Origin of the sequence: Achromobacter agilis, assembly GCF_900496965.1 — a bacterium.
In the GTDB taxonomy this organism is placed as follows: Bacteria; Pseudomonadota; Gammaproteobacteria; order Burkholderiales; family Burkholderiaceae_B; genus Achromobacter; species Achromobacter agilis.
In genome coordinates, this window is sequence record NZ_UFQB01000004.1 from 1 (window position 1) to 55920 (window position 55920).

General features: G+C 66.5%; 52 protein-coding genes and 1 tRNA gene (1 of these 53 only partly in view). 27 read left to right on the forward strand and 26 right to left on the reverse strand.

The window, feature by feature from the left end; all coding sequences use genetic code 11:
* Window positions 1–165: 165 nt before the first annotated feature.
* Window positions 166–2388 carry an FUSC family protein gene (locus AGI3411_RS05825; protein WP_129526456.1) on the forward strand — a complete coding sequence of 741 codons (2223 nt, stop codon included), beginning with the start codon at window positions 166–168 and terminating at the stop codon, window positions 2386–2388.
* A gap of 19 nt (window positions 2389–2407) precedes the next feature.
* Here the strand turns inward: AGI3411_RS05825 and yaaA are convergent, their stop codons facing one another.
* The 3 genes from yaaA to AGI3411_RS05840 all read right to left on the reverse strand — a co-directional run bounded on the left by yaaA (window position 2408) and on the right by AGI3411_RS05840 (window position 5311).
* Complete coding sequence (gene yaaA / locus AGI3411_RS05830; protein WP_129526457.1) at window positions 2408–3178, reverse strand: peroxide stress protein YaaA; 771 nt, start codon at window positions 3176–3178, stop codon at window positions 2408–2410.
* A gap of 15 nt (window positions 3179–3193) precedes the next feature.
* The gene (locus AGI3411_RS05835) at window positions 3194–3976 is read right to left on the reverse strand and encodes a 3-hydroxybutyrate dehydrogenase (RefSeq protein WP_129526458.1); all 783 of its coding nucleotides are present in this window, start codon (window positions 3974–3976) and stop codon (window positions 3194–3196) included.
* 105 nt (window positions 3977–4081) lie between these two features.
* The gene (locus tag AGI3411_RS05840) at window positions 4082–5311 is read right to left on the reverse strand and encodes a cation:proton antiporter domain-containing protein (RefSeq protein WP_129526459.1); all 1230 of its coding nucleotides are present in this window, start codon (window positions 5309–5311) and stop codon (window positions 4082–4084) included.
* A gap of 296 nt (window positions 5312–5607) precedes the next feature.
* Between AGI3411_RS05840 and AGI3411_RS05845 the strand changes: the two genes are divergently transcribed.
* Window positions 5608–5698 (forward strand) — tRNA-Ser (locus AGI3411_RS05845).
* Window positions 5699–5756: 58 nt separating this feature from the next.
* Here AGI3411_RS05845 and AGI3411_RS05850 read toward each other — a convergent pair.
* Genes AGI3411_RS05850 through AGI3411_RS05865 form a run of 4 tightly spaced genes read right to left on the reverse strand, consistent with a single transcriptional unit; the run spans window position 5757 to window position 10026 of the window.
* The gene (locus AGI3411_RS05850; protein ID WP_129526460.1) at window positions 5757–6722 is read right to left on the reverse strand and encodes an OmpA family protein; all 966 of its coding nucleotides are present in this window, start codon (window positions 6720–6722) and stop codon (window positions 5757–5759) included.
* Window positions 6723–6774: 52 nt separating this feature from the next.
* Window positions 6775–7392 carry a flavin reductase family protein gene (locus AGI3411_RS05855; RefSeq protein WP_129526461.1) on the reverse strand — a complete coding sequence of 206 codons (618 nt, stop codon included), beginning with the start codon at window positions 7390–7392 and terminating at the stop codon, window positions 6775–6777.
* A 3-nt stretch (window positions 7393–7395) separates the two neighbouring features.
* A complete protein-coding gene (locus AGI3411_RS05860) occupies window positions 7396–8358 on the reverse strand; it encodes a carbon-nitrogen hydrolase family protein (protein WP_129526462.1) in 963 nt (320 codons plus the stop codon).
* Between the two features lie 15 nt (window positions 8359–8373).
* Window positions 8374–10026: an MFS transporter gene (locus AGI3411_RS05865; RefSeq protein WP_129526463.1), complete on the reverse strand. Its 1653-nt coding sequence runs from the start codon at window positions 10024–10026 to the stop codon at window positions 8374–8376.
* Between the two features lie 172 nt (window positions 10027–10198).
* Between AGI3411_RS05865 and AGI3411_RS05870 the strand changes: the two genes are divergently transcribed.
* Window positions 10199–11047: an IclR family transcriptional regulator gene (locus tag AGI3411_RS05870; RefSeq protein ID WP_129526464.1), complete on the forward strand. Its 849-nt coding sequence runs from the start codon at window positions 10199–10201 to the stop codon at window positions 11045–11047.
* Window positions 11048–11062: 15 nt separating this feature from the next.
* On the opposite strand, the gene AGI3411_RS05875 is transcribed toward AGI3411_RS05870, so the two are convergent.
* The 4 genes from AGI3411_RS05875 to AGI3411_RS05890 all read right to left on the reverse strand — a co-directional run bounded on the left by AGI3411_RS05875 (window position 11063) and on the right by AGI3411_RS05890 (window position 15881).
* Window positions 11063–12649 (reverse strand): EAL domain-containing protein, encoded by a 1587-nt coding sequence (locus AGI3411_RS05875; RefSeq protein WP_129526465.1) that lies wholly within the window; start codon window positions 12647–12649, stop codon window positions 11063–11065.
* 164 nt (window positions 12650–12813) lie between these two features.
* Window positions 12814–13794, reverse strand: coding sequence for a Bug family tripartite tricarboxylate transporter substrate binding protein (locus AGI3411_RS05880; protein WP_129526466.1), 981 nt, complete (start codon window positions 13792–13794; stop codon window positions 12814–12816).
* A gap of 37 nt (window positions 13795–13831) precedes the next feature.
* Window positions 13832–14737: a dihydrodipicolinate synthase family protein gene (locus AGI3411_RS05885; protein ID WP_129526467.1), complete on the reverse strand. Its 906-nt coding sequence runs from the start codon at window positions 14735–14737 to the stop codon at window positions 13832–13834.
* 16 nt (window positions 14738–14753) lie between these two features.
* A complete protein-coding gene (locus tag AGI3411_RS05890; RefSeq protein WP_129526468.1) occupies window positions 14754–15881 on the reverse strand; it encodes a mandelate racemase/muconate lactonizing enzyme family protein in 1128 nt (375 codons plus the stop codon).
* Between the two features lie 162 nt (window positions 15882–16043).
* On the opposite strand from AGI3411_RS05890, the gene AGI3411_RS05895 reads away from it, so the two are divergent.
* The gene (locus tag AGI3411_RS05895) at window positions 16044–16922 is read left to right on the forward strand and encodes a LysR family transcriptional regulator (RefSeq protein ID WP_129526469.1); all 879 of its coding nucleotides are present in this window, start codon (window positions 16044–16046) and stop codon (window positions 16920–16922) included.
* Window positions 16923–16934: 12 nt separating this feature from the next.
* Here the strand turns inward: AGI3411_RS05895 and AGI3411_RS05900 are convergent, their stop codons facing one another.
* Window positions 16935–18131, reverse strand: a complete 1197-nt coding sequence (locus tag AGI3411_RS05900; RefSeq protein ID WP_129526470.1) for an amidohydrolase family protein — start codon at window positions 18129–18131, stop codon at window positions 16935–16937.
* Window positions 18132–18198: 67 nt separating this feature from the next.
* A complete protein-coding gene (locus AGI3411_RS05905; RefSeq protein ID WP_165359079.1) occupies window positions 18199–18396 on the reverse strand; it encodes a hypothetical protein in 198 nt (65 codons plus the stop codon).
* Window positions 18397–18586: 190 nt separating this feature from the next.
* On the opposite strand from AGI3411_RS05905, the gene AGI3411_RS05910 reads away from it, so the two are divergent.
* Together AGI3411_RS05910 and AGI3411_RS05915 are read left to right on the forward strand one after the other, a co-directional pair.
* Window positions 18587–19090 (forward strand): ASCH domain-containing protein, encoded by a 504-nt coding sequence (locus AGI3411_RS05910; RefSeq protein ID WP_129526471.1) that lies wholly within the window; start codon window positions 18587–18589, stop codon window positions 19088–19090.
* A gap of 305 nt (window positions 19091–19395) precedes the next feature.
* Window positions 19396–19719: a virulence factor gene (locus AGI3411_RS05915; protein WP_129526472.1), complete on the forward strand. Its 324-nt coding sequence runs from the start codon at window positions 19396–19398 to the stop codon at window positions 19717–19719.
* A gap of 86 nt (window positions 19720–19805) precedes the next feature.
* On the opposite strand, the gene AGI3411_RS30060 is transcribed toward AGI3411_RS05915, so the two are convergent.
* The 5 genes from AGI3411_RS30060 to AGI3411_RS05935 form a co-directional block, all read right to left on the reverse strand.
* Window positions 19806–19967, reverse strand: a complete 162-nt coding sequence (locus AGI3411_RS30060) for a hypothetical protein (protein ID WP_165359080.1) — start codon at window positions 19965–19967, stop codon at window positions 19806–19808.
* Window positions 19954–20202: a hypothetical protein gene (locus AGI3411_RS05920; protein WP_129526473.1), complete on the reverse strand. Its 249-nt coding sequence runs from the start codon at window positions 20200–20202 to the stop codon at window positions 19954–19956. The genes AGI3411_RS30060 and AGI3411_RS05920 overlap by 14 nt, the downstream gene beginning before the upstream one ends.
* A 233-nt stretch (window positions 20203–20435) precedes the next feature.
* Window positions 20436–21782, reverse strand: a complete 1347-nt coding sequence (gene serS / locus AGI3411_RS05925) for a serine--tRNA ligase (RefSeq protein WP_129526474.1) — start codon at window positions 21780–21782, stop codon at window positions 20436–20438.
* Between the two features lie 42 nt (window positions 21783–21824).
* Entirely contained in the window at window positions 21825–23165 is a 1341-nt protein-coding gene (locus tag AGI3411_RS05930) for a replication-associated recombination protein A (protein ID WP_129526475.1), read from the reverse strand.
* Window positions 23166–23220: 55 nt separating this feature from the next.
* Window positions 23221–24012: a deaminated glutathione amidase gene (locus AGI3411_RS05935; protein WP_129526476.1), complete on the reverse strand. Its 792-nt coding sequence runs from the start codon at window positions 24010–24012 to the stop codon at window positions 23221–23223.
* A 170-nt stretch (window positions 24013–24182) separates the two neighbouring features.
* On the opposite strand from AGI3411_RS05935, the gene AGI3411_RS05940 reads away from it, so the two are divergent.
* The 9 genes from AGI3411_RS05940 to AGI3411_RS05980 all read left to right on the forward strand — a co-directional run bounded on the left by AGI3411_RS05940 (window position 24183) and on the right by AGI3411_RS05980 (window position 33857).
* Window positions 24183–25451, forward strand: a complete 1269-nt coding sequence (locus tag AGI3411_RS05940; protein ID WP_129526477.1) for an amino acid deaminase — start codon at window positions 24183–24185, stop codon at window positions 25449–25451.
* A 71-nt stretch (window positions 25452–25522) separates the two neighbouring features.
* On the forward strand, window positions 25523–27082 hold the full coding sequence (locus AGI3411_RS05945) for an ABC transporter substrate-binding protein (protein ID WP_129526478.1): 1560 nt from the start codon (window positions 25523–25525) through the stop codon (window positions 27080–27082).
* Between the two features lie 87 nt (window positions 27083–27169).
* Window positions 27170–28111: an ABC transporter permease gene (locus tag AGI3411_RS05950; RefSeq protein WP_129526479.1), complete on the forward strand. Its 942-nt coding sequence runs from the start codon at window positions 27170–27172 to the stop codon at window positions 28109–28111.
* Between the two features lie 58 nt (window positions 28112–28169).
* Window positions 28170–29039, forward strand: a complete 870-nt coding sequence (locus tag AGI3411_RS05955; RefSeq protein WP_129526480.1) for an ABC transporter permease — start codon at window positions 28170–28172, stop codon at window positions 29037–29039.
* 2 nt (window positions 29040–29041) lie between these two features.
* Entirely contained in the window at window positions 29042–30049 is a 1008-nt protein-coding gene (locus AGI3411_RS05960) for an ABC transporter ATP-binding protein (RefSeq protein ID WP_129526481.1), read from the forward strand.
* Entirely contained in the window at window positions 30046–31047 is a 1002-nt protein-coding gene (locus AGI3411_RS05965; protein WP_129526482.1) for an ABC transporter ATP-binding protein, read from the forward strand. Before AGI3411_RS05960 ends, AGI3411_RS05965 begins: the two co-directional genes overlap by 4 nt.
* 13 nt (window positions 31048–31060) lie before the next feature.
* Complete coding sequence (locus AGI3411_RS05970; protein WP_129526483.1) at window positions 31061–31933, forward strand: MurR/RpiR family transcriptional regulator; 873 nt, start codon at window positions 31061–31063, stop codon at window positions 31931–31933.
* Window positions 31934–31947: 14 nt separating this feature from the next.
* Complete coding sequence (locus AGI3411_RS05975; protein WP_129526484.1) at window positions 31948–33423, forward strand: N-acyl-D-amino-acid deacylase family protein; 1476 nt, start codon at window positions 31948–31950, stop codon at window positions 33421–33423.
* On the forward strand, window positions 33420–33857 hold the full coding sequence (locus AGI3411_RS05980; protein ID WP_129526485.1) for a RidA family protein: 438 nt from the start codon (window positions 33420–33422) through the stop codon (window positions 33855–33857). The genes AGI3411_RS05975 and AGI3411_RS05980 overlap by 4 nt, the downstream gene beginning before the upstream one ends.
* Window positions 33858–34033: 176 nt before the next feature.
* Here AGI3411_RS05980 and lolA read toward each other — a convergent pair whose 3' ends face one another.
* Window positions 34034–34657, reverse strand: a complete 624-nt coding sequence (gene lolA, locus AGI3411_RS05985) for an outer membrane lipoprotein chaperone LolA (RefSeq protein ID WP_129526486.1) — start codon at window positions 34655–34657, stop codon at window positions 34034–34036.
* Window positions 34657–37035: a DNA translocase FtsK gene (locus AGI3411_RS05990; RefSeq protein ID WP_129526487.1), complete on the reverse strand. Its 2379-nt coding sequence runs from the start codon at window positions 37033–37035 to the stop codon at window positions 34657–34659. Before AGI3411_RS05990 ends, lolA begins: the two co-directional genes overlap by 1 nt.
* A gap of 42 nt (window positions 37036–37077) precedes the next feature.
* On the opposite strand from AGI3411_RS05990, the gene trxB reads away from it, so the two are divergent.
* The 3 genes from trxB to AGI3411_RS06005 are packed head-to-tail and all read left to right on the forward strand — an operon-like array spanning window position 37078 to window position 39021.
* On the forward strand, window positions 37078–38037 hold the full coding sequence (gene trxB, locus AGI3411_RS05995) for a thioredoxin-disulfide reductase (RefSeq protein WP_129526488.1): 960 nt from the start codon (window positions 37078–37080) through the stop codon (window positions 38035–38037).
* Window positions 38024–38695 carry a Smr/MutS family protein gene (locus AGI3411_RS06000; protein WP_129526489.1) on the forward strand — a complete coding sequence of 224 codons (672 nt, stop codon included), beginning with the start codon at window positions 38024–38026 and terminating at the stop codon, window positions 38693–38695. Before trxB ends, AGI3411_RS06000 begins: the two co-directional genes overlap by 14 nt.
* A complete protein-coding gene (locus AGI3411_RS06005; protein ID WP_129526490.1) occupies window positions 38692–39021 on the forward strand; it encodes a DMT family transporter in 330 nt (109 codons plus the stop codon). Before AGI3411_RS06000 ends, AGI3411_RS06005 begins: the two co-directional genes overlap by 4 nt.
* Window positions 39022–39089: 68 nt before the next feature.
* Here AGI3411_RS06005 and AGI3411_RS06010 read toward each other — a convergent pair whose 3' ends face one another.
* Together AGI3411_RS06010 and AGI3411_RS06015 are read right to left on the reverse strand one after the other, a co-directional pair.
* Window positions 39090–41180 carry a sodium:solute symporter family protein gene (locus AGI3411_RS06010; protein ID WP_129526491.1) on the reverse strand — a complete coding sequence of 697 codons (2091 nt, stop codon included), beginning with the start codon at window positions 41178–41180 and terminating at the stop codon, window positions 39090–39092.
* On the reverse strand, window positions 41180–41458 hold the full coding sequence (locus AGI3411_RS06015) for a DUF4212 domain-containing protein (protein ID WP_129526755.1): 279 nt from the start codon (window positions 41456–41458) through the stop codon (window positions 41180–41182). Before AGI3411_RS06015 ends, AGI3411_RS06010 begins: the two co-directional genes overlap by 1 nt.
* A gap of 728 nt (window positions 41459–42186) precedes the next feature.
* On the opposite strand from AGI3411_RS06015, the gene kdpF reads away from it, so the two are divergent.
* The 8 genes from kdpF (at window position 42187) to AGI3411_RS06055 (ending at window position 51907) form a co-directional block, all read left to right on the forward strand.
* A complete protein-coding gene (gene kdpF, locus AGI3411_RS06020; protein WP_035183859.1) occupies window positions 42187–42276 on the forward strand; it encodes a K(+)-transporting ATPase subunit F in 90 nt (29 codons plus the stop codon).
* Window positions 42276–44069, forward strand: a complete 1794-nt coding sequence (gene kdpA, locus AGI3411_RS06025) for a potassium-transporting ATPase subunit KdpA (RefSeq protein WP_129526492.1) — start codon at window positions 42276–42278, stop codon at window positions 44067–44069. The genes kdpF and kdpA overlap by 1 nt, the downstream gene beginning before the upstream one ends.
* Before the next feature lie 226 nt (window positions 44070–44295).
* Window positions 44296–46368: a potassium-transporting ATPase subunit KdpB gene (gene kdpB, locus AGI3411_RS06030; protein WP_244240277.1), complete on the forward strand. Its 2073-nt coding sequence runs from the start codon at window positions 44296–44298 to the stop codon at window positions 46366–46368.
* A gap of 24 nt (window positions 46369–46392) precedes the next feature.
* The gene (gene kdpC / locus AGI3411_RS06035; RefSeq protein WP_129526494.1) at window positions 46393–47001 is read left to right on the forward strand and encodes a potassium-transporting ATPase subunit KdpC; all 609 of its coding nucleotides are present in this window, start codon (window positions 46393–46395) and stop codon (window positions 46999–47001) included.
* A gap of 23 nt (window positions 47002–47024) precedes the next feature.
* Window positions 47025–49811 (forward strand): sensor histidine kinase, encoded by a 2787-nt coding sequence (locus AGI3411_RS06040; protein WP_129526495.1) that lies wholly within the window; start codon window positions 47025–47027, stop codon window positions 49809–49811.
* 12 nt (window positions 49812–49823) lie between these two features.
* Window positions 49824–50516 (forward strand): two-component system response regulator KdpE, encoded by a 693-nt coding sequence (kdpE, locus tag AGI3411_RS06045; protein WP_129526496.1) that lies wholly within the window; start codon window positions 49824–49826, stop codon window positions 50514–50516.
* Between the two features lie 164 nt (window positions 50517–50680).
* Window positions 50681–51004 (forward strand): hypothetical protein, encoded by a 324-nt coding sequence (locus AGI3411_RS06050; RefSeq protein WP_244240264.1) that lies wholly within the window; start codon window positions 50681–50683, stop codon window positions 51002–51004.
* A 3-nt stretch (window positions 51005–51007) separates the two neighbouring features.
* Complete coding sequence (locus tag AGI3411_RS06055; RefSeq protein WP_129526497.1) at window positions 51008–51907, forward strand: 4-hydroxy-tetrahydrodipicolinate synthase family protein; 900 nt, start codon at window positions 51008–51010, stop codon at window positions 51905–51907.
* A gap of 38 nt (window positions 51908–51945) precedes the next feature.
* On the opposite strand, the gene AGI3411_RS06060 is transcribed toward AGI3411_RS06055, so the two are convergent.
* Window positions 51946–53205: an O-antigen ligase family protein gene (locus AGI3411_RS06060; protein ID WP_244240265.1), complete on the reverse strand. Its 1260-nt coding sequence runs from the start codon at window positions 53203–53205 to the stop codon at window positions 51946–51948.
* Between the two features lie 111 nt (window positions 53206–53316).
* Entirely contained in the window at window positions 53317–54573 is a 1257-nt protein-coding gene (icd, locus tag AGI3411_RS06065; protein WP_129526499.1) for an NADP-dependent isocitrate dehydrogenase, read from the reverse strand.
* 204 nt (window positions 54574–54777) lie between these two features.
* Here icd and AGI3411_RS06070 point away from each other — a divergent pair, with 204 nt between their 5' ends.
* Window positions 54778–55203, forward strand: a complete 426-nt coding sequence (locus tag AGI3411_RS06070) for a DUF1841 family protein (protein ID WP_129526500.1) — start codon at window positions 54778–54780, stop codon at window positions 55201–55203.
* Between the two features lie 79 nt (window positions 55204–55282).
* Here AGI3411_RS06070 and AGI3411_RS06075 read toward each other — a convergent pair whose 3' ends face one another.
* Window positions 55283–55645, reverse strand: a complete 363-nt coding sequence (locus AGI3411_RS06075) for a c-type cytochrome (protein ID WP_129526501.1) — start codon at window positions 55643–55645, stop codon at window positions 55283–55285.
* A gap of 11 nt (window positions 55646–55656) precedes the next feature.
* Window positions 55657–55920 carry the 3' portion of a c-type cytochrome gene (locus tag AGI3411_RS06080; RefSeq protein ID WP_129526502.1) on the reverse strand. The gene runs 90 nt beyond the window's last position, so 264 of the gene's 354 nt are visible here — the last part of the coding sequence; its start codon lies beyond the right edge, outside the window — the gene reads right to left on this strand; its stop codon occupies window positions 55657–55659.

Consider the following 55920-nt stretch of genomic DNA (forward strand, 5'->3'; position numbering starts at 1 on the left):
ACTCTCCCGGGCACCTAACCCGGAAAAGTGTCACCCATGTCCTCGTACACCTGTTACCCATGTCCCCGGTCCATACAGTTTTTGCCTTGGGGCGGCCCGGCGGCAAAAATTCTCATCCGCCCCTCTATATACTTGTGGCGTCGCCCAGAACCGAGCCGCCGTCATATGGATTTGCGCATTGCCAGCATCCGCCGCTTCCTCTACAGCCACTACTTCTTCGGGGGGGTGCGCCAGGGGGTGGGGATGCTGTTGCCCGTGCTGGTGCTGGGCGGCATCTTCGGCAATTACACGACGGGGCTGGTGGCGACCTTCGGCGCGCAGTGCCTGGCCATCATCGACCAGCCCGGCGGCCCGCAGCGCCACCGCACCAACGAAATGCTGGGCGGCGCGGCGCTGGGCACCCTGACCGTCGTCATCACCGGGCTGGCGTCCACGCACCCCGTGCTGATCTGGCTGGCGGTCATCGTGCAGTGCTTCGTTTATTCCATGTTCACCGTGTTCGGCAAACGCGGCGGGCTGATCGGCTTCGCCGGCCTGCTGCTGATGACGTTGACGATGCACTCGCCGCTCGCGCCCCACGAAGTGCTGGCGCACGCCGCGGCCACGCTGGGCGGAGCGCTCTTCTATGTGGTGTTCAGCCTGGGCTTTTCGCGCCTGTTCTGGCTGCGCGAGGAACAGCAGGCCATGTCGGTGGCGCTGTTCGCCACCGCCGACTACGTCGCCGCCCGCGCCAGCTTCTACGACGATACGGCGGACCTGGACGAGGCCTATCGCACGCTGATCCAGCGCCAGTCCGTCATGACGGAAAAGCACCAGGCGGCGCGCGACATGGTGCTGCGCGCCCTGCCCCGCGGCAAAGGCCTGGGCGACCGCCAGCGCGTGATGATCTGGAACATGTTCGTGGACATGCTGCAGCTCCTGGATACGCTGGTGGCCACCCATACCGATTACGCCGCGCTGCGCCGCGCGCTGGCCGGCAACGACTGCCTGATGTTCATGCGCGATGCGCTGGTGAAGATGTCGCTGGAGCTCAACCGCATCGCACTGGACGTGTCGCGCGGGCGCCAGGTGCAGTACCGCAGCAGCGCGAAGGCCGAACTGCGCGCCATCGAATACGAGATCGAACAGCTCAAGCAGCAGGGCCTGGGCGAGCGCGAGCCCGAGATGCTGGCGCTGATCATCCAGGTGCTGCGCCGCCTACGCAATTCGGCGCGCATCGTGGACCGGCTGGCCGACCACACGGCCGCCTCGCCGGACGCCAAACCCACCGACGTGCTGCGCATCAACAAGTCGCTCACGCGCTTCATCTCGCGCCAGGAGTTCCGCGTGGGGCTGCTGACCAGCAATCTGCGCCTGGACTCGCCGCATTTCCGCTACGCGCTGCGCGTGACGGCCGCCGCCGCGATCGCCATGACCCTGGCCAGCCGCTGGCTATCGCCGGAGTTCTCCGCGCACGACTACTGGATCATGCTGACCATCGTCATCATCATGAAGCCGGGTTTCGCGCTGACGCGCCAGCGCAACGGCTGGCGGCTGATGGGCACGCTGATCGGCTGCCTCGGCGCCCTGCTGCTGTTCCACCTGACCGACCGGCCCGAAATCCTGTTTGCCGTGCTGCTGGGCGCCTGCATCATGGGCAACAGCCTCGTGCAGTTGAACTACATGGCCAGCGCCATTTTCAACACACTGTTCGTGGTGCTGGTGTTCCACTTCGTATCGCCGGGCACCGTTTCCATATCGGTGATCGGCGAACGCGCCATCGACACGCTGCTGGGCTGCGCGCTGGCGCTGATCTGCAGCTATATCCTGCCCTGGTGGGAAGCGCGCTACCTGAAGCCGCTGGCGGCGGCGGCCACGCGCGCCAACCGCGAATACCTGGTGGCGGGCCTGCGCTACGTCGAGGCCATGCAGGCCCACGGCGCCCCGGTGGGCGCGGCCGCCGGCGAAACCCCGGCGGTCACGGACGCCGACCTCGCCTGGCGGCTGGCCCGCAAGAATGTGCACATCTCGTTCAGCAATTTCGCCGAGGCCTTCTACCGGATGATGAGCGAGCCCAAATCGCACCAGGTGAGCGTGCCCGAGCTGAACAATCTGCTGATCCAGAACCACATCCTGGCCTCGCAGATCACGGCGGCGATCCCCATCCTGGCCGCCCTGCCCACCACGCCCGACGCCGTGCAGCGGGCGCTGACCGGCATGGTGGACCTGCTGGACGAAAAACGCGCCCAGGCCCCCGCCAACCTGCCCACCCAGTTCGAGACGGAAGGGGAGCAGGCGGCGCTGGTCTATCCGGTGAAGCAGATGCTCAAGGCGGCCCACATGATCCGGCAGGAACTGCAGGCCCTGGACGACCCCACGCACGCGCCGCCGGTGGCGGCTGCGGCGTGAGGCCTGTCGCCGCGGCGCTTCAGACCTTGCGGCGGAAAACCAGCTTGTCCGCCGACGAAGCGGACGCGTCGTAGGCGTAGCCTTCCAGGTCGAAACCCTGCAGGCCTTCCGGCTTGGACACCTTGTGCTGGATCGCGTAGCGCGCCATCAGGCCGCGCGCGCGCTTGGCGTGAAAGCTGATGACCTTCCAGGCGCCGTTCTTCCAGTCCTGGAACACGCACTGCACCACGCGCGCCTTCAAGGCCTTCAGGTCGACCGACTTGAAGTATTCCTCGGACGCCAGGTTGATGATCACCGGCGCCTTCTGGCCCGCCTGCCGTTCGTTCAGGTAGTCGGCGATGGACGAGCCCCAGTACTCGTACAGATTCTTGCCCTTGGGCGTAGCCAGGCGCGTGCCCATTTCCAGACGGTACGGCTGCATCAGGTCCAGCGGACGCAGGACGCCGTACAGGCCGCTGAGAATGGCCACGTGATCCTGCGCCCAATCCAGCTGCCTGGCCGACAGCGTGGCCGCATCCAGGCCTTCGTACACGTCGCCATTGAAGGCCAGCACCGCCTGGCGCGCATTGGCCTGCGTGAAACTGCGCTTCCAGTGGGCGTAGCGCTGCACATTCAGCTCGGACAGGGCCGGGCTCAGGCTCATGAGTTCGGAGATGTCCTCGGCCGACTTGGTCTTCAGCACCTTGATCAGGCCGGCGGCCTGGTCCACGAACAGCGGCTGGGTATGGGTCTCGACGTGCAGCGGCGAGTCGTAGTCCAGCTTCTTGGCGGGAGAAAGCAAAAACAGCATTGCGGGTTCCTTTGTTCAGCGCGCCGTCCAGCCGCCATCGACCGAGACGGACGTTCCTGTGATTTGCGCGGCGGCGTCCGAGGCCAGGAACACGGCGGTGCCGCCCAGCTGTTCCGGCGTCACGAATTGCAGCGACGGCTGCTTTTCGCCCAGCAGCTCGCGCGCGGCGGCTTCCTGGTCCACGCCGTTCTTTTCCGCCAGCGCGGTAATCTGCTTTTCCACGAGCGGGGTGCGGACCCAGCCCGGGCAGATGGCGTTGGCGGTGATGCCCTGGCCGGCCGTTTCCAGCGCCGTGACCTTGGTCAGGCCCACCACGCCGTGCTTGGCGGCCACGTAGGCCGACTTGTTGGCCGAGGCCACCAGGCCGTGCGCCGATGCGATGTTGATGATGCGGCCGAAGCCCTGCTTCTTCATGTGCGGCAGCGCGGCGGCGGTGCCGTGGAACACGGCCGACAGGTTGAGCGCCAGGATCGCGTCCCACTTCTCGACGGGGAAGTCTTCGATCTGCGCGGTGTGCTGGATCCCGGCGTTGTTGACCAGAATGTCGATGCGGCCCAGCTGGCGCACGGCGTTCTCGACCAGATCGCGCACGGCCGAGCCCTTGGACAGGTCGGCCCCGTCATAGATCACCTTCACGCCATGCTTGTCGGCCAGCCCGGCGCGGACTTTCTCGATTTCCGCGGCGTCGCCGAAACCATTCAAGACGATATCGGCGCCTTGCTGGGCGAAGGCCGTGGCGATACCCAGACCGATGCCGCTGGTGGAACCGGTGACAAGGGCGACTTTTCCTTTAAGCATGAGCGTTCTCCTGTGATCTGGCACGTAGGACGGGAAGCAAAGCAGGCGACAAGTGTAGCTGCCCGGCACGACGGCGATCATGCCATGTCCGTACCGCTGAAAGGGTCAAGCGGCGGGCGGCTTGTCCTGGGGGCCGGAGGGAGGCGCCTCGGCGGCGGGAGGGTCGGTTGCGGGAGGTTCGGCGGCGGGCAGGTCCGCCATGCCGCCCCGGTTCTCGGGGATGCGCTCCAGCAGCTTGATCAGCACCGGCACCACGCCCATCGAGATCGCCACGACCACGGACAGCACGTCGCGCTGTTCCAGGTCCACCAGGTGGTTGTCCCAGGCTTCGTTGAAGATGGCGAAGCTGAATTCGCCGCCCTGCGCTAGGGCGACGGCAAACAGCAGGCGGTGGTAGCGGGGCAGGCCCAGGAAACGCGCGAAGCCGTACAGCACCAGGCCCTTGACCAGCAGCAACACGGCCACGCCGACGATGATGAAGATCCAGTGGTGCGCCACCACCTTCAGGTTCACGGACATGCCGATGGCCACGAAGAACAGGCCCAGCAGCAGGCCCTTGAACGGATCGATCGCCTTTTCCAGTTCGTCCCGATAGCGGGATTCGGCCATCAGCACGCCCACCAGGAATCCGCCCAGGCCCGCCGACAGGCCGGCATAGTCGAACAGTTGGGCGGCGCCCACCACCATCAGCAGCGCCGCGGCGGTGAACAGTTCGTTCAGCTGCGCCTTGGCCGCCCAGCCCAGCAGCCGCAGGCGGTAGGCGATGGCGACCACGACCACGGCGATCAGCGCCTCTTTGAAGGACGGCGTCGACGTGCCGTCCGAACCCAGCAGGCCGGCCACCACCAGCATGGGAATCGCGGCGATGTCCTGGAACAGGAGCAGCCCCAGGGCCGAGCGCCCCAGCGGCATCCGGGTCAGCCCGCGCTCCTCCAGCAGGCGCAAGGCCACCGCCGTGGAGGACAGCGCCAACGACAGGCCGCAGAGTATCGCCGCCTGCCATCCCATCCCGGCCAGGTGCCGCAGCGCCGCGCCGAACGCCACCCCCAGCAGCAGGCCGCAGACCAGCATCTGCATCGACCCCAGCACGAAGACCTCGTTGCGCATGGCCCACAGGCGCTTGGGTGAAAGCTCCAGCCCGATGATGAACAGCATCATCACCACGCCCCACTGGGACACCCCGATCATCGTGTCGACGTTCGTGACCAGCTTCAGGCACGACGGCCCCACCAGGATGCCCGCGATCAGATAGCCCGGAATGGCGCCCAGGCCCAGCTGCTGGGTAATGGGCACGCAAAGCACGGCCGCAAGCAGGAGAATGAGGATCAGGTCCATGGGCGGTGGAGTCCGGGTGAACGCCGAAACGGACGAAGGCCGGCGGCATGTTGGAGATTCTGGGCAAAGATTGCCGCCGCCGGAAGTCAGTTGAAACCCGCTATGCGTGCGTTTCAGGCACCCCTTTACACAAACGAAAAAAATCCTGTAGAATTGCGGGCTTCGCTACTTCGACAACGAAGATCCTTCCGACCAGGGATCTTTTGTGGAACGAATCGTTGAATGACCCAGTAGATAGTTCTTTTGGTTCTTTTAACGCAAATTTTTCCGCCGTTTTCGAACCCCAGTAGTGGAAAGGAGAGGTGGCAGAGTGGTCGAATGTACCTGACTCGAAATCAGGCGTACGGTATCCCCGTACCGTGGGTTCGAATCCCACCCTCTCCGCCAGTATTCAAAAAAAGGCCAATCCTCCGGGATTGGCCTTTTTGCTTTCCGGGGCGCCGGCCTATTGCTTGACCAGTTCCACCCGCCGGTTCTTGGCGCGGCCCTCTTCGGCATCGTTGGACGCCACGGGCGCGAGCGACGCCACGCCCTTCGCGGACAGCCGGCTGGCAGGGATCTGGTAGGACTCGGCCAATGCCTTGGCCACCGCGTCCGCGCGCTTTTGCGACAGTTCCATATTGCGGGCCAGGCTGCCCTGGTTGTCGGTATGGCCGACGATGTAGACCTTGAGCGCGGCGTCGGCCTGCAGGAGCTTGCCCATTTCGTCCAGCGCGGCCTTGGATTCCGCCTTGACGTCGGCCTTGTCGGTATCGAAATACACGCCATAGACGGCAACCTTCCCGGACGCGGCCAGCGCCTTTTGCATGGCCGCCGCGTCGGGCACGCTGACCTGGCCCGTCTGCATGGCCTTGGCCTCGACCACCTGCAGGAACACGGGCGTCCGTTTGTTGGACTCGTCCTGCATCACGTCCAGGAACGCATAGACGTCGCCCGACGGCGCGTCTTTCTTGGCGAGCGCGACATAGTACTTGCCGCCGAAGACGGCATCGCCCACGCCTGGCCGGCTGACTTTGCCGCTATTGAAGACGAAGGACTGGAAATCGCCGCCGCACTGCTCGTCGCCCTTGCACTCGAACACGGTCTTGAAACCGCCCGCCCGCAGGGTGTCCTGGTAATTGCGGTAGACCTCCAGCGCGGACTTGCTGCCGTCGATGCGGTAGCCGATACGGGTGACCTTGCCTTCGAGCGCCAAGGTCTTGGCCTCGGACTCCTTGGGGATGGCCTGGTCGGGCATCACCGCCTCGTCGTAATCCAGCTGCTGGTAGGCCTTGATTTCCGCGCCCGCGAAACGCCCCACCATCGGATGGTCCTTGGACCCCGCCACGTCTTCCGCGTGGCCCGGCAGCGCGGCCGCCGTCAGTGCTGCGCCCAACAGGGCGAGAAGAACGCTTCTTGCAGTGCATGCCATCGGGGCCAGGCCTCCTTGCGATGAAATCCAGGGATGAGAGACGTGTTCTCCTTCAGACCAGCGCCGTCGGCCGGGCCAGTTGGAACAGGTCCGAGCTGCGAGCATACCAGCCGCCCCCGTGCATGCGCGCGATCAGCGCCATGGCGGGCGTATCCACGTAGCCGCGCGCGGCGTCCTGCACATACGCGTCATCGACATGCGCGCCCAGCACGCGGCCGATCACCACGATCTGCCGCGGGCCGGTCACGACCGTCGCCTGGCTGACGCACTCCAAAGACACCGGGCTTCCCGCGATCAGGGGCGGACGCACATGGATGGCCGGCTTCGCCGTCAGGCCGGCCGCCGCCAGTTCGTCCACGTCCGGCGGATAGTCCGCGCAGGTCTGGTTCATCTGCTGGACCAGGGACTCCGGGACCAGGTTCACGACAAACTCGCAATTCTCGATGATGTTGGCGCCGGAATCCTTCAGTTCGCCATTGGCATGGCGCATCAGCCCGATGGCGACCGTGGGCGGCTGATGCCCCATCACGTTGAAAAAGCTGAACGGCGCCGCGTTGACGACGCCTTTGCCGGATACCGTGGTGACCCATGCGATCGGACGCGGGGTGACGGTCGACGTCAGCACGTTGTAGACCGTCTGCGCTGGCAAGGCGCTGAAATCGAAATGCATGAATCAAGCCTCCTGCTGCTGGCCGGCGGTGTCGATGGCGGAAACGGCGCGCTTTGCGCGGGTATCGACCTGTAACTGGAAAACGTCGGGCCGCGCATAGTGGCCGGAGACGTCGAAATCATATTTGCCGCGCAGGATCTGGTTCGGGTTGATGTCCGCGTACAGGATCGTCTCGCCCGAGAAATCCGGGCCGGCCAGCACTTCACCCAGCGGGTCGATGATGGCGCTGCCCCCGCGCATCAGCACCGTGTCCGGCTTGTCGCCCAGCGCGCATTCGAAATCGTCGGGGTAGGCGTCGCGGCGCAGGTGCTGGCACGACGTCAGCACGTAGCAGCGCCCTTCCAGCGCGATGTGGCGCATGCTGGGGATCCAGGAATCGCGGTCGTCGGCGGTGGGCGCGCAATACAGCGCCACGCCCTGGCTGTACATGTACATGCGCAGCATCGGCATGTAGTTTTCCCAGCAGATGACGGCGCCGATCTTGCCGTAGGGGGTATCGAAAACCGGCAGGGTCGAGCCGTCGCCGAACCCCCAGATCAGGCGTTCGCCCGCCGTGGGCATCAGCTTGCGGTGCTTGCCGGCCAGCCCGTGCCGGCCGTTGAAATACAGCACTGTGCAGTACAGCGTGCCGCCGTCGGCCTCGATGCAGCCCATCACCACGAAGCTGTCGGTTTCGGCCGCGGCCTCGGCGATCAGCGCCACTTCCTCGCCGTCCAGGCGAACCGCCTGGCGGTGGTAGCTGGCGTAGGCGTCGCGGCCTTCCGGCTTGCGCATGCCTATCGGCGCGCCGAAGGAGTTGCCCTTGGGATAGCCCCCAAGGAACGCCTCGGGGAACACCTGCACCCGGGCGCCCTGCTCCGCCGCCTGGCGGATCAGGGAAGCCGCCTTCTGGGCGCAGGCGATGCTGTCGGTGGGAATGGACGCTGCCTGGATGACGGCAGCCTTGAAGCTTTGTTGCGCGGACATGTCTCTCCTCTCTATTCAGTGTGCCGGGTCTTCGTCGATGGCCTTGGCGCGGGTGTTCGGCAGGAACAGGCTGCCGATCACGCCGACCACCGCCGTCACGGCGACCGGGTACATCAGGCCGCCGAAGATATTGCCGCTGGCCTGGGCCAGGTAGGTCGCGGTAAAGGGCACGATGCCGCCAAAGATGCCGGCGCCGATGTGGTACGGGAAGGATAGCGCCGTATAGCGGATACGGGCCGGGAACAATTCCACCAGATAGGATGCGACCGGACCATACACCATGGCGACGACGGCGGTCATCAGCACCAGGATCAGTACGATGGCCGTGTTGTCGACCCGGGCGGGATCGGCGCGGTCAGGATAGCCGGCGGCCGTCAGCGCGGCGGTGTAGCCTGCGCGGTCGAAACCGTTGACGGTCTTGCCGCCCACGCTCATGGCAATCTCCTGGCCCGGCAGCGGCGCGGCGTATTCGAAGTTGATGCCCTTGCCGACCAGGAACTTCTTGGCCTGCACGCACACTTTCTTGTGGTCGGCATGGTTGCCGATCATCGCGGCCTGCAGCCCGAAATCGCAAGCGCCGCCGCTCACGTCGGCATGCACGCGCACCGGCGTGCTCTGCATGGCTTGCGCCAGGGCCGGATTGCCCGCCTTGAGCAGCGCGTCGAACATGGAGTGGTAGCCCAGGGCGGCAACGAACAGGCCCGCCATCATGATCCACTTGCGGCCGATGCGGTCGGACAGCCAGCCGAACAGCACGAAGGTCGGCGCGCCGATGATGAAGCCGATCAGGATCAGCGTGTAGACGCTGGTCTGGTCCAGCTGCACGGCCTGCTGCATGAAGATCATGACGTAGAACTGGCCGGTGAAGTAGGTGGCGCCCTGGCCGGCGGTCACGCCGATCAGCGCCAGCAGCACCAGCCGCAGGCTCGGCCATTGGCCGAAGGTTTCCTTGACCGGGTTCTTCGACAGGCGGTTCTGCTGCTTCATCCTCGTGAACACGGGCGATTCGTGCAGCTTGGCGCGCACGTAGATCGAAATCGCCAACATCACGATCGACAGGATGAACGGCAGGCGCCAGCCCCATTGGCGGAAGTCCTCCGCGCTCATCGCGGCCTGCGTGCACAGGATCACGATCAGCGACAGGATCAGGCCCGCCGACGAGGTGATCTGGATCCAGCCCGTCAGCAGTCCGCGGCGCTTGGGTTCGCAGTGCTCGGCCACGTAGATCACCGCCCCGCCGTACTCGCCGCCCACGGCCAGGCCCTGGATGACCCGCAGCGTCAGCAGCAGGATCCACGACAGGTGGCCCGCCGATTCGTAAGTGGGCAGGCAGCCGATCAGCACGGTCGCGCCGCCCATCATCACCACGGTGATCAGGAAGGTGTACTTGCGGCCCAGCTTGTCGCCCAGGTAGCCGAACATCACTGCGCCCAGCGGCCGGATGATGAAGCCCACGGCCAGCGCGCCCAGCGCGGCCAGCAGCGCGACGGTGGGATTGTCCTGCGGGAACAGCACCTGGCTCATGAAGACGGCCAGGGTCCCGTAGATGAAAAAGTCATACCACTCGAACAAGGTGCCCAAGGTCGAGGCGACCACCACCTGGCGTTCCTCTTTCCGGCTGAGCGTCTGCTCTGCGCCGATGCGCTGCATTGCGACATTCGCTTCCATGCTTGCTTTCCCCAATCGTTTTAGATTGATATTGCTGTAGTCATTAACTATTATCAAACTTAAATCCCGACACGAAAAAGCTAGGGAAAACCCGGCGCACCCCATCCCGCCCCGGGGCGGAGCCGATCAGCGCCGCTGCTACACTCCCGCCAGAAACACAGTGGAGGCAGTCATGGCTAGGCCCGCCGGCAAGGTCGAAAAGAACGCAGAACAGACGCCAGCCACCGCGCGCAGGGGTATCCAGTCGATCGAAGTGGGGTTCCGGATCCTGGACGTGATCCGCAAGACCGGCCGCCCGATGCCCCTGAAGGAAATCGCGGACGCCTGTGACCTGACGGTGCCCAACGTCCATTACTACCTGGTGAGCTTCCAGAAGGTGGGCGTGGTGCAGCAGCACACGGACACCGGCCATTACGGCCTGGGGCCTTATGCCCTGCGGCTGGGCCTGGCGGCCCTCGAGCAGTTCGACGTCTTCACGACGGCCCGGCCCATCATGGCCGAAGTGGCCGCGATCACCGGCCATACCGTGTTCCTCGGCGTATGGGGCAACAAGGGCCCCACCATCGTCTACCGGGTGGAGGGCAGCCGCAGCCGCCCCCTGCTGGAATTGCGCGTGGGCAGCGTGCTTCCGCTGCTGTCGTCGGCGCTTGGCCGGAACTTCCTGGCCCATCTTCCGGAAGCCAGCACGCGCGAATTGCTGGAACAGGAAATGGCTTCGCCCCTGTCCGAAGGGCATGGCGGCGCGGCGGGCAACTCCTACACGCCCCAGGACGTGCAGGCCATCCGCGACGAGGTGCGCAAGCACCATCTCAGCCGCTGCCGCGACGCGCTGCTGCCGCATTTCACGTCGCTGTCGGCGCCCATCTTCGACATGCTGGGCGAAATGAAGGCCGCGATCACGCTGATGGGCCCGGTGGGCGCCATCGACGACGACCTGCAGTCCGACACCGCGCGGCTACTGAGCGAGAAGGCCTGCTCGATCTCGGCCACGGCCGGCTGGGTAGCGCCGCAGGACGGCTGAACGCAGCCCCCCGGCTCAGCCCCCCGCGTCCGGCAGCCGGCGCGGCGGCGGCGTGCTGGCTACGTTCTTCCGGTAGTAGGCGGTGAACTCCAGCGCCGGCATAGGCTTGCCATAGAGCCAGCCCTGGCCGAAATCCACGTTGCGGGCTTTCAGGTGGTCGGCCTGCTCCTGGCGCTCGATGCCTTCGGCCACGGTCAGCAGATTCAGCGATTTCGCCATGTCGATGATGTGGTCCGTCACCTTGTGGGTCGCGGAGTCCGTGCCAATGGTGTCGACGAAGGATTTGTCAATCTTCAGCGTATCCAGCGGCAGGCGCTGCAGGTACGACAGGCTGGAGTAGCCCGTGCCGAAATCGTCGATAGCCACCGCATGCCCCTGCTCCCGGGCCTGCGCGATGATGCTGCACGCCTTGTCCACGTCCATGAACCCACGTTCGGTGGCTTCGAGCCAGATCTGCCGGGCGTCGATGGCCGTGCCTTCGAGCATGCGCTGCAGCACGCGCAGCGCCTTGCCGTCTTTCAGGTCGCCCGCGCTCAGGTTGACGGCGATGTGCGCGCCGCGGTCCCGGGCGAGCAGATCCTCCATGTCCCGGATCACCAGGCGGAACACCTCTTCGGTGATGCGGGTCATCAGCCCGCTCTCCTCGGCGATCGAGATGAACAGGTCGGGCCGCAGGGTCTTGCCGCCGGGCCGGATCCAGCGCACCAGGGCTTCCGCGCCGACGCACCGGCCGGTCTGGAGATCGATGATGGGCTGGTAATGGACGGCGAATTCCCGCCGCCTGACGGCGGTGGCGAGTTCGCCCGCGATCGACAGGCGCCGGCGCGATAGCCAGACCACCAGCCCGATCATCAACGCGGCCGCCAGCACACCCATCGGCAGCCAGAGCAGCCTTTCGCGCCGCAACGCGCCCAGCGCCTTGCTTTGCGGCTCCAGTAGGACGACCGCCAGGTCGTCATTGCGGGCGACGGCGGTCAGGTAGGCTTCATCGATATTGAGCTCGCCCCCGTTCAACGCCTGGGACACCAGCACCAGGTCGGGGTGGTTGCGGGTTCCGAGCATGCCCACGCCCGGCAGAACCACCGCCAGCTGGACGCCGTCGGCGGGCCCCTTTTCGGTGAAGCGTCCGGGCTCGAGCAAGGCGCTGTAATCGCCATAGCGCACGGCCACCATGCGGATGCCCGGACTGACGACAGGCACCGCGTCCAGCACCAACTGGCCGCCATTGGCCAGGTCGAACAGGGAAGGAACCAGGGGTTCCTCGTAGCCGGGAACGCCCCAAGTCGTGCACCTGACGCGCTTGCCGGCCACATAGGCCAGTTCGTCGACGGCACGGTCCTGCAGGGCCTGCGCCCTCAGGTAGCGGATGTGCTGGGGCGAACAGGGTTCAAACGGCATGTCGTTCAGGCTGCGCAGCATCACGACGGTCTGGTCCAGCAGGGCCTGCGCGTGCTTCAGGGTCCGCTGCGCCTGCGCTTCCAGGTCGCGCTGCTCTACCGCGACGGCGCGCGACCACGACATGTGCAGCGCGAATCCGATGGGCAGCAATGCCGCGGCGGCGGCGAAAGCGATGGCGATTCCGATTACATACTTGCGCGGCATCGAAGCCTGCCCCCTGGGATCGCCAACCTGGCGAAGTTATATCTTTTTACACTCTTGAAGGGACACGTGTCTCCGTGATTTTTTGCCCGGAATGCGCCCGAACGCAAAAGCGCCCCCATGAGGGGGCGCTGCAGGGCACTTTCTGCCGCCTTCAGGCGGCATGCTCAGCTTTCTGCGACGATCTTCGCGTCCTTGATGGTCTTGGCGTATTTCTGCTGTTCCTGTTTCATGAAATCGGCAAAGCGCTGCACGCTGCCGCCGCCGTCCTCCGCGCCCACCTGCGCCAGTTTTTCCTGCACGTCGGCCATCGCCAGGACCTTGTCGATATCCTGGTTCATGCGCTGGACCATGGCACCCGGCATGCTGCCCGGCCCCACCATCCCGAACCAGATGCTGGCCTCGAAACCCGGATAGCCCTGCTCGGCCACGGTAGGCACGTCCGGCTGGCTCTTGGAGCGCTGCTGCAGGGTCTGCGCCAGCGCGATCACCTTGCCGGATTGCAGCAGCGGCGTCGCAGTGGTCATGCCTTCGAAGCAGTATTGGACGTGGCCGCCCATCAGGTCGTTCATCAACGGCGCGGAGCCCTTGTAGGGCACGTGCAGCACGTCGATGCCCGCGCGGGCCTTGAAGATTTCCAGCGCCAGATGCTGCGCCGAGCCGCTGCCGGCCGAGCCGAAGACGATCTTGCCGGGCTGGGCCCGGCACAGCTTGACCAGTTCCGGCAGCGTCTTGGCCGGTTGCGCCGCGCCGCCGATCAGGATCGTGGGCGTCTTGCCGACCAGGGCGATCGGCGAGAAGTCGCGGTCGACCGAGTAGGCCAGCTTGGGTTGCAGCCCGGGCGCGATGCCGTGGCTGTTCACGTGCGCCATCAGCAGCGTGTTGCCGTCGTTGGGCTGACGGGCGACCTGCTCGGCGGCGATGATGCCTGCCGCGCCCGCGCGGTTCTCGACGATGACGGGAATGTTCCACATCACGCCCAGTTTCTGGCCCAGCAAGCGCGCGAGCACGTCGGTGCCCCCGCCCGCCGGGAATCCCACCACGATCTTCACCGGCCCAGACGGCATGTCCTGCGCCCGGGCTGCCGCCGGCAGTACGAGCGCCGCCCCCAGCGCCGCGGCGCCGGTGATGAATTGCCTGCGTTGCATTCTTGTCTCCTCGTGCCGGTCTGTCGCCGGCGACTGGTTATGAAAGGGCTGCCAGCCGTTGCGCCAGCTGCGCCGCCTGGGTTTTGTTCAATTCCACCAGCGGCGGCCTCACGACGGCCCATTCCGGATCGCCGCGGCGCTGCGCGATCGCGGCCTTCATGGCAGGAATCATGGGATAGGACTGGAAAACCGCGCGGGTTTCGTTCAAGGCGCGCTGCCGGTCGTCGGCGCCGTCTTCGCGCCAACGGCGATAGAGTTCGACGATGGGACCCGCGTTGACATTGCCGGTAGCGGTGATGCAGCCGGCGCCGCCCGCGCGCAGCGTATCCAGCAGCACCGTCTCGGTGCCGGCGAACACATCGAAACCGCGCGGCTGGAAGTCGCGCAGCATTGCGGCCGTGTTGGCCCAGTCGCCCGAACTATCCTTGACGCCCGCGACGATGCCGGGGAATTCGCGGAGCAAGCGTTCAATCAGCGCCAGGCTGATCGGCACGCCGGACACGGGCGGGATGTGATAGAGATAGATGCGCAGGCGTTCGTCTGCCACCTGCTCGATCACATGCGCGAAGGCGCGGAACAGGCCCTCGTCGCTGACGCCCTTGTAGTAGAACGGCGGCAGCATAAGCACGCCGCCGCAACCCGCCTGGACGGCATGCCGCGTGAGTTCCACCGCGTCGGGCAAGGCGCAGGCGCCCGTGCCCGGCATCATGCGCCCGGCGGGCAAGCCCGCCTCCAGCAAGGCGTCCAGCAGCCCGCGCTTCTCGGCCACGGTGAGCGAATTGGCCTCGGAGTTGGTGCCGAAGATCGCGAGGCCCGCGCCCTGCCCGAGCAAGGCGCGGCAATGCTCGACAAAGCGCGGCGCGCTGGGCGACAGGTCCGCGTTGAAGGGAGTCAGCACGGGGGAATAGACGCCCTGCGGGCGGCCGGGAGCAGCGGTGCTCATGCGGTCTCTCCTGTGATCAGCGGCTGACGCGGGTCCACTTGCCGAACCGCTCGACCATGCGCTCGTCGAAGCCGAACCCGAGGCCGGGTTCCTGATGCAGGATCACGCGCCCCTGCTTGTGGCTCAACTGGCGATCGACGAGCTTGCGGAAGTTCAAGACCTGATCGTCCCAGAAGAACTCAACGTAGCGCGCATTCGGGGTCGCTGCCACCAGCGGCGCATGCACGTCGTGGAACCAGTGCGGGCAGACCATGACGCCATAGCTGGCGGCGGTGGCGGCGATGCGCTTCCATTCGGTGATGCCGCCGCAAACGGCCGCGTCGGTCTGGAGGATGCCCGCCGCGCCCTTGTCCAGCAGCTCCTTGTGGTACCAGCGGCCATAGCCGATTTCGGCGGTCGCGATGGGCAGGCGCGTCAGCCGCGCCAGCTTGGCGTGGCTGTCGATGTCGTCGGGGCTGAAGGGCTCTTCGATAAAGTAGGGATCGTACTGTTCGAAGCGGCGGACGTATTGCATGGCCTGGGTCACGTCCTGCCAGCCGTTGTTGCAGTCCATCATCAGTTCGACGTCCGGCCCCACGGCCTCGCGCGCCGCCTTCAGGCGCGCCTCTTCCTCGCGCGGGGACAGGCGGCCCGTCTTCATCTTCACCGCGCGAAAGCCCTTCTCCACGTAGCTGGCCATTTCCTCGCCCAGATGCTGCGGCGTCTTGCCGTCGAGGTAGTAGCCGCCGCTGGCGTAGGCGGGCACGGACTCGAGTTCGACCGCGCCCAGATAACGGTGCAGCGGCAGGCCCGCCGCCTTGGCGTTCAGGTCCCACAGCGCGATGTCCAGCGCGCTCAGTGCCCGCATCACGGTGCCCTGGCGGCCTTGCAGCAAGGCTTCCTGGTACATGGCCTGCCACAGCCCTTCGACAGCGTGCGAATCCTTGCCCAGCAGCACCGGGGCCAGCAGGCTCTCTACCGCGGCTTCGAAGATGGCGCCGCCCGCGCTGCCCACGTAGCAGAAACCGATGCCTTCCACGCCGTCGGTAGAGCGGACTTTCACCAGGCCATAGTGCCGTGTCGACACGGTGCGGTTCGAAAACGAAGTGACTTTGTCCAGGGGTACCGCGGCGGCGCAGACGTCTATGGATTCGATGATGGGCACAACAGGCTCCTTGATGGCGGGAATGTTCCGACTGGCGCCGTCAGCGCGGTTTGCGCTGCCTTGACGCCCTGGACGTATTCTTGCCTCGGCCAAAGAAAACAACAATTATCTTCACCCATAATTAGAATATGGAAAAAACATCTTCTGGGGAGGCAAGGCGCCGTGGATTCGAGATTCCTGCAAACCTATGTGCATGTGGTGGAGCTGGGCTCCATTGCGCAGGCGGCACGCCACCAGGGGCTGACCCCGGCAACCGTGCAGCAGCGGCTGCGCGCGCTGGAGGCCGACATGGGCAGCGCCCTGATCGCGCGCTCCGGACGCACCGTGAAACCTACCCCGGCGGGCACCCGGATCCTCGAGCGCGCCCGCACGATCCTGCGCGATGTGCGCGACCTGCGCTCGGCCGCCTCGGACACCGAGCTACCCGCGGGACCCCTCCGGCTGGGCGCCACGCCCACCGCCCTGACGGGGATCATGCCGCCCGTGCTGCGCACCTGGGTGGCGCGCCATCCGCACATCGAAATCTATATCGAGCCCGCCCCCACCACCCTGCTTTACAGCAAGGTGCTTGCCGGCGAACTGGACGGGGCGCTGCTGGTGCATCCTTTGTTTTCGATCCCCAAGACCTGCGTCTGGCGCGACCTGCGGCAAGAACCGCTGGTGCTGGTGACCCCGGCAGGCATGAAGGTGCGCGATCCGCTCGCCGTCCTCGCGCGGGAGCCCTATATCCGTTATGACCGCAGCGTGGTCGGCGGCAAGATGGCCGAAGATTACCTGAGGGCCCGCAATCTGCGGCCGCACGTGCGGTTCGAGCTCGACGGGATCGATTCCATCGCCCGCCTGGTCGCGGAAGGATTGGGCGTCGCGCTACTGCCCGACTGGGCCACGACGGGCGTGCCATCGGCCAGCGTCAGGCGCTGGCCGCTGCCCGCGCCCTGCCCCGTGCGCACCGTGGGCGCGATCTGGCCGCGCGCCGGGGTGCGTTCGTCCTTGATGCGGGCGTTCGTGGAACTGACCGAGACGCAGCTCGGCCTGGCCTGAGCCGCGGGCGGATCAGGCCAGGCCGGCCGCGTCCTGGCCGTTGCGGGCCACGATCGCGCCGCCGGACACGACCAGGCGGCGAGGCGCCCGCGTCACGACGGCTTCGGCCACGCAACTGGCGTCGACCAGCACCAGGTCGGCTCGCGCGCCGGGCGCCAGGCCGTAATCGGCAAAACCGCAGGCACGGGCCGCAGCCGCGGTCACGCAATCGAACGCCCATTCAACCTCGTCGTCGCGGCGCAGGTCGTTGCGCAGGCCGATCAGCGCGGCGCGCGCCAGCATGTCGGGGCTGCCGTAAGGGGTCCAGGTGTCCCGGATGCCGTCGTTGCCGCCGAAGATCGTTACGCCCGCCTCGCGGCAAGCGCGCACGGCGGGAACCGGACGCGACGGCGGCGCCGTCGTCAGCAGCGCCACGTCGAGCGCGGCAAGCCGCTGCAGCAGCCCGTCCAGCCGCTTGGCGTCCACCCCGCCCAGACAGAAGGCATGGCTGATGACGACCTTGCCGTGCATGCCCAGCGCCTGGGTGCGGTCCAGGATCAGCTCCAGCGTGAATGCGCCCAGCTCGCCCGGTTCGTGCAGATGGATATCCACGGGCTTGCCGTGCTTATCGGCAATGCCGAACAGCACGTCCAGCGACCGGGCGGGATCGCGGTCGATGGCGGACGGGTCCAGCCCGCCCAGCGCGTCGGCGCCACTCGCCAGGGCCTGGTCCAGCAATTCGGCGGTGCCGGGCCGGATCAGCAGGCCGGACTGGGGAAAGGCCACCGTCTGGATCTCGACCAGGCCCGCCAGCTCCTGGCGCGTGGCGTGCACACCCTCAAGGTGGCGCAGGCCGGCGTCGGTATCGATGTCGACGTGGGTGCGGATGCGGGTCGTGCCTTCGCGCAGGAACGCCAGCGCAAGGGCGCGCGCATGGCTGGCGGCATCATGGCCGGTGCTGGCGCGCCATTGGCGTTCGTTGTGGATGCGGTCGGTCAGCGCCGATCCCACGTCGTTTACGTACCAGGGCGAGCCCCAGGTGGTCTTGTCCAGATGGGCGTGGCCTTCGACCAGGCCAGGCAGCAGCAAGGCGCCCTCGCCGTCTTCCACGGCGATGCCGGGGCTGGCGTCGAGCGCACGGCCGATTTGCCGGATGCGCCCGTCGCGTACCAATACGTCCGCGGTCTCGCCTTGGAGGACGCGGACATTCTTCAACAACAGGTCGGTCATGGTGGGTTCCCAGGCTCGGCGCGCGGCTGCCGGCCGGACGCGAGCCTGGCGCAACCGCCGCCGGGGCTCAGATTTTGGGCGGTTCGATCCAGAAAAAACGCTCGCCTTGGCGAACCATGTCGGCCACGCCTTCGGCGCCGATGCGGTAGTCGGTGCCCATGAGCGTGGCGCCGCCGTCTTCATGGATATGGATGATGGCCAGCGGGTCATTTGCCATGGTGTACCAGTAGTACCCCGGCTTGAGATCATGCAGGTCTGTGTTCATGCTTCGAGTATACAAACTTCCCCCGGCCGTATTCAAAAAGACACATTAATCCCGCGGGTGGCCTGACATGATGCGCGCGACGCGGCATACTGCTCGGTGCCAGGCCCAAACCGCGCGCTAACAGCATGCGTCGGCTGGGCAATTGCCGTAATGGCGCATATGCCTTGATCGTGAGAGGAACCGCGAGCGTATGAAGAGGCAATCCCTTCAATTCAGCGAGCCGCTTAAACAGGCCGTCCTGAGCGGCGGCAAAGTACAGAGCCGGCGCATCCTGAAGCCGCAGCCGAGCAAACCGACGACGGTCTGGTATGCCGACGCCTCGGATTCCGGCAGATGGGTAGCCATGGGCCCTTCCCTGGACAATCCATCCGAATTGCGCCGGACCTCCACCTGGGTCCGGTGCCCCTACGGAAAATCGGGCGATAGCATCCTATTGACGGACGAAGCCGGCAATCCCTTCACCTCGGCCGTCATTGTGGGTGTGCGCATCCAGCGCCTGCAAAACCTGTCCGAGGCCGACGCGCGGGCCGAAGGCATATTGGCGCTTTACCAGACATCGTCCCTGCTGCCTGGCGTGCCGCTGCAAACGGCGTTTGCATTGACCTGGTGCGAGCGCTACGGCGCGCACGCCTGGGCCGCCAACCCCTGGGTGTGGGTCGTCGAATTCCGCCGCCAGCAGGCCCCGGAGAGCTGAATTCCGCGGTCGGGTGGCGCGCCCGCGCAACACCGTTACCCGCGCGCGGCCGCTGATAGTGACTACCTGTAACTCCCGCGCCTGGCTTCACTGTATTCCAGCCAATTTCAATCCATTTCAGCCCCGGTTTCGCCATAGCGGGAACATGGTGCTGCAAAGCAGCAAGGGACGGCCGGCATCTTTGGGGGGCGGTTGCGGATTGTCGCGATTAAGGGAGAGCCGCTTACCAATGCCTGACGAAAAAGTCCGAAAATAGCCTCAACGAATACTCAACTTTGCTGCGTCATGCAGTAGGCAGGTGCAACATGAAAAAATGGCTTATCGCAGGTGTGGGTGCCGCGGGTCTGCTGATCTCCAGCGCCGCGCTGGCTCGTGTGGACGTCGGCATTTCCATCGGATTGCCCGGCATCGTGTACCCGGCCCCGGTGTATGTGGCGCCTCAGCCCGTCTATGTGGCGCCGCCTCCCCCGGTCTATTACCGCCCCGCGCCGGTTTATGTCGCACCCCCGGTGGTCTATCCGGCGCCGGTCTATTATCGCGGCGGCGGCCGTTACTACGATCGCGGCTATTACCATGGCCGTGGACGCGGTCATGACCACCATCGCGGCCGCGGACACGATCGCGACTGATCCCCCGCACGCCTGAAAATGCAAAGGCCGCTCGTTGAGCGGCCTTTTTTTCGATTGGCAGTATGCCGGTGCCAACCGGATCGCCATCAGGCCTGAGGGGCCTGGATGGGTTTTGCAGCGGCCAGGACGGCCGGTTGCTGCGGCGCCTGTTTGGCCTTGCCATCGGACCAGCGCGGCGATTCCTGGACGAGATCAATCCAGCGGCGCGGCGCGCTGGACGTCCGCCACCAGCCATTATGCGGACGCATGAGCAAACTCCGGTTCACCGTTGAAACGCACGCCATTGATAACCTGGAACAATTGCTGGCTCTCCTGTTCTGCTTCGTGCAGGCTCGTAAACGGAGCCTGCCCTGGAACGGTCCAGCATTTTTCCGGCGCGGTGCCGCCGATCCTGCGGGTCCATATCTGCACGCGATAGCCCTGATCCTCTTCGCGAGCTACGGAGCATCTCACACGAAAATCTCCAATCATTCTTGAAGTCATGGACAACTCCTTGTTATATAAGTGAATGAAGCGTGTAGAACACAGCGTGTATTGTGCCGTAACTATCCGGCCCTTTTATTGGAATACACAATTGCTCACATCAAAATCAAACACTCGTGCCGCGAGGTTAATCCCTCAAAACGACAGGAATATGTCCACATAATAAAAAAAAACGGAGCCCGCGGGCTCCGTCTTTTTATCCGCCAAATGACGGATGGACGCATTATCCGGCGTCAGGCTTTCAATACCGTCAGGCCGCCCATATAAGGCTGCAGCGCCTCGGGAACCAGCACGCTGCCATCGGCCTGCTGGTGGTTTTCCAGGACGGCGACCAGCGCGCGGCCGACCGCCAGGCCCGAACCATTGAGCGTGTGCACGAATTCCGGCTTGCCCTGGGCGTTGCGGAAACGCGCCTGCATGCGGCGGGCCTGGAAGGTTTCGCAGTTGGACACCGACGAAATCTCGCGCCAGGTATTCTGGGCCGGTAGCCACACTTCCAGGTCGTAGGTCTTGGCCGAACCGAAGCCCATGTCGCCCGTGCACAGCAGCACGACGCGATACGGCAGGCCCAGCAGCTGCAGCACGCGCTCGGCGTGGCCGACCATGTCTTCCAGCGCCTCGTACGACTGGTCCGGATGCGTGATCTGCACCATTTCGACCTTGTCGAACTGATGCTGGCGGATCATGCCGCGCGTGTCGCGGCCGCCGCTGCCGGCCTCGGAGCGGAAGCACGGCGTATGGGCCGTGAGCTTGATCGGCAGGTCCGCCGCGGCCTGGATGGTATCCCGGGCAACGCTGGTCAGGGTGATCTCGGACGTGGAGATCAGGTACTGGTCTTCGCGGACATAGGGCTTGCCTTGATCATCCTGCTTGGGATCGTCGTCGCCGCCGCCCTTGGAGACCGCGAACATGTCGTCCTTGAACTTCGGCAGCTGGCCCGTGCCGTAGAGCGTCGAGGCATTGACGATGTACGGCGTGTAGCACTCCGTGTAGCCGTGCGTGCCGGTCTGCAAGTCAAGCATGAATTGCGACAGCGCGCGATGCAGCCGGGCGATGGGGCCTCGCATGAACGAAAAACGGGCGCCGGAAAGCTTGGCGGCCATGTCGAAATCCAGCCCCAGCGGCTCGCCGACGGCGACGTGGTCGCGGGCCTCGAACGGCAGGGCCGGCGGATTGCCGTCGGCGCCGGCGGGGCCGGGCAGCCAGCGGCGCACTTCGACGTTGTCGTCGGCGGACTCGCCTTGCGGCACGCTGGCGTGCGGCAGGTTGGGCACCGACATCAGCAGATCGTTGAGCGGCTGCTGCAACGCGGACAGTTCTTCTTCCAGCTGCTTCAGGCGCACGGGCACGGCCTGCGATTCCGCCATGACGGCGCTGGCGTCTTCGCCCTTGGCCTTGAGCTGACCGATCTGCTTGGCCAGCGCGTTGCGGCGGGCTTGCAGGGACTCGGTTTCGGTCTGGACGGCCTTGCGCCGGGATTCCAGGTCGTTGAACCGTTCCGTGTCGAAGGACACGCCGCGGGTCTTGAGGCGGTCTACGACGGTTTGCAGGTCTTTGCGCAGCAGTATCGGGTCTAGCATGGTGTAGTCGGTGAGGTTGCGTGAAGCAACGGGCGCGGCCCGTTACCGTTTCCTGGCACGTTCCTGCGCGTCCAGCTCGCGCAGAAATGCCAGCTTTTGCTGGATTTTAGCCTCCAGGCCGCGATCGGTCGGCCGATAGAAGGAGGGATTCAGTCCATCCGGGAAATATTGCTCGGCGGCGGCATAGCCGTGGGGCTCGTCGTGCGCATAGCGATAGGCCTTGCCGTGGCCCAATTGCTTCATCAATTTGGTGGGCGCGTTGCGCAAATGGATGGGCACCGGCGCGCTGCCATGCTCGGCCGCGAACTTGCGCGCCTGGTTGTAGGCGTTGTAGACGGCGTTCGATTTGGCCGCGCAGGCCATGTAGACCACCGCCTGCGCCAGCGCCAGCTCGCCTTCCGGCGAGCCCAGGCGTTCGTAGATATCGGCACCGTTCACGGCCAGGTCCGTGGCGCGGGGGTCGGCCAGGCCGATGTCTTCCACCGCCATGCGCACCAGGCGGCGCGCCAGGTATTTCGGATCCGCGCCGCCGTCGACCATGCGGCAGAACCAGTACAGCGCGGCATCCGGGTTGGAGCCGCGCACCGATTTGTGCAAGGCGCTGATCTGGTCGTAGAACGCGTCGCCGCCCTTGTCGAAGCGGCGCAGGTTCTGCGACAGCGAGATTTCCAGCCAGGCGGCGTCTACCGTGTCGCGGCCCGCCGCCTGCGCGGATTCCGCCACCACTTCCACCGCGCTGATCAGGCGGCGCGCATCGCCATCGGCCCAGGCCGCCAGCTGCTCGCGCGCATCGGCCTCGATGCGGATGATCTCGCCTTCTTCCCGTCCGTCGTTCAAGGCCTGCTCGGCACGGTCGACCAGCAGTTGCAGCTCTTCGGCCGTCAGCGATTGCAGCACGTAGACCCGCGCCCGCGACAACAGCGCCGAGTTGACCTCGAACGAGGGGTTTTCCGTGGTGGCGCCGATGAAGGTGAACAGCCCGCTTTCCACATAGGGCAGGAACGCATCCTGCTGGGCCTTGTTGAAGCGGTGCACCTCGTCGACGAAGAGAATGGTGCGCCGCCCCTGGCCCTGCGCCACCTGGGCCACGGTGACCGCGTCGCGGATGTCCTTGACCCCGCCCAGCACCGCCGAAATGGCGATGAACTGGGCGTCGAAGCCGTCGGCCATCAGGCGGGCCAGCGTGGTTTTGCCCACGCCGGGCGGCCCCCAGAAGATCATGGAATGCGGGCGGCCCGACTCGAACGCGACGCGCAGGGGCTTGTCCGGGCCCAGCAGGTGCGACTGCCCGACCACGTCGGACAGGGTGCGCGGGCGCAGCCGTTCGGCCAGGGGCACATAGGGCCGATGCGCGGGATCGGCCGCGAAGAGATCGTTGCTCATTGGCAGCAGATGGAGGGAGACAGCGAGTAAATCAAGACAGCATTACACCATGCCGCTAGCCCAGCTGCGGCGGCGCGAAGCGGCGGTTGGCCAGCACCGGCAGCACCTTGCGCGCATGGGCCAGGCGTTCGGGGTCGATGTCGGCGAATACCAGCGCGGGCGCCTCGCCCGCCCGCGCGGTAACCACGCCCAGCGGATCCACGACCATGCTGCAGCCGATGTTGCGTTCGCCGCATTCGCCCGTGGCCGCCACGTAGCAGGTGTTCTCCAGCGCGCGGGCCGTGACCAGCACTTCCCAGTGCATTTCCTTGAGCGGACCGCGGACCCAGGCCGCCGGCAGCACCAGCAGATCGGCGCCGTCCAGCGCCAGGCGGCGCGCCAGCTCGGGGAAACGCACGTCGTAGCAGGTCATCAGGCCGACGCGCAGCCCCGCGATGTCCAGCAAGGGCGGGATATCGCCGCCCGGGGTGACGTTGGTGGACTCCTTCATGGTGAAGGCGTCGTACAGGTGCAGCTTGCGGTACTGCGACAGGATCTGGCCGTCGCGCAGGGTGACCAGCGTATTCCAGACCCGCCCTTCTCCGGTGGGAACGTGGACGCACATCATCGTCGACAGCGACGACCCGCGGCTGGCCTCCAGCAGCCGGCTCATGAAGGGGCCATCCAGCGGCTGCGCGGCCTTCAGGACGATCTGCGGATCGGTGATATCCCGGGCCAGGATGCCTTCGGGCAGGACCAGCAGGTCGGCCCCGCCGGCGCGGGCCCGTTCCATCAGGTCGATGCAGACCTGCGCGTTTTCTTCCCAGACGCGGCTGACGGCGAACTGGCCCAGAGCAACTTTCAGCATGATTCTTCCTTTCTGAAGGACAACAGGCACGCAATTTCCTGGTTCTATTGTCGCGCCAACCGCGGAAACGCGCCGACTACGGGAAACTCCTAGCTGCCGTCTGTAAATTTCTTTCAGGATAATTAAAAAAATAGATATCCAGCGTAAATATTTTCCAAGACAAGCGCCCCATGACAAATTCCTCCTTCCCCGCCGCCCCCCTGGACCCCAACGGCAAAGGCCTGGGCGCCTTCCCCGAATCTTGTACGTCCGCGGACGTGGCGGCGCTGCAGTGGAATCTGCTGCGCGAGGACGTGAGTCTCCCCGTGGCCGTGCTGTATGAGTCCCGCGTACGCCACAACCTGCAATGGATGCAGCGCTTCATGGAGGCATACCAGGTCAAGCTGGCGCCGCACGGCAAGACCACCATGAGCCCGGCCCTGTTCAAGCGCCAGATCGACAACGGCGCCTGGGGCATCACGCTGGCCACCGCGCCGCAGGTGCTGGCCGCCTACCGGCACGGCATCCGCAAGGTGCTGATGGCGAACCAGCTGGTGGGCCGCGCCAACATGGCCATCATCGCCCAGCTCTTGCGCGATCCCGCCTTTACCTACTTCTGCATCGTGGATTCGCCGGCCAACGCCGCCCAGTTGGGCGCTTACTTCGGCGAACAGGGCCTGGTCCTGCCCGTGCTGATCGAACTGGGCCCCGCCGGCGGCCGCACGGGCGTGCGCGACGATACGCAGCTGCAGGCCGTGGCCGAGGAAATCGGGCGCTGGCCGGGCCTGGCCCTGGCCGGCATCGAGGTCTACGAAGGCGTGCTGCAGGAAGAAGGCGCCATCCGCGCCTTCCTGCGCCGCGTCACGGACGCCCTGCGCGGCCTGGCCGCCGCCGGCCGCCTGCGCAAGAACGGCCCGGCGCTGATCTCGGGCGCCGGTTCCGCCTGGTTCGACGTGGTCGCGGAGGAGTTCTCGCAGCTCGACATCGGCGCGCCGCTGGAAATCGTGCTGCGCCCGGGCTGCTACCTGTCGCACGACGTGGGCATCTACCGCACGGCGTCCGAACGCATCAATGCGCACAATCCGGTGGCCCGGAAAATGGAGCCCGGCCTGCAGCCCGCCCTCCAGGTCTGGGCCTACGTGCAATCGCTGCCCGAAGCCGGCCGCGCCATCGTCGCGCTGGGCAAGCGCGACGCGGCCTTCGACGCCGGCCTGCCCACGCCCGCGCTGCGCTACCGTCCCGGCGCGCAAGCCCCCGGCGCCGCGCCGGCGCACTGGAAACTGACGGCCATGATGGACCAGCATGCCTTCATGCAGATCGGCGAAGGCGACGACATCCAGGTCGGCGACATGATCGCCTTCGATATTTCCCACCCCTGCCTGACGTTCGACAAGTGGCGCCAGGTGCTTCTGGTGGACGAGCAGTACCGCATCACCGACGTGGCCGGCACGTTCTTCTAACCGCCCCGGCGCCGAGGCGCAATCCCGCTCTACCCGCGACATCCTGTTTTTGACCCTCTGGAGAGAGAATCATGAACTTCCGTACCTCCCGGCGAGGCGGCAGGCTCAATAGCCTGCTGCTGGCCGGCGCAATTGGCTTGACCGCATTGTCGACCCCCGCCCTCTGTGCCGCGCCGATCAAGGGAGGCACGATCTCGGTCGCCACTATCGGCGAGCCGCCGACGCTGGATCCGATGACCAGCACGGCCGACCTGGTGGGCATCCTGACGCAGCATTTCTTCGAAACGCTGTACACCTTCGACGCCAAGTGGAACCTCACGCCGCTGCTGGCCGACAAGCTGCCGGAAATCTCGCCCGACGGGCTGGCCTACACGATCCCGCTGCGCCAGGGCATCACGTTCCACGACGGCTCGAAGATGGATTCGTCGGACGTGCTGGCTTCGCTGAAGCGCTGGACCGAGACCGCGACGCGCGGCAAGATGGCCGCGAAGATCATCACCGGCATGGAAGCGCCGGACGCCAACACGATCCGCATCACGCTCAAGGAGCCCTACGCGCCCCTGACCGCACTGCTGGCGATGAACAACAGCGCCGCCGTCATCATGCCCAAGGGCAAGATCGCTCCGGCCCTGACCGAATTCGTCGGCACCGGCCCCTATCAATTGAAGGCGCGCGTGCCCGACCAGTACATCCAGCTGGTCCGCTTCGACGGCTACAAGCAGCGCGAAGGCGAGCCGGACGGCTACGGCGGCGCGCGCAAGCAATACCTGGACGAAATCCGCTTCGTGCCGGTGAGCAACTCCAACACCCGCGTCGAAAGCGCCGTGGCCGGCCAGTTCGACTACATCGACTCCCTGCCGGTGGAATCCCTGCCCAAGCTCAAGAACGGCCGCTCCGATCCTGTGATGCTCAAGCCTTTCGGCTGGCCGCGGCTGGTGCTCAACACCAAGCAGGGCGTCATGTCCAACCTGGCCGTCCGGCAGGCCGTGCAGCTGGCGCTCAATGAAGAGGACATGCTGTACGCCGCGTTCGGCGACAAGGATTTCTACAAGCTCAACGGCGACCTGTATCCCGAGGGCTATCCCTGGGCCACGTCCCTGGGCGGCAAGGTCTACAACAAGGCCGACGCCGCCGCGGCAAAGAAGCTGGTGGACGGCGCCAACGTCCAGGACCGCAAGATCCGCATCCTGACCAGCCAGCAGTACGAGTTCCACTACAAGATGGCGCTGGTGGCTGCCGAATACCTCAAGGCGGCCGGCTTCACCGTGGACATGCAGGTCGTGGACTGGGCCACCCTGACCCAGCGCCGCCAGGACCCGGCTGTATGGGACATCTTCATTACCCACAGCCCCTTCCTGCCCGAGCCCGCGCTGATCGATTTCCCCTCCAAGGACGCGCCGGGCTGGTGGGACACGCCGCGCCGCAACCAGGTGCTGGGCGCCTTCAACCAGGCCCGCTCCCAGGAAGAACGCGTGAAGCGCTGGGCCGACGTACAGCAGGCCGTGTACGACGAAGTGCCCTTCATCAAGGTCGGCGACTTCAATGCGCAGGCCGCGCGCTCGCCATCGCTCCAGGGCACCAAGGCCGTGCCGTGGCCGTACTTCTGGAACGCCTGGAAATCGGCCAAGTAAACGGCCGGGAGATGGCCCGGGCGCGCCCGGCCATCCCGTCTGCACGGCATCGCCCGCGTCTGCACTCTGATTCTTAGGACACCCATCGTGTTGCGTTATCTCTTAAACCGGCTGGTCGGGCTGGTGGCCGTGATGTTCATCGTCGCGACCATCGTGTTCGTGATCATCCGCGTCACGCCCGGCGATCCCGCCGCCGTGATGCTGGGGCCACAGGCCAGCCAACAGGACATCGCCGCGCTGCGCACCCAGCTGGGGCTGGACCAGCCCCTGGCCGTGCAGTACGTATCGTGGCTGGGCAAGCTCGCCCAGGGCGACCTGGGCCAGTCCATCTTCATGAACAAGCCCGTGTTGTCCGCGCTGGCCGACCGGGCCGAGCCCACCATCCTGTTGACGCTCATGTCGCTGCTGATCGCCAGCGCGATCGCGCTGCCCGTGGGGATACTGTCGGCGGTCAAGCGCGGCACCACGCTGGACCAGTCGGTGCTGTCGTTCTCGATGTTCACCTCCAGCGTCCCGAGCTTCTGGCTGGGGCTGCTGCTGATGCAACTGTTCTCGGTGAAGCTGGGATGGCTGCCGGTGGCCGGCTACGGCGGGCCCGACGCCTCGCTCATGACGCGCCTGTCGCACCTGATCCTGCCCGCCGTGGTGCTGGGCCTGGTGAACTCCGCGCTGATCACCCGCTTCATCCGCGCCAGCATGCTGGACGTGTTGCGCGACGATTACGTGCGCACCGCGCGCGCCAAAGGCCTGACCGAAACCCGGGTGATCCTGAAACACGCCGTTCGCAATGCGCTGATCCCCATCCTGACGGTGCTGGGCCTGACCACCGCCCTCCTGATCAGCGGCGCCGTCGTGACCGAGACCGTGTTCGGCCTGCCCGGCGTGGGCAGCCTGGTGGTGTCGGCGGTGCTGCGCCGCGACTATCCCGTCATCCAGGGCGCGCTGCTGATCATCGCGGCCATCTACGTCCTGATCAACCTTTTCATCGACCTGCTGTATCTGCTGGTCGACCCCCGGGTGCGCTACTAATGTTTGAATCCCACCCCCGACGGCCCCGGTCTGACGCACCGCGAGCGGAGCGACTGAAATGACAAACGCCACTACTGTGAACCCCGGCGCCGACCGCTGGCAGGTGCTGCGCCTGCTGGTGGCGCGCAAAACCGTGCTGATCAGCCTGGTCGTCATCATCGTGCTGGTGGCCGCGGCGCTGCTGGCGCCGTGGATCAGCCCCTACGATCCCTTCAAGCTGTCCATCATGAACCGGCTGAAAGCGCCGGGCGCCGCGCACTGGTTCGGCACCGACGATTTCGGGCGCGACGTATTCAGCCGCGTCATCCATGGCGGCCGTCTGTCGTTGATGGTGGGCTTTTCCGTGGTGATCGTGTCCAGCGTGCTGGGCATCGCGCTGGGTCTGGCCGCGGGCTTCTTCCGTTCGGCGGACAAGTTCGTATCGCGGCTGATCGACGCCATGATGGCCTTCCCCGACATCCTGCTGGCAATCTCGCTGGTGGCCGCGCTGGGCCCCTCGCTAATCAACGTGGTGATCGCGTTGGGCATCGTTTACACGCCGCGCCTGGCGCGCATCGTGCGCGCATCGACGCTGGTGATCCGTGAGCTGCCCTTCGCGGAAGCGGCGCGCGCGCTGGGCGTGCCCACCTGGCGCATCGTGACCGTCCACGTGCTGCGCAACCTGGTATCGCCCATTCTGGTGCAGGGCACGTTCATCTTCGCCTATGCGATCCTGGCCGAGGCCGGGCTGTCGTTCCTCGGGGTGGGCGTGTCGCCCGACATTCCCACCTGGGGCACCATGATCAACGCCGGCCAGCAATACATGGGTTCGGCCGACTGGATCATGGTCTTCCCCGGCATCGCCATCGTGCTGTCCGTGCTGTCGCTGCAACTGGTGGGCGACGGATTGCGCGACGTCCTCGACCCGCGCCTGCGCAAGGAACTGTGATCATGACCGCAAGCACCCGAGACATCGTGCTTTCCGTGGAAGGGCTGAAGACCTGGTTCCACAGCCGCGACGGCGTCGCCAAATCCGTGGACGGCGTGACCTTCGACCTGGCCCGCGGCGAAACGCTGGCCATCGTGGGCGAATCCGGTTCCGGCAAGTCCGTGACCAGCCTGTCCATCATGGGCTTGCTGCCCAAGCCGGCGGGCCGCATCGAAGGCGGCCGGATCCTGTTCCGCGACCGCCAGGACGCGCAGCACGACCTGGCCCAGGCCTCGCCCGCCACGCTGCGCCGCATCCGCGGGGCCGAGATCGCCATGATCTTCCAGGAGCCCATGACCAGCCTGAATCCGCTGTACACGGTGGGCGACCAGATCGCCGAAGCCGTGCTGCAGCATGAAGGCGGATCCTACGCCGCCGCGATCAATCGCGCCCGCGAGATGCTGGAGCGCGTGGAGATCCCGGCCGCCGACCGGCGCATCAATGAATACCCGCACCAGATGTCGGGCGGCATGCGCCAGCGCGTGATGATCGCGCTGGCCCTGGCCTGCAATCCGGCCGTGCTGATCGCCGACGAGCCCACCACCGCGCTGGACGTGACGGTGCAGGCGCAGATCCTGGACCTGCTGCGCCGGCTGCAGGCCGAGATGAACATGAGCATCCTGTTCATCACCCACAACCTGGGCGTGGTGGCCGAAATCGCGCATCGCGTGGCGGTCATGTACGCGGGACGCGTGGTCGAGGACGCGGACGTCTACGACCTGTTCGAAAAACCCACGCATCCCTACACCCGCGGCTTGCTGTCCTGCATCCCCACCGCCAGCCTGCGGGCCTCGGGCGAGCGCCTGCGCGCCATCCCCGGCAACGTGCCCAGCGTGCTGTCGCTGCCGCCCGGCTGCACTTTCGCGCCGCGGTGCCCGCTCGCCGCCAGCGACTGCCTCGCCGCCGTGCCCGAACTCGTGCCGGTGCAAACCGAACACCGCGCGCGCTGTATCAAGGTGAACCCGATATGACGAGTAGCCAAGTCCCCATCCGCGCCGAAGCGCCGCTGGTGCGGATCCAGGACCTGAAGGTCCACTTCCCGACCTCGCAGGCGCGCAACGCGCCCGTGGTGCGGGCGGTGGACGGCGTCAGCTTCGACGTGTCCCGCAACACCATCGTCGGCCTGGTCGGCGAGTCCGGCTCGGGCAAGACCACCACCGGCCGCGCGCTGCTGCGCCTGTTCGCCCCGACCGCCGGCCGCATCCTGTTCGACGGGCAGGACATCACCGCCCTGTCCGAAAAGCAGATGCTGCCATGGCGCCGCCGCATGCAAATCGTGTTCCAGGACCCCTACGCCAGCCTCAACCCCCGCATGACGGTGGCCGAGATCCTGGGCGAGGCGCTGGACACCCACAAGCTGGCGCAGCACCGCCGCGCGGCGCGCATCGGCGAATTGCTGGAGCGCGTGGGCCTGAACGCCGACCACAGCCGCCGCTATCCGCACGAGTTCTCCGGCGGCCAGCGCCAGCGCATCGGCATCGCCCGCGCATTGGCGGTGGAGCCGGATTTCATCGTGGCCGACGAGCCGGTGTCCGCCCTGGACGTATCGGTGCAGGCGCAGGTGCTGAACCTCCTGCAGGACCTGCAGCGCGACCTCGGCCTGACCATGCTGTTCGTGGCCCACGATCTGGCGGTGGTGGACTACCTGTGCGACGAGGTCGTAGTGATGTACCTGGGCCGCGTCATGGAGCGCGGGCCGACCCGCGAGGTATACGCCCGCCCCAGACATCCCTACACCCGGGCGCTGCTATCCGCCGCGCCCGTGCCGGATCCGCGCGCACCGCGTTCGCGTATCCTGCTCAAGGGCGACATCCCCAGCCCCGTCAATCCGCCCTCCGGCTGCGTGTTCCGCACCCGCTGCCCGCACGCGATCGAGGCCTGCGGGACAATCGAAGCGCAGGCCGTCAACGTCGGCCCCGGCCACTATGCGGCCTGTTCCCGCCTCGACGACCCCGAACTGGCCCAGTGACCCAGGAATTGCTATGAACATCATCCGCGACATCGTCTTCCAGATACGCAGTCGGCGGGACGCATTGAGCGTGACCGAACGCAAAGTCGCCGACGCCATCCTGGACGACATCATCTGGAGCGCCAGCGCCACCGTCGACCAGCTCGCCGCCAAGGCGGGCGTCAGCATCGCCACCATCTCGCGCTTCGCCCGCACCGTCGGCTGCGACGACACGCGGGACCTGAAGATGAAGCTGGCGCAGGCCAGCACGGTGGGCAGCCGCTTCCTGGACCCCAGCGCGCCCGCCGAGGAAAGCACGTTCTATGCCCGCATCTACGGCGACATCGAAAGCACGCTGCGCGCCCATCTGCCTGTCTTCACCGAACAGCTGTTCGAGGCCGCCGCCGCCTCGCTGGACGGCGCGCGCATGATCTACGTGTTCGGCATGGGCGGCGCGTCCGCCGTGCTGGCGCAGGAAGTCCAGTCCCGCCTGGTGCGGCTGGGCTATCCCATTGCGGTCTACAGCGACGCCGTGCTGCTGCGCATGGTCGCGGCCACGCTGGACGAGCGCGATGCCGTGCTGGTGCTGTCGGCCTCCGGCCTGACGCCGGAAATCGTGGGCGCGGCCCGCATCGTGAAGCAGTACCACGCGCGCCTCGTCGCCATCACGGACGCGACCTCCGAACTGGCCAGGCTGGCCGACGTGGTGCTGCCCATCCGGACGGACGAAACAGACTTCATCTACAAACCCTCGGCCTCGCGCTACGCGATGATGCTTGCGATCGATTTGCTCTCGACCGAGCTGGCCATGCTGAACCAAGAGGAAAACCGCGAACGCCTGCGCCGCATCAAGCTGGCGCTGGACGAACACCGCGGCGGCCCTAACCGCTTGCCGCTGGGCGATTGAACCTGGAACACGAGATGTACGACACCCTCATTGGCAACGTGCTGGTCCTGGACGGCTCCGGCAATGCCGGATACCGCGCCAGCGTGGCGCTGGCCGGCGGCCGCATCGCCGCCATCGGCGAACTGCCCGGCGCGCCGGCACGCCAGCTCATCGACGGCACCGACCTGGCGCTGGCGCCCGGTTTCATCGACGTGCACACCCACGACGACACGAACGTCATCCGCACGCCGGGCATGCTGCCGAAGCTCTCCCAGGGCGTGACAACGGTCGTGGTGGGCAACTGCGGCATCAGCGCATCGCCCGTGTCCCTGCGTGGCGAACCGCCGGACCCGATGAACCTGCTGGGCAAGCGGGAAGACTTCAGCTATCCCACCTTCGCGGACTACACGCGGGCCATCGAGGCCGCGGGGCCCGCCGTCAACGTGGCTGCGCTGGTAGGCCACACGGCGCTGCGCAGCAACCACATGGACCGCCTGGACCGCCCCGCCACGCACGACGAAATCCTGGCGATGCGCGCGCAGTTGCGCGACGCGCTGGCCCACGGCGCCATCGGCCTGAGCACCGGCCTGGCCTATGCCTCCGCCTTCGAGGCCGACACGGACGAGGTCAAGCTGCTGGCCGAAGCGCTGGACGAATTCGGCGCGCTCTACACCACCCACCTGCGCTCCGAGTTCGCCGCCATCCTGGAAGCCATGCAGGAAGCCTTCGACATCGCGCGGCATGCCCGCGTGCCCGTCGTGGTGTCCCACCTGAAATGCGCCGGCGCGGGCAACTGGGGCCGCACCCGGGAAGTGCTGTCCACGCTGGAAACCGCGGGCCGCCTGCAGCACGTCGGCTGCGACTGCTATCCCTACTCCGCCAGTTCGTCCACGCTGGACCTAAAGCAGGTCACCGACGAATTCGACATCGACATCACCTGGTCGATCCCCCATCCCGAGCAGGCTCGCCGCAAGCTGGCCGCCATCGCCGCCGACTGGGGCGTGAGCCTGCTGGAAGCGGCCGCGCGCCTGCAGCCGGCCGGGGCCGTGTACCACAACATGGACGAGGACGATGTGCGCCGCGTGCTGTCGCACCGGCTCACCATGGTGGGCTCCGACGGCCTGCCCAATGACCCGATGCCGCATCCGCGGCTGTGGGGCGCCTTCCCGCGCGTGCTGGGCCACTACAGCCGCGACGTGGGCCTGTTCCCGCTGGCCGAGGCCGTGCACAAAATGACGGGCCTGTCGGCCGCCCGCTACGGCCTGGCCGAACGCGGCCTGGTGCGCGAGGGTTACCACGCGGACCTGGTGCTGTTCAATCCGGCCACGGTCATCGACCGCGCCACCTTCGCCGCCCCGGTGCAGACGGCAGCGGGCATCGAGGCGGTATGGGTCAACGGTGCGCTGTCGTACCGCCACGGCCAGCCCACCGGCGAACGCGCCGGCCGCTGGCTGCCGCGCAGCGGCGACCTGAGAAAGCACTTTCACACCAACCCCGAGGATTCCCCATGACCACCACTCCCTCCCCCGACAAGAACGGCATTACGCGTTACGGCGTCGCAGGCGGTACCGGCCAGGGCGGTTCGCACATGCCGTTCGCCCGGGCGGTCGCCGCCGACGGCTGGCTGCACGTGTCCGGCCAGGTGCCGATGGAAAACGGAGAAGTCATCGAAGGCGGCATCGTCGCGCAAAGCCACAAGGCCATCCAGCAGGTGCTGGCCATCCTGAAGGAAGCGGGCTACGGGCCCGAACACGTCGTGCGTTGCGGCGTATGGCTGGACGACGCGCGCGACTTCGCGTCGTTCAATAAGGTGTTCAGGGAGTATTTCGGGGAGAATCCCCCGGCCCGCGCCTGCGTGCAGTCGTCGCTGGTGGTCGATGCCAAGGTTGAAGTCGACTGCATCGCGTATAGGGGCCCCCACGCCGCGCCCACTAGCGTGGGCTAGCAGCCCCCCAAGGGGGTTGCCCCGCCTTGGGGCGGCCCGGCGGCGGGGCTACGCGCCCCCACGCCACGCCCACTAACGTGGGCTGACACTGCAAGGTGTCTGACACCCGTACGAGCCGCCGCGGCGGATGGCCATGCCGCTCCCCGGGTGTCTGACACCCAGGGCAAGACACCCTCCTACATCTTCACCACGTCGACGCCCTTGGGCGCGACGAATTCGAATTCCTTGGCGGAAAGCTGCGGATTGGCGGAGATGCCGGACAGGTCCACGCGGGTCGTCTGGCCAAACGAATCCAGCAGCTCCACGCGCACCGGCAGATTGTCTTTCATGCCGATGTCCACCCGCGAGAAACCCGCGTCGGCGGTGCGCGGCTTGGCCCGCAGCCATTCGATGCCGTCCTTGGGCGGCAGGGCCGACACCTCGAACGACTGCTCGAGCGACCCCGAACCGAACAGGATGGCCGCGGGCGAGGTGCCGATCGCGGCATCCACCTTGCGTTCCGTCACCTGGGCCAGATCCGGGTCGAACTGGAATACCTTCCGGCCGTCGGAAATGACCAGCTGTTCATAGGGCTTTTGCACCGCCCACTTGAACTTGCCGGGGCGCTGGAACGAAAACACGCCGGTCTGGGCCGGCTGCGTGCGGCCCTGGTTGTTCACGGTGTATTGCGAAAACGAACCCGTGGCGGCCGTGACCGTGGCGACGAAAGCGCGCAATTGCTCCTGCGCGCTGGCGGCCAGCGCCACGGCGGGCGCCAGGGCCAAGGCCGCGACGGCGGCCAGTCGGCGAAACATCTTCATCAGGCTTCCTCTCGGGCGGCCGCCGCGGGAACCAGAATCTCGCGGTTGCCATTGGACTGCATCGCCGACACCATACCCGATTGCTCCATTTGCTCCAGTAACCGCGCCGCACGGTTGTAACCAATCCGCAGGTGGCGCTGCACCAGCGAAATGGACGCGCGGCGGTGCTTGAGCACCACTTCGCAGGCCTGGTCGTACATCGGATCGGATTCGGCGTCGCCACCGATGCCGGTGACGCTGCTGGCGCCTTCGCCATCGCCGTCCAGGCCGCCTTCCAGCAGGCCTTCGATGTAATTCGGCTCGCCCTGCGACTTCAGGCTTTCCACCACGCGGTGCACTTCGTCGTCGTTCACGAAGGCGCCGTGCACGCGCACCGGCAGGCCGGTGCCCGGCGGCATGTAGAGCATGTCGCCCTGGCCCAGCAGGGTTTCGGCGCCCATCTGGTCAAGAATGGTGCGCGAGTCGATCTTGGACGACACCTGGAACGCGATGCGCGTCGGGATGTTGGCCTTGATCAGGCCGGTGATGACGTCCACGCTGGGGCGCTGCGTGGCCAGGATCAGGTGGATGCCGGCGGCGCGCGCCTTCTGCGCCAGGCGGGCGATCAGTTCTTCGATCTTCTTGCCCACGACCATCATCAGGTCGGCCAGCTCGTCGATGACCACCACGATGGTGGGCAGCGGCGCCAAGGGCTCGGGTTCGTCGGGCGTCAGCGAGAACGGATTCGGGATCGGCTCTTCGCGCTTGATCGCGTCGCGGATCTTGGTGTTGTAGCCCGCCAAGTTGCGAACGCCCATCTTGCTCATCAGGCGATAGCGCTTTTCCATTTCGCCCACGCACCAGTTCAACGCATTGGACGCCTGGCGCATGTCGGTCACGACGGGCGCGAGCAGGTGCGGAATCCCTTCGTAGACGCTCATTTCCAGCATCTTCGGGTCGATCAGGATCAGGCGGGTGTGGGACGCGTCCGCCTTGTACAGCAGCGACAGGATCATGGCGTTGATCCCGACCGACTTGCCCGAGCCGGTCGTGCCGGCCACCAGCAGGTGGGGCATCTTGGCCAAGTCGGCCACCACCGGGTTGCCGGCGATGTCCTTGCCCAGCGCCATCGTCACGACGGAATGGCTGGCGTGATAGGTCTGCGAACCCAGGATCTCGGACAGGCGCACCATCTGGCGGCGCGGGTTCGGCAATTCCAGGCCCATCAGGTTCTTGCCGGGAATGGTTTCCACCACACGGATGCTGACCAGGCTCAGCGCCCGCGCCAGATCCTTGGCCAGATTGACGATCTGGCTGCCCTTCACGCCGGTGGCCGGCTCGATTTCGTAGCGGGTGATGACCGGGCCGGCCTGCGCCGCCACCACCGTGACGGACACGCCGAAGTCGGCCAGCTTCTTTTCGATCAGGCGCGACGTGAATTCGATGGTTTCGGCCGACACCGTTTCCTGGTTGACCTGCGGCGGATCCAGCAGACCGATGGCCGGCAGGTCGCCCTCGGCGCCGCCCGACGGGGCAAAGAACAGCGACTGCTGCTTTTCCTTTTCGACGCGCTCGGACTTGGGCACCACGGTGATGGCGGGTTCGATCCGCACCGGCTGCTCATGGACCAGCTTTTCCTGCTTGGCCACGACCTGTTCGGTGCGCACGGCCTTGGCCACCTCGCCGACCTTGCGGTCTTCGCGGGCGGCGTAGGAATTGCGGACGCGGCGCACCAGGCCCTCCAGCCACGACCCCACGCGCTCGGCGACGGACAGCCACGAGAACGAGAAGAACAGGCTCAGGCCAATGGCCAACATGACCAGGAACGCCAGCGTGCTGCCGGTGAAGCCGATGCTGCGGCCGATCAGGTCGGCCAGGGTCTGACCGATGACGCCGCCCGCGCCGCTGGCGCTTTCCGACGCCCCCGGCAGGTGCGTGCCGCGGCTGGCCAGGCGCAGGGCTTCCATGCCCAGCGAGCCGACCAGCAGCAGGAAAAAGCCGATGCCCTCTTCCCAGTGGACACGGGGCAACACTTCCGGCTGCTTACCATTGGTAACGCGCAAATGGCTGGCCAGGCGGCGATACCCCGCGCGCACCCGGTGCAGCAGCAGGACGACCCACCACCAGGCGGAAAAGCCGAACAGATAGAGGAGAATGTCCGCCAGATAGGCGCCGAGGGTACCGCCACGATTGTGGATGGCCCCGGCGGGGACGGAGTGCGACCAGCCTGGGTCGGACGGGCTCCAGGTGGCGAGCACCAGGGTGAGCCACGCCGCCAGGGCGGCGAAGAGGATCCAGCGGGCTTCGCGAAGCAACGCGGAAAGGCGCGTCTGCAGGGGCGAAGGCCCGTTTCGGGTATTGCGCGAGGCGCGCGGAGAAGCAGTCGAGATACGCGGCATGCGGCTCATTATAATTGGGCGTTAACCTAAAGATACCCGCCCATGTCCACGCCTACGCACGCTAAAGTTTTGATACTCGGTTCCGGCCCCGCCGGTTACACGGCGGCCGTCTATGCGGCACGCGCCAATCTGAGCCCTGTTCTTGTTACAGGTCTGGCCCAAGGCGGCCAGCTCATGACCACCACGGACGTCGACAATTGGCCGGCAGACGCGGACGGCGTCCAGGGCCCGGACCTGATGCAGCGCTTCCAGAAGCATGCCGAGCGCTTCAACACCGAAATGCTCTTCGACCACATCGCCAAGGTCGATCTGTCCAAGCGCCCGTTCACCCTGACGGGCGACACCGGCAAGATCTATACCTGCGACTCCCTGATCATCGCCACGGGCGCCTCGGCCAAGTACCTGGGCCTGCCCTCGGAACAGTCCTTCATGGGCCGCGGCGTGTCGGGCTGCGCGACATGCGACGGCTTCTTCTACCGCAACCAGGACGTCGTCGTGGTCGGCGGCGGCAACACCGCCGTGGAAGAAGCGTTGTACCTGTCCAACATCTGCCGCAAGGTCACCCTGATCCACCGCCGCGACAAGTTCCGCGCGGAACCCATCCTGGTCGACAAGCTCATGAGCAAGGTCGAGAACGGCAACATGGAACTGAAGCTGTTCCACACGCTCGAGGAAGTGCTGGGCGACGACAGCGGTGTTACCGGCGTGCGCGTACGCCACGTGGACACCGGCGCCACCGAAGACATGGCCGCCACCGGCGCGTTCATCGCCATCGGCCATCAGCCCAACACCGAGATCTTCCAGGGCCAGCTCGAAATGAAGGACGGCTACATCGTCACCAAGAGCGGCCTGTCCGGCATGGCCACGATGACCTCCGTCCCTGGCGTGTTCGCCGCCGGCGACGTGCAGGACCACGTCTACCGCCAAGCCATCACCAGCGCCGGCACGGGTTGCATGGCCGCGCTGGACGCACAACGGTGGCTGGAGAATGCGGGGCAGTAAGGTCGGCCTGGCCGACCTGAAACGCCTGAAGAAAGACCTCCAGGAAGAGCGCGAACGCGCCGCCCTCGCCTCGCGTGTGGCGGCGGTCAAGGCCAAGGCCGACGCCACGCCCCAGGACGCGATGGCGGCGTTCAAGCGCACGATGCAGTCGGTCACGCCGCTCAAGCAGTCCGCCCGCGCGGAGCACAAGCCGGCGCCGCAGCCCTCGCCCGCGCTGCGCCGCGCCAACGCGCTGGGCGAAACGCCCGCGCGCGCCGATGCCGGCGTCTCCGACGGCGGGGAAATCACACACCTGCTGTCGGAAGGCGGCACCGCCTTCGTGCGCAGCGACGCAGCCCCCGACACGGCGCGCAACCTGCGCCGCGGTCAGTGGCGGGCCGGCGCCGAACTGGACCTGCACGGGCTGCGCGTGGAACAGGCCCGCCACGCCCTGCTGTCGTTCCTGGACGAATGCCTCGAGCACGGCATCCGCTGCGTGCGCATCGTGCACGGCAAGGGCTACGGCTCCCAGGGGCTGGAGCCCGTCCTAAAGGACAAGGCCCGCACCTGGTTGGTGCAGAAGAGCGACGTGCTGGCGTTTTCCGAAGCGCCCGAACGCGAAGGCGGCGCGGGCGCCCTGCTGGTGCTCCTGCGGCAATTTGAAGGAACCCGCAAATGAAATGGCTCTATCTGGGCGTGGCCATCATCGCCGAGATCTTCGCGACGAGCGCGCTCAAGGGATCCGAAGGCTTCACCCGCCTGATGCCGTCCGTCGTCACGGTGTTCGGCTACCTGATCTCGTTCTATTTCCTGTCGCTGACACTGCGCGAAATCCCGGTCGGTATCGCCTATGCCATCTGGTCCGGCGTAGGCATCGTGCTGATTTCCATCGTGGGCGCGGTGCTATTCAAGCAGCACCTGGACACGCCGGCACTGATCGGCATCGGGCTCATCATCGCTGGCGTGGTGGTGATGAACGTGTTTTCCAAGTCGGTCTCGCATTGATTGCCCCGCGGCGCTCATCGCGCATCGGGTCCTGCGCCGCCTGACGGCGGCCTGGCTTTGCACGGGCCCTAGGCGTTCTCGCCCTGCGGCCGGGCTGCGCCCGGACTGCGCAGATAGTCCACCAGGGCCAGCGTGGCCCGGTCCGGCGGCGGCGTCAGCAGGGATACGACGATGATAGTCAGGAAGGCCACCGGCGCGCCGAACACGCCCGCCGCGATGGGCTGGATGCCCCACCACAGGTCCACCGGCTGTGCGCGCGACACGCCCAGCACCCACTCGCGCAGCCACGGATGCGTGTGCGTCATGTACGAGAACGTCACCGCCAGCCCCGCCGCCATACCGAATGTGGCCCCCCATTTGTTGGCGCGCCGCCAGAACACGCCCATCACCAGCGCCGGGAAGAACGACGACGCAGCGAACGAGAACGCGGCCGACACCATGAAGAGGATGTCCGCGGGCTTGCGCGCCGCCACCCAGGCCGCGCCGAACGCCACCACCAGCAGCAGGATCTTGGACACCATCACGCGGCGCGCCGCCGACATGCGCGGCGACACCATCCGGTACCACATGTCGTGCGACAGGGAATTGGACAAGGTCAGCAGCAGGCCGTCGGCCGTGGACAGCGCCGCGGCCAGCCCGCCCGCGGCCACCAGCCCCGAAATCACATAGGGCAGCCCGCCGATCTCCGGCATGGCCAGCACCACCACGTCCGCGCCCATGCTGATCTCGCTCAGCTGCACGATGCCGTCGCGGTTGACGTCCGTGACGTCCAGCAGGTTGGTGTCGACCGCGCTCCAGGCATGCACCCAATTGGGCAGGCTGAGAAAACTGGACCCCACCACCTGCGTATAGACCTCGTACTTCACCAGCAAGGCCAGCGCGGGCGCCATGAAGTACAGCAGCAGGATGAACAGCAGCGACCAGCACACCGACCGCCGCGCCTCGATGACCGAGGGCGTGGTGTAGGAACGCATGAGGATGTGCGGCATGCCCGCCGTGCCCAGCATCAGGCAGAGCACCAGCGCCAGAAAATTGATGCGCATATTGCGCCGTTCCTCGGGATCCTTCGCGGGAAAGGGCTCGGCGTGCGGCGTGGGCGGCGCGGCGCGCGCCTCGAAGGAGGCCTTGGATTGCGACCACGCAATGCGCGCCTCTTCCACGCTGGCGGGGTAGCTGGCGAGCTCGCGCTCGGCCGAGCGAATCTCGACCATGGGCGCGTCGGTGGCGTTCAGCTGGGCCAGCCGGCTGCGCAGCTTGTCTTTTTCCAGGGTCCAGGATTCGGGCAGGGCCGCCACCCGGCGAGCCATTTCGTCGGCGTGCTGCTGCCAGAGCCGGCGCACCTCGATCTCGGACGGATCGTTCTGCAGGTACACCTCTTTCTCGGTCACCTGCTGCAGCACGGCGTCGGCCGACAGCTGCGGCACCGGCATGTGGGTGTGCTTGACCGACAGCCAGACCACCGGCACCAGATAGGCGATCACCAGGATGATGTACTGGCCCACCTGCGTCCACGTAACGGCGCGCATGCCGCCCAGGAACGAACAGACCAGCATCCCCCCCAGCGCCACGAAGATGCCCAGTTCGAACGAAATGCCGGTCATACGCGTGGTGATGATGCCCACGCCATAGATCTGCGCCACCAGGTAGGTGAAGGAACAGAGGATGGCGCAGGCCACACCCGCCAGGCGCGGCATGTTGCCGCCATAGCGCGCGCCCATGAAATCGGGGATGGTGTATTGGCCGAAGCGGCGCAGATAAGGCGCCAGCAGCATCGCCACCAGCACGTAGCCGCCCGTCCAGCCCATGATGTAGGCCAGCCCGCCGTAACCGGTCAGGTACAGCGTGCCGGCCACGCCGATGAAGGACGCCACCGACATCCAATCGGCGGCCGTGGCCATGCCGTTGTAGATGGCGGGCACCCGGCGGCCGGCCACGTAGTACTCGGTTTGGTCGGACGTCCGGCAGACGATGCCGATGCCCGCGTACAGGCTGACCGTGACCAGCAGGAACACATAGCCGATCCAGTTGCGCGGCATGCCGAGGATCTCGGCCAGCGCCATCAGCAGGATCATCAGGGCGAAACCCGCGGTGTACAGCACGTAGATCCGCCGCAATCGGAGCCGGAATTGCTGGGGCGTATCTCCGCTGAAAAACGGCATCAGCGGCTCTCCCCGGTCGTTTCGGCGCGCTCATCGGCGCGATTCATGACCCGGGCATAGATGGCGATGATGATGAGGTAGGCCAGCGGCGCGCCGTAGGCAGCCATCCAGAATGCGAACGGCCAGCCGATGAAATCGAAGGTCAGGCCGCGGGCGAAATACGAGGGGACGAACGTCAACGCCGCCCAGACGGCAAGCATCAGCACGATCAGCCGCAGATTGCGGCGCCAATAAGGGGGCGGAACGGATTGGGGGGATGAAAGGCGCGATTCCGGCATAACTAGGATGAGCGGGGCCCTACCTAAATATCGCGAAACGCGGCGCTTGAAAAGCCCCTGCGGAAGCAATGCCGGCTTTATGCGACAACGGCTGGCACTACCAGGTGCCAGCCGCTGTGCGTTTTGCTTTTTTTCTGGGTACTGCTTTACTTTTTTTATGTACCGGTGCCGCCGGTATTTGCCCATGCAGGGCTTTGTCTCCTCACCTGCATGGGATGAGATTCTGCACCAGATGCGGGATAGCCACACTAGGGGAATGCCCTAAGAAGGAGCATTCATTTACATATTCCACGCACCATATAAGTGCATTTTGGGCTTTATGTTCTAAATATTGGGATTTCGCTGGGCTCTCAGCCGGCATTTGTATCGAAATCATTCGGCCGTTCGGCCCTGTGCCTGGGCCGTTCGCCAAAACCGGGCATGGTTCCTCCTGCCTATGCCCGTATCCGGGCATCTCCGCCCGGCCATTTTTACGTTTCATTTATTCCCCCCCTCCAAACCTATACCCCGTTTTTACCCCCTGCTCCGTAACCTGCCGGTGTCCTGATTGGTCGCTTCGCCTGCCGGCGCGCATCCGCCGTTGCCGCGCAGGCCCGACGTTCGAGGGGAGCCCCGCTCCCGGGAGGAAAAAACGTGGACGCCATCTATATCGCCATTTTCACCGCCATGGCCGGACTGACTTTCGCCCTGCTCCGGTTCTGCGAAGCCTTGTCTTCCGGAGAACAACCATGAGCTGGCTCTACTGGCTGAGCGGCCTGACGGCCGCCCTGCTGTTCGTTTACCTGCTGGTCGCGCTATTCAAACCGGAGAAATTCTGATGACCGCCGAATTCATCGGGCTGCTGGCCGTGTACCTGGCGGTCCTGCTCGCCATCGCGCCCCTGCTCGGGCGCTACATCCGCGTCGCCATGGAAAACGGGCAGTCCCGGCTGACCGCCTGGGGCCGCCCGCTGGAACGCGGCATCTACCGGCTCGCGGGCATCGACCCGCAGGTCGAAATGGGCTGGAAGCGCTATGCCCTGGCCGTGCTGGCCTTCAACGTCGTGGGGATCGTGGCGGTCTACGGCCTGCAGCGCATCCAGGGCCTGCTGCCCCTGAACCCGGGAGGCCTGGGCGCGGTATCGCCGGACTCGGCCCTGAACACCGCCATCAGCTTCGTCACCAACACCAACTGGCAGGGCTACGCCGGCGAGTCGACGATGAGCTATCTGACGCAGATGCTGGCGCTGACGGTGCAGAACTTCGTCTCCGCCGCAACCGGCATCGCCGTGCTGTTCGCGCTGATCCGCGGCCTGTCGCGCCATTGCTCGGCCACGGTCGGCAACTTCTGGGCCGACATGGTCCGCTGCACGCTCTACGTGCTGCTGCCGCTCTCCTTCGCGCTGGCGCTCGCCCTGGTCAGCCAGGGCGTGATCCAGAACGTCAGCCCCTACCTGGAGGCGCAGACGGTCGAGCCCGTGCACTACAGCCAGCCGCGCCTGGACGCACAAGGCCAGCCCGTCCTGGACGCGCAGGGCCAGGCGGTCTCGGACCCGGCCGTGGCCCGCACGCAGATCCTCGCCATGGGCCCGGTCGCTTCGCAGGAATCGATCAAGCTGTTGGGCACCAACGGCGGCGGCTTTTTCAACGCCAACTCGGCGCATCCCTACGAAAACCCGACTCCGCTGGCCAACTTCCTGGAAATGCTGGCCATTCTGGCGATCCCCGCCGCCCTGTGCTTCACCTTCGGTGAAATGGTGGGCAGCCGGCGCCAGGGCATCGCAATCCTGGCGGCGATGACCTTGCTGTTCGCCGGGTTCGCGCTGTCGACCGCCTATTTCGAGCAGCAGGCCAACCCGATGGCCGTGGCGGCGGGCGCCGACAGCGCGGCCGGCGCGCTCTCGCCCGGCGGCAATATGGAAGGCAAGGAAACCCGCTTCGGCATCGCCGCCACCTCGCTGTTCGCGACGGTCACCACGGCGGCCTCCTGCGGCGCGGTGAACGGCATGCATGACTCCCTGAACCCGATGGGCGGCCTGTCGCCGATGCTGCTGATGCAGCTGGGCGAAGTAGTCTTCGGCGGCGTGGGTTCCGGCCTGTACGGCATGCTGGCTTTCGCCATCCTGGGCGTCTTTATCGCCGGCTTGATGATCGGCCGCACCCCCGAGTACCTGGGCAAGAAGATCGAAGCCTACGACATGAAGATGGTGTCCATCGTCATCTTGACGACGCCCTTGCTGGTGCTGGGCGGCACGGCGCTGGCCGTATCCATGTCCGCGGGCCAGGCGGGCGTGCTGAACCCGGGCATCCATGGCTTTTCGGAAATCCTGTATGCGCTGACCTCCGCCGCCAACAACAACGGCAGCGCTTTTGCCGGGCTGTCGGCCAACACGCCCTTCTACAACGTGTTGCTGGGCATCGCCATGTGGTTCGGCCGCTTCGCGATCATCGTCGCCATCCTGGCGATGGCCGGTTCGCTGGCCGCCAAGCGCCGCCTGCCCGCCGGCCCGGGCAGCATGCCCACGACCGGCCCGCTCTTCGTGGTGCTGCTGATCGGCGCCGTGCTGCTGGTGGGCGCCCTCACGTACGTGCCCGCGCTGGCCCTGGGACCGGTCGCGGAACACCTGGGATGAAGCCCGCCCCCAAACACCCTGCGCGCCCCCTCCGACAGGGCGCCACGCGGCCCCGCCTAACCGCGCGCACTTATGTATAGGCATTGCGAGCCGTGTAACAACGCCGCAGACAACTGGAATCGAAAGGCTAGGAAAGAAAATGGCCAAGATTGAAACCTCTATTACCGGCGCCGGAGGCGGCAACGCCCCCGCCGCATCGAGCGACGCTCGCGAACGCCAGTTCGGCATGTGGTCGCGATCCCTGGTGGGCCCCGCCATGCTGGACAGCCTGCGCAAGCTCTCACCCGCCGCCCAGCTGAAGAACCCCGTGATGTTCGTGGTCTACGTGGGCAGCATCCTGACGACGGTGCTCTGGATCATGGCCCTGCGCGGCGCGGCGGAAGCCCCCGCCGGCTTCATCCTGGCGATCAGCGTCTGGCTTTGGTTCACCGTGCTGTTCGCCAACTTCGCCGAGGCCCTGGCCGAAGGCCGGGGCAAACAGCAGGCCGCCACCCTGCGCGGCCTGCGCACCACCGTGGATGCCCGGCTGCTCAAAGGCTTCCGAGACACCGACGCCAGCCTGGCCCAGCCGGCCGACTGGCGCGGCCAGGCCGTCAGCCAGCCCTCCGGCCTGCTGCGTCGGGGCGACATCGTGCTGGTCGAGGCGGGCGAAACCATCCCGGGCGACGGGCAGGTCATCGCCGGCGTGGCCTCGGTGGACGAAAGCGCCATCACCGGCGAGTCCGCGCCGGTGATCCGCGAATCCGGCGGCGACTTTTCCTCCGTCACGGGCGGCACCCGCGTCCTGTCGGACTGGATCTTCGTGCGCATCGCGGCCGATCCGGGCGAAAGCTTCCTGGACCGCATGATCGCCATGGTGGAAGGCGCCAAGCGCCAGAAGACGCCGAACGAACTGGCGCTCACCATTCTGCTGGTGGGCCTGACGGTGGTGTTCTTGCTGGTTGTCGTGACCCTGATGCCGTTCTCGATCTACGCGGTGACCGCCGCCGGCGGCGGCGCCGCCGTCACGGTGACGGTGCTGGTGGCCCTGCTCGTCTGCCTGATCCCCACCACCATTGGCGGCCTGCTGTCCGCCATCGGCGTGGCGGGCATGAGCCGCATGATGGGGGCCAACGTCATCGCCACCTCGGGCCGCGCCGTCGAAGCCGCGGGAGACGTGGACGTGCTGCTGCTAGACAAGACCGGCACCATCACCTTCGGCAACCGCCAGGCGTCGGCCTTCCTGCCCGCCCCGGGTGTGTCCCCGCGTGAGCTGGCCGACGCCGCTCGGCTCGCGTCGCTGGCCGATGAAACGCCCGAAGGCCGCAGCATCGTCGCGCTGGCCGACAAGACGCTGCATGCGCCGGCCGCCCCGATACCGGGCGCGGAATTCGTGCCCTTCACCGCGCAGTCGCGCATGAGCGGTGTGAACGTGGGCGGCCGGATGATCCGCAAGGGCGCGGTCGACGCCGTCCAGTCCTGGCTGGAGGCGCAGGATGCGGCGGTGCCTGCGCAAGCGCTGCAGTTGGCCGAGGACGTCGCGCGGCGCGGCAGCACGCCGCTGATGGTCAGCGACGGCAATCGCGCCCTCGGCGTCGTCGAACTGAAAGACATCGTCAAGCCCGGCATCCAGTCGCGCTTCGCCGAGCTGCGCCGCATGGGCATCAAAACCGTGATGATCACGGGCGACAACAAGCTCACGGCCGCCTCCATCGCCGCCGAGGCCGGTGTCGACGATTTCCTGGCGCAGGCCACCCCGGAAGCCAAGCTCAAGCTCATCCGCGCCTACCAGGCGGAGGGCCGGCTGGTCGCGATGACGGGCGACGGCACCAACGACGCGCCCGCGCTGGCGCAGGCCGACGTGGCGGTAGCCATGAATTCGGGCACCCAGGCCGCCAAGGAAGCCGGCAATATGGTGGACCTGGACTCCAACCCCACCAAACTCATCGAGATCGTCGAAATCGGCAAGCAAATGCTGATGACCCGCGGCGCGCTCACGACCTTCAGCGTGGCCAACGACGTGGCCAAATACTTCGCCATCATCCCGGCCGCCTTCGCCACGGTCTATCCCCAGCTCAACGTGCTGAACGTCATGGGCCTGTCCACGCCCGCCTCGGCCATCCTGTCGGCCGTGATCTTCAACGCGCTGATCATCGTGGTGCTGATCCCGCTTGCGCTCAAAGGCGTGCGCTACCGCCCGCTGGGCGCGTCGGTGCTCTTGCGCCGCAACCTGCTCATTTATGGCTTGGGTGGGCTGCTCGTGCCCTTCGCCGGCATCAAACTGGTCGACATGATGCTGGCCGCGCTGGGCTGGATCTAGCCCGCTGACAACAAAGGAACCTTCATGAATCCGTCCATTCCCTCGCCTCGCCGAGACGGCATCCTGCGCCCGGCAATCACCGTCTTCGCGGCCCTGTCCCTGGTGACCGGCCTCGCCTATCCCTTCCTGACCTCGGGCATTGCCGCCGCCGTCTTCCCCCACGAGGCGGCCGGCTCACTCATCAAGCAGGACGGCCGCCTGGTCGGCTCCGAACTCATCGGCCAATCGTTCAGCGCTCCCGGCTATTTCTGGGGCCGCCCGTCCGCCACCGCGCCCATGCCGTACAACGCCGGCGGCTCCGGCGGCTCGAACCTGGGGCCGCGCAATCCGGCGCTGGCCGAGGCCATCCAGGCCCGCATCGCCGCCCTGAAGGCAGCCGATCCCGACAACCCTGTGCCCGTGCCGGTGGAGCTGGTCACGGCGTCCGGCAGCGGGCTGGATCCGCACATCAGCCCGGCCGCCGCGGTGTACCAGGCGGCGCGCGTGGCGCGCGCCCGCCACCTGCCCCGCGAACAGGTCGACGCGTTGATCAAGGCCCACACCGATGCGCCCCTGCTCGGCGTGCTGGGAGAGCCCGCGGTCAACGTCCTGACGCTGAACCTGGCGCTGGATCAGTTGAGCGCGGGGCGCTGAAACCGCGGCGTATAGTTGCGTTCATGGCTGACACCGCAGGCGAGCGTCCCGATCCCGACGCGCTCTTGAAAACCCTGGACGACGCCGCGCGGCAGGCGGTGCGCGGCAAGCTTCGCGTCTATTTCGGGTCTTCCGCCGGCGTGGGCAAGACATACGCCATGCTGGTGGCCGCGCGCGCGCAGGCCGCCCAGGGCGCGGACGTGCTGGCCGGCATCGTCGAAACCCACGGCAGGCGCGAAACCGCCGGCCTGCTGGAAGGCTTGCCCGTCCTGCCCCTGAAGGAAGTCGCCTACCGCGGCCATGTCCTGAAGGAATTCGACCTGGACGGCGCGCTGTCCCGGCATCCGGGCCTGGTGCTGGTCGATGAGCTTGCGCATTCGAACGCGCCCCGCTCCCGCCACGCCAAGCGCTGGCAGGACATCCAGGAACTGCTCGCGGCCGGCATCGACGTCTGGACCACGCTGAACGTGCAGCACCTGGACAGCCTGAACGAGGCGGTGGGCAGCATCACCGGCGTGCGCGTCTGGGAGACCGTGCCCGACGAGGTCTTCGATGCGGCCGACGAGGTCATCCTGGTCGACCTGTCCGCCGACGAGCTGCTGCGCCGCCTGAAGGAAGGCAAGGTCTACCTGCCCGAACAGGCGCGCCATGCCACCCGCAATTTCTTCCGCAAAGGCAATCTGATCGCCCTGCGCGAACTGGCGCTGCGCCGCACCGCCGACCATGTGGACGACGACGTGCAGGCCTACCGCCGCGACCGGGCCATCGAACCGGTGTGGCGCACGCGCGAAGCCGTGGTCGCCTGCATCGGCCCGGACGTCGACGCCGAATACGTCATCCGCAGCGCCCATCGCCTCAGCCAGCAGCTGGAGTGCGACCTGCACGTCGTCACCATCGACACCCCGCGCGCGGCCCCGCCGCCCCAGGCGGAACAAGAGCGCATGCAGCGCAGCCTGGCCCTGGCGGACGCGCTGGGCGCCCGCAGCGAAACGCTGGCGGGCGGCGACATGGTCGACGCGGTGGTGCGCTACGTGCGCCGCCACAACATCACCAAAGCCATTCTCGGCCGGACCCGCGCGGGCGGCCTGGAGCGCCTGCGGCTGTCGCTGTCCGCCGTGCTGACCGCTGCCATCGCGCCGGGCTGGCTGTGGCGCCGCCACAGCTTCGCCGACATGCTGGCTGCAGGTTGCCCCGAAATCGACGTCATCCGCCTGGGCGCGCCGCCGCTTCCGGACGGCCCCGCCCCCGGCCGCGATCCGCTCACCCTGGGGCGCCGGGCCCGCCCGGCCGCCGACGAACGCGGCTCGCGGCCGCTGGCGGGCTACGCCTGGGCGCTGTGCTACTGCGCGGCGGCCGCGGCGCTCTCGGCGCTGGCCTTCCCCGCCTTGCACCAGACCAACATCGTCATGCTGTTCCTTCTGGCGGTGGTGGCCGTGGCGCTGCGCCATGGCAGGGGGCCCGCCGCGCTGGCGTCGGTTGTCAGCGTCGGGCTCTTCGATTTCTTCTTCGTGCAGCCCCTCGCCTCGTTCGCCGTGTCGGACGTGCAGTACCTGCTGACCTTCGGGGTACTGCTCGGCGTGGGGCTGCTGATCGGGCAGCTGACCGCCGGCCTGCGCCTGCAGGCGCAGGCCTCGGTCAAGCGGGAGGCCGACGCCCGCAGCCTCTATGAATTCGCGCGCGAACTCTCGTCGGCCCTGCTGCCGGAGCAGATCGTCGCGCTGGCCGGCGCTTTCGTGCACGCCACTTTCGGCTCGCGCTGCGCGCTGTACATCCTGGGCATGGACGACCGCCTGAAGCTGGCCTCGCCGCCCGACGCCGACATGCCACCGCTGGAATCCGCCCTGGCGCAATGGGTCTACGACCATGGCCAGCCGGCCGGCGCGGGCACGGCCACGCTGTCCAACAGCGATCTGCTGTACCTGCCGCTGAAGGCCCCCATGCGCACCCGCGGCGTGCTGGCGCTTGCCGCTCCCCGCCGCAGCCTGTTCTCGAACCCCGATTCGCGCCGCCAGATCGAAGCCTACGCCACCCTGATCGCCATCGCGCTGGAGCGCCTGCACTACGTGGAAGTGGCGCAGCAGGCCCTCGTCAGCATGGAATCGGAGAAGCTGCGCAACTCGCTGCTCGCGGCCGTGTCGCACGACCTGCGCACCCCGCTGACCAGCCTGGTCGGCATGACGGACACCCTGATGCGCCAGCAGGCGGCGTTGCCGCCTGGCCTGCACGAGACCCTGCATGCCATGCGCGACCAGGCCCAGCGCATGCATGCGCTGGTCGTCAACCTGCTCGACATGGCACGGCTGCAAAGCCGCGAAACGCCGCTGCGCCTGGAATGGCAGTCCATCGAAGAACTGGTGGGCGCCGCGCTAGCCGACCTGCGGGAACCGCTGGCCGCGCACCGCGTCGCCGTGGACAGCCTGTCGGACCTGCCCCTGGTGGAATGCGACGGCGTGCTGATCGAACGCGTGCTGTGCAACCTGCTGGAGAACGCGGCGAAGTACACGCCGGCGGGCAGCACCCTGCGCCTGCACGCCGCGGTCCAGGACGGCGAGCTGCGCGTGGCCGTCGCCGACAACGGCCCCGGCGTCGCACCCGGCGCGGAACGCCGCATCTTCGAGAAATTCACGCGCGGCGACCGCGAGTCTGCCACGCCCGGCGTCGGCCTGGGCCTGGCAGTCTGCGAGGCGATCATCGCCGCCCACCGCGGACGGATCTGGGTCGAGCAGGCGCCGGGCCAGGAATCCGGCGCGCAGTTCGTCTTCACGCTTCCGCTGGGCGCCCCGCCCTCCCTCCAACCCGATCTCCCTTGACCGGCGCATCGCATGTTCGATTACCAGCCCACCGTCCTGATCATTGAAGACGACGCCAACATCCGGCGTTTCGTGCGCCACGCCCTGGAAAGCGAGGGCTGCGTGGTCCATGAGGCCGACACCGTCAAGCGCGGCCTGATCGAGGCCGGCACCCGGCAACCCGACGCGGTGGTGCTAGACCTAGGCCTGCCCGACGAAGACGGCATGACCTTGATCCGCGAACTGCGCGGCTGGACCGAAGTGCCGGTGCTGGTGCTGTCCGCGCGCAGCGCGGAGTCCGACAAGGTCGCTGCGCTGGACGCCGGCGCCGACGACTACCTGACCAAGCCCTTCGGCGTCAGCGAATTGCTGGCGCGGCTACGCGTGCTGTTGCGGCGCCACGCCCGGGGCGGCGCGGGCAGTGCGTCGGAGATCGCCTTCGGCGAGGTGCGTGTCGACTTCGCCCGACGCGTCGTCGAACGCGGCGGCGAGCACGTGCACCTGACCTCGATGGAATACCGGCTGCTGGCGGCCCTGCTGGCGCATCGCGGCAAGGTCATGACGCATCGTGAGTTGCTGCGTGCGGTATGGGGGCCGTCTCACGTGGAAAGCGTGCACTACCTGCGCATCTACATGGGCCACCTGCGCCAGAAGCTGGAAGCCGATCCGGCGCAGCCGGCGTACCTGCTGACCGAGATCGGCGTGGGCTATCGTTTCGCGGGCTGAAACGCCGCGCCGGCCGTTGACGCCACCCGGGCGTTGACGCATTTTTTACGCACCGCGCCCGCTTTTATCGGCAGGATTTATGGCGCGGTTCCTATAGTGAAACCGTTATCAACCAACCGGATCCCCGGACCGCCGCAAGCAGCGCATCCGTCCCGCCTCGAGCCATGATCCCCCGTCTGGAACTCCATCATTTTCCATTGCAGGCACACCAGCCCGTGCGCAGCGCGCAAGCCCTGGCCGACCGGGTCCTGCTCACCATCAGGATCGACACGCTGGACGCCCTGAACCTGCGGATAACGCTGCATCGCAGCCTGGGCAGGCGCATCGGCGTCTATATGCTCTCGGTGAACCACGCCCATGCGCAAAGCGTTCTTCAACTGCAATGCGACCGCAGCCAGGTGGACACGCTGATGCATGCGGTGATGTCCGGCCTGCCCCGCGCGGAGTTCGGGGCGGTCCGCCCGGTGCATGCGATGGCGGCGCGATAAGCCATGGACACATCGAACAAAACCCCGTTCGAAGGTATCTGGCTGCCCATGATCACGCCGATGCGCGGCGGCCACGTGGACCTCGATGCCGCGCAGGCGCTGGCGCGCTACTACCGCAACGCCGGTATCGCGGGCCTGGTGCTGTTCGGCTCCACCGGCGAAGGCAATCTGTTGAGCGTGCCGGAGAAGACCGGCATGATCGAGGCGATCTCCAGCGACCCGGACGCCCTGCCGCTGGTATTCGGCGCGGGCGGCGTCGATACCCGCGGCGTGGCCGCCGCGATCCGGCGCCTGGACAAGTACCGGCCCGCCGGCTATCTGGTGCCTCCCCCCTATTATCTGGGCCCGTCCCAGGCGGGCATCCTGTGGCATTACCGGCAGATCGCCTGGGCCACGGAGCGCCCCATCATTCTGTACAACATTCCCAAGCGCGCCGGCGTCACGATGACGGTGCAGACCATGGAGACCCTGGCCGCGCTGCCCAATTTCCGAGCCGTGAAGGAGTGCAATCCGTCGGTGCTGACGGCACTGAACGCGCGCCGCGCGCTGGCCCCGCTATGCGGCGAGGACCTTGCGCTGCTGGATCATTTTCTGGCCGGCGGCCGCGGCGCCATTCCGGCCGCCGCGCATCTCTATCCCGACCGCTACGTCGAGATCATGCAACTGGCCCGCGACGGCCACGCCGAGGCCGCGCGCGAATTGTTCGAGCCCCTGCGCGGCCTGATCCGTCTGCTGTTCGCCGAACCCAATCCCGCGCCGATCAAGCGCGCGCTCGCCATGCAGGGCCTCATCGCGGATGAGCTGCGCATGCCGATGACCAGCGCCTCCCGCGAATTGGGAGCACGCCTGCAGCGGGCGATGAGCGTGGTGCAGGGCTCGCCCAGCCGCCTGCAAACGGCATGAATGGGGAGGCCGCGGCGGCCGGTGCCGCGGCCGCGTTCTTAGGCCTTGGGCGGCACCGCCGCGCCGGGACGCGGCGTCGTCAAGGCGACCAGCGCCACGACGATCAGCGAATATGTGGGCACGCTGCGCATGTTGCGGAACATCATTTCCGTCAGGCTGTACGCGCAGTAGCCCAGGCAGAACAGCAAGCCCATCTGCGCGCCGACGCGTATGACGCGATCGTCGCTGGCCAGCCTGCGCAGGAAGATCCCGGCCGGCACCAGATACAGCGCCAGGATGCTGATCAGGCCCAGCAGTCCATAGCCCGAGAGGGCCGCGAGCAGATCGTTATGGGGTTCGCCATAGCCTTCGACGACGGTATGCGACACGATCCCTTGCTTCTCGAGCTGCAGGAGCTCGCTGCGGAAGTTGTTCGGGCCCACTCCCACGACCGGGCTTTTCTCGAACATCAGCACGGAGGCATGCCACAGCTGCAGGCGGATACCGAACGAGGTATCGCGGTCCGTCGACGTGGCGAAACCCTGCAGGTCGCTCTGGATCATGTGCATGCGGCTGCTGAAGTTCCAGATGCCGGCCGCCGAGACAGCCAGCACCGCGATCAGCGCCAGCGCGCAGAACATCTTGTGGCGCCGGTGCCAGCCATGCAGCCCCAGCAGGACCACCATGGCCAGGATGGGAAGCAGCATCCAGCTGCTGCGCGTCTCGGACAGCCAGGTGGCCCAGATGCTCAGCCCGCCGGCCAGCAGCTTGAGGGCGTTCTCGGCCCGCGGCCAACGCGTGCAGGTGCCCCAGCCGATCGTCAGCAGCGACATCATGCCGAACATCAGCGTCAGGTTCGCAAAGGCGACGGCGTTGTAGCGCCCGCCGATTTCCACCACCGCGCTGCGGTCCCACCAGGTCATGGTGACGATCAGGATCGCCGACCCGGCGAACGCGCCGGCCAGAATGCTCCATTGAATCTGCTTGAGCCACTGCTGCGGCGCTCTCAGCAGCAGCCACAGCACGGGCAGCGCCAGCGCGAACCGGAGCAGTTTCTCCAGTTCCGAACCGCTCCATACGCCTCGCACCGATGAGGTGATGAACATACAGGCCAGCGGCAGCAGCAGCGCCAGGGCCATGGGCCACAGCACCCGGAAATCCATGGGTTCGTAGCGCCGGATCGCATTGGCGGCAAGCGCGGTCAGCGCGATCAGGCCCGTAAGATAAATGATGGCCGGCCCGCCCACGGGGCTAGTCAAGGCCAGCGCGGGAACCAACAACACCAGCCAGGTGGCCAGGGAAACGTACAGTCGGGGCACAACAATCAACCTGGAAAAAAAACACAGCATGGCTGTGCTGGACCACTAGACAAAACCCGCCCGCCATGACGGCGGGCGGGTTTACAGGACTTGCAGGCGGCAAACCGCCAATTACATGTTTTCGATCATGACCTGGCCGAAACCCGAGCACGACACCTGGGTCGCGCCTTCGAGCAGGCGGGCGAAGTCATACGTGACCTTCTTGGACAGGATGGATTTCTCCATGCTGGAGATGATCAGGTCGGCGGCTTCGGTCCAGCCCATGTGGCGCAGCATCATTTCGGCCGAGAGGATTTCGGAACCGGGGTTCACGTAGTCCTTGCCGGCGTACTTCGGCGCGGTGCCGTGGGTGGCTTCGAACATGGCGACCGAATCGGACAGGTTGGCGCCCGGGGCGATGCCGATGCCGCCCACTTGCGCGGCCAGCGCGTCCGAGATGTAGTCGCCGTTCAGGTTCAGGGTGGCGATCACGTCATATTCGGCCGGACGCAGCAGGATCTGCTGCAGGAAAGCATCGGCGATCACGTCCTTGACGATGATTTCCCGGCCCGTCTTCGGGTTCTTGAACTTGCACCACGGGCCGCCGTCGATCAGGACAGCGCCGAATTCCTTCTGCAGGAGCTCGTAGCCCCAGTCGCGGAAGCCGCCTTCCGTGAACTTCATGATGTTGCCCTTGTGCACCAGGGTCAGCGACGTGCGGTCATTGTCGATGACATACTGCGCGGCCTTGCGCACCAGGCGCTCGGTGCCTTCGCGCGACACAGGCTTGATGCCGATGGACGAGGTGTTCGGGAAGCGGATCTTCTTCACGCCGAGCTTGGTCTGCAGGAACTGGATCAGTTCCTTGGCCTGCTCGCTCTCGGCCATATATTCGATGCCGGCGTAGATGTCTTCCGAGTTTTCACGGAAGATCACCATGTTGGTCTTTTCGGGTTCGCGGACCGGCGAAGGCACGCCCTTGAAGTACGCCACCGGGCGCAGGCAGACGTACAGGTCCAGTTGTTGGCGCAGCGCCACGTTCAGCGAACGGATGCCGCCGCCCACCGGCGTGGTCAGCGGCCCCTTGATGGAAACCACGTAGTCTTTGACGACTTCCAGGGTTTCATCGGGCAGCCAGACGTCCGGACCGTAGACCTTGGTGGCCTTCTCGCCGGCATAGACTTCCATCCAGTGGATCTTGCGCTTGCCACCGTAGGCCTTCTGCACCGCCGCGTCAACGACCTTGATCATCACCGGGGTGATGTCGGCGCCCGTGCCATCGCCTTCGATGAAGGGAACGATGGGCTGCTCGGGCACATTCAGCGAGAAATCAGCGTTGACCGTGATCTTCTGGCCGCCAGCGGGAACCTTGATATGTTGGTAGGACATGAATGCTCCATTTGCTCCGGGTGGTTTTTTCTGCACGCGCCGGCATCGGAAAGCGTCCGATTCCGCGGGGAATACCGTCCTCGAGAACCGCACACCGGATGGCGGATAGCAACCCATTCTATATCGCAAAGCGGCCGCCCGGCCCGGCGGGCCGCGCCGGGCGGTAAAATAATGCGTCCATAGCCCGCTTTCCGTCCCCCGCAGATGTTCAATCCCTCCCGCGACCAAGTCCGCGAATTCTTTATCGAAACCTGGCGCAAGCATCGCGCCGCCGAGGTGCTGACGCCGCTCGAGGCCATCGCGCTGGACTGGATCATCGAGCATCCGGAATACCACGGCGATCTGGAAAACCCCGAGGCCATGACCGCGGAATATTCGGTGGAAAAGGGGCGCACCAACCCCTTCCTGCACCTGTCCATGCACCTGGCCATCGCCGAGCAGCTGTCCATCGACCATCCGCCCGGCATCCGGAACGCCTACCAACAGCTGGTGGCGCGCACGGACGCGCATCAGGCGGCGCACGAGATCATGGAATGCCTGGGCCAGGTGGTCTGGGAAGCGCAGCGGCTGGGCACGCCGCTGGACAGCGATACCTACATCGACCTGATCCGTCAGCGCGTCGGACGCTGACCGCCTTGCGGTTCCGCCGGCAACGACAAAAAACCCTCGGCATGCCGAGGGTTTTTGTATTTCCGGGGGCGGGTGGCGCCTATTTGCGCACGCCCAGGTCGCTTGGCTGCGCCGAGAGCCATGCCGCCACGTTGGAGATGTCCTGGTCCGACAGCTGCGTGGCAAAGGCGCCCATGATGGGGTTCTTGCGCACGTTGGCGGTGGCCGCGCTGCCGGACGCACCGCGCTTGTAGGCCTTCAGGGCATGGATCAGGTAGTCCGCATGCTGCCCGGCCAGGATCGGATAGGCCGGATCCACCGCCGTCTTGGCGTCGGCGCCATGGCAGGAGGCGCAGTTGAATTTGTCGAAGACGGCCTTGCCGGCCGCCAGATCCTGGGCATGGGCGGCAGCGCCCGCCATGGCCAAGGTCGCGCCCGCGAGGGCAAGGATGGTGCGCTTCATCTGTTTGCCCCTTATTTGAGATTCGAGTAGTACGCGGCCAGGTCGGCGATGTCCTGATCGGACAGGCTGCCGGCAATGGCGTCCATCGTGGGATGGCTGCGCGCGCCTTTCTTGTACTCATTGAGGGCCGTTTCGATGTACTTGGCGTTCTGGCCGGCGATCATCGGAACGTGGTAAAGCTCGGGAAACGTTGCCTTGTAGCCTTCGATGCCGTGGCAACCGATGCACATGGAAACCTTGTCTCGGGCGTTCTGGACATTACCGACCGCTGCTGC

Bases quoted from the DNA above. Each gene is read 5' to 3' on its own strand.
- yaaA (WP_129526457.1), bottom strand. From the start codon at position 3,178: ATGCTGTTTTTGCTTTCTCCCGCCAAGAAGCTGGACTACGACTCGCCG.
- AGI3411_RS30060 (WP_165359080.1), bottom strand. From the start codon at position 19,967: ATGCGTCCGCATAATGGCTGGTGGCGGACGTCCAGCGCGCCGCGCCGC.
- AGI3411_RS05865 (WP_129526463.1), bottom strand. From the start codon at position 10,026: ATGGAAGCGAATGTCGCAATGCAGCGCATCGGCGCAGAGCAGACGCTC.
- AGI3411_RS05945 (WP_129526478.1), top strand. From the start codon at position 25,523: ATGAACTTCCGTACCTCCCGGCGAGGCGGCAGGCTCAATAGCCTGCTG.
- AGI3411_RS06055 (WP_129526497.1), top strand. From the start codon at position 51,008: ATGGACACATCGAACAAAACCCCGTTCGAAGGTATCTGGCTGCCCATG.
- AGI3411_RS05870 (WP_129526464.1), top strand. From the start codon at position 10,199: ATGGCTAGGCCCGCCGGCAAGGTCGAAAAGAACGCAGAACAGACGCCA.
- AGI3411_RS05835 (WP_129526458.1), bottom strand. From the start codon at position 3,976: ATGCTTAAAGGAAAAGTCGCCCTTGTCACCGGTTCCACCAGCGGCATC.
- AGI3411_RS05940 (WP_129526477.1), top strand. From the start codon at position 24,183: ATGACAAATTCCTCCTTCCCCGCCGCCCCCCTGGACCCCAACGGCAAA.
- AGI3411_RS05910 (WP_129526471.1), top strand. From the start codon at position 18,587: ATGAAGAGGCAATCCCTTCAATTCAGCGAGCCGCTTAAACAGGCCGTC.
- AGI3411_RS06000 (WP_129526489.1), top strand. From the start codon at position 38,024: ATGCGGGGCAGTAAGGTCGGCCTGGCCGACCTGAAACGCCTGAAGAAA.
- AGI3411_RS05965 (WP_129526482.1), top strand. From the start codon at position 30,046: ATGACGAGTAGCCAAGTCCCCATCCGCGCCGAAGCGCCGCTGGTGCGG.
- AGI3411_RS05900 (WP_129526470.1), bottom strand. From the start codon at position 18,131: ATGACCGACCTGTTGTTGAAGAATGTCCGCGTCCTCCAAGGCGAGACC.
- AGI3411_RS05920 (WP_129526473.1), bottom strand. From the start codon at position 20,202: ATGACTTCAAGAATGATTGGAGATTTTCGTGTGAGATGCTCCGTAGCT.
- AGI3411_RS06040 (WP_129526495.1), top strand. From the start codon at position 47,025: ATGGCTGACACCGCAGGCGAGCGTCCCGATCCCGACGCGCTCTTGAAA.
- AGI3411_RS06070 (WP_129526500.1), top strand. From the start codon at position 54,778: ATGTTCAATCCCTCCCGCGACCAAGTCCGCGAATTCTTTATCGAAACC.
- AGI3411_RS05825 (WP_129526456.1), top strand. From the start codon at position 166: ATGGATTTGCGCATTGCCAGCATCCGCCGCTTCCTCTACAGCCACTAC.
- AGI3411_RS05855 (WP_129526461.1), bottom strand. From the start codon at position 7,392: ATGCATTTCGATTTCAGCGCCTTGCCAGCGCAGACGGTCTACAACGTG.
- AGI3411_RS05905 (WP_165359079.1), bottom strand. From the start codon at position 18,396: ATGAACACAGACCTGCATGATCTCAAGCCGGGGTACTACTGGTACACC.
- kdpA (WP_129526492.1), top strand. From the start codon at position 42,276: ATGACCGCCGAATTCATCGGGCTGCTGGCCGTGTACCTGGCGGTCCTG.
- trxB (WP_129526488.1), top strand. From the start codon at position 37,078: ATGTCCACGCCTACGCACGCTAAAGTTTTGATACTCGGTTCCGGCCCC.
- kdpF (WP_035183859.1), top strand. From the start codon at position 42,187: ATGAGCTGGCTCTACTGGCTGAGCGGCCTGACGGCCGCCCTGCTGTTC.
- AGI3411_RS06005 (WP_129526490.1), top strand. From the start codon at position 38,692: ATGAAATGGCTCTATCTGGGCGTGGCCATCATCGCCGAGATCTTCGCG.
- AGI3411_RS06015 (WP_129526755.1), bottom strand. From the start codon at position 41,458: ATGCCGGAATCGCGCCTTTCATCCCCCCAATCCGTTCCGCCCCCTTAT.
- AGI3411_RS05860 (WP_129526462.1), bottom strand. From the start codon at position 8,358: ATGTCCGCGCAACAAAGCTTCAAGGCTGCCGTCATCCAGGCAGCGTCC.
- AGI3411_RS05970 (WP_129526483.1), top strand. From the start codon at position 31,061: ATGAACATCATCCGCGACATCGTCTTCCAGATACGCAGTCGGCGGGAC.
- AGI3411_RS05915 (WP_129526472.1), top strand. From the start codon at position 19,396: ATGAAAAAATGGCTTATCGCAGGTGTGGGTGCCGCGGGTCTGCTGATC.
- AGI3411_RS05850 (WP_129526460.1), bottom strand. From the start codon at position 6,722: ATGGCATGCACTGCAAGAAGCGTTCTTCTCGCCCTGTTGGGCGCAGCA.
- kdpC (WP_129526494.1), top strand. From the start codon at position 46,393: ATGAATCCGTCCATTCCCTCGCCTCGCCGAGACGGCATCCTGCGCCCG.
- AGI3411_RS05960 (WP_129526481.1), top strand. From the start codon at position 29,042: ATGACCGCAAGCACCCGAGACATCGTGCTTTCCGTGGAAGGGCTGAAG.
- lolA (WP_129526486.1), bottom strand. From the start codon at position 34,657: ATGAAGATGTTTCGCCGACTGGCCGCCGTCGCGGCCTTGGCCCTGGCG.
- AGI3411_RS05955 (WP_129526480.1), top strand. From the start codon at position 28,170: ATGACAAACGCCACTACTGTGAACCCCGGCGCCGACCGCTGGCAGGTG.
- kdpE (WP_129526496.1), top strand. From the start codon at position 49,824: ATGTTCGATTACCAGCCCACCGTCCTGATCATTGAAGACGACGCCAAC.
- AGI3411_RS05880 (WP_129526466.1), bottom strand. From the start codon at position 13,794: ATGCAACGCAGGCAATTCATCACCGGCGCCGCGGCGCTGGGGGCGGCG.
- AGI3411_RS06010 (WP_129526491.1), bottom strand. From the start codon at position 41,180: ATGCCGTTTTTCAGCGGAGATACGCCCCAGCAATTCCGGCTCCGATTG.
- AGI3411_RS05885 (WP_129526467.1), bottom strand. From the start codon at position 14,737: ATGAGCACCGCTGCTCCCGGCCGCCCGCAGGGCGTCTATTCCCCCGTG.
- AGI3411_RS05875 (WP_129526465.1), bottom strand. From the start codon at position 12,649: ATGCCGCGCAAGTATGTAATCGGAATCGCCATCGCTTTCGCCGCCGCC.
- icd (WP_129526499.1), bottom strand. From the start codon at position 54,573: ATGTCCTACCAACATATCAAGGTTCCCGCTGGCGGCCAGAAGATCACG.
- AGI3411_RS05930 (WP_129526475.1), bottom strand. From the start codon at position 23,165: ATGAGCAACGATCTCTTCGCGGCCGATCCCGCGCATCGGCCCTATGTG.
- AGI3411_RS05990 (WP_129526487.1), bottom strand. From the start codon at position 37,035: ATGCCGCGTATCTCGACTGCTTCTCCGCGCGCCTCGCGCAATACCCGA.
- AGI3411_RS05840 (WP_129526459.1), bottom strand. From the start codon at position 5,311: ATGGACCTGATCCTCATTCTCCTGCTTGCGGCCGTGCTTTGCGTGCCC.
- serS (WP_129526474.1), bottom strand. From the start codon at position 21,782: ATGCTAGACCCGATACTGCTGCGCAAAGACCTGCAAACCGTCGTAGAC.
- AGI3411_RS05980 (WP_129526485.1), top strand. From the start codon at position 33,420: ATGACCACCACTCCCTCCCCCGACAAGAACGGCATTACGCGTTACGGC.
- AGI3411_RS05935 (WP_129526476.1), bottom strand. From the start codon at position 24,012: ATGCTGAAAGTTGCTCTGGGCCAGTTCGCCGTCAGCCGCGTCTGGGAA.
- AGI3411_RS06075 (WP_129526501.1), bottom strand. From the start codon at position 55,645: ATGAAGCGCACCATCCTTGCCCTCGCGGGCGCGACCTTGGCCATGGCG.
- AGI3411_RS06050 (WP_244240264.1), top strand. From the start codon at position 50,681: ATGATCCCCCGTCTGGAACTCCATCATTTTCCATTGCAGGCACACCAG.
- AGI3411_RS05975 (WP_129526484.1), top strand. From the start codon at position 31,948: ATGTACGACACCCTCATTGGCAACGTGCTGGTCCTGGACGGCTCCGGC.
- kdpB (WP_244240277.1), top strand. From the start codon at position 44,296: ATGTGGTCGCGATCCCTGGTGGGCCCCGCCATGCTGGACAGCCTGCGC.